This is a genomic window from Bacteroidota bacterium, assembly GCA_016194975.1.
In the GTDB taxonomy this organism is placed as follows: domain Bacteria; phylum Bacteroidota; class Bacteroidia; order Palsa-965; family Palsa-965.
Window position 1 is genome coordinate 1 of record JACQAM010000021.1, and the last position, 46351, is coordinate 46351.

Here is a 46351-nt window from a genome sequence, read left to right on the forward strand (position 1 = left end):
AACTCGTTTATATCTCCCATTCTTTGATCCATAATGTTCCAAATCCGGAAAGTATGTCTCATAAAATGAGTTATATCAAATTTAGTTTTTCGATGTCATATTTCCAACTCATCAAATGGACTTCTGATCTGCTGAATACTTTTGGTACTGACGTGAGTGTAAATTTCCGTTGTCTTGCTGCTTTTGTGGCCAAGAATTTCCTGGATATAACGCAGGTCAGTGCCATTCTCGAGCAAATGTGTGGCGTAACTATGACGAAGCCAGTGTAAACTAACCGGTTTCTTTATGTTCGTTCTTGCCAACGCCTGCTTCAGAACATTCGTCAGACTTTTTTCGCTGTATGTTTCACCTTTCTCCTGCCCTTCAAAAAGCCAGCGCTCCGGCTTGTAGGCCTTGTAATATTCCCTGAGTAATAACAGGATCTTTTCCGAAAGGGGCGCAATCCTGTCCTTTTTGCCTTTCGCATTACGGATCAGAACAATTTTCCGGTGTGAATCAATGTCGGTCAATTTCAGATCAAGCAATTCACTTCTGCGCAATCCGCAACTGTAGATGAGCGCAAGCATCGCTTTGTGCTTGATGTTTCTCGGTGACGAAAGGAGTTGCTGAATTTCTTCTTTGCTCAGCACATTCGGCAGAAGCTTTGGAACTTTAGGACGAAAAATAACCGTTACATCCATTGCAGATCCGTTCATTTCTCTGAATAATAATTTCACCGCATTCACAACCTGGTTCTGGAACGCCGCCGAATAATTATTCGCCAGAATATAGTTGTCGTTGAATTCAATAAGATCTTCATTCGTGATCTCCGCGATCTTTTTCTGCGAATAGTATTTCAGAAAAGTGGAAACAGCATCGCAGTACGTTTTGATCGTATTATCGCTATATCGCTTCGTGCGCATGTATCGCGCGAACTTTTCAAGCGCTTTAGAAATTTCGGGTGTCAGCGCGATCTCCTTCACCGAGGGTGGTTTCATCTTTTCGATTCTCTCAGATTCAAGGAATAGTTTTTCATCAAGTGTTGCGAATGACTTGAAATGTTCTTTCAATCTCTGAAATGAATCCTGCGCATACGCAACATACCACGCGCGCAATCCGCGGCTCCACGCAGCACCCGCAAGCAGGCATGTGCGTGCAATGAGATCTTTGTTGTAGGGAAATTGAAGGGTAATGACTTTTTTGCCTCTGTGAAATTTTAAATCAAGAATAATAATTAGCATACATATAAAAATTTAACGTGAAAAATATGTGCAAAGGAAATAAAAAAATTGCCACACCACATCTCTCAGTTCACATCTCTCAGTTCTCTATTCGCACTACGCCTTCTTCACAAACTCCGATTTCAATCCCATCGCGCCGAATCCGTCTATCTTGCAACTGATGTTGTGATCGCCTTCTGCCAATTTAATATTTTTCACTTTGGTTCCTGCCTTTACCGGTTTAGATGCGCCTTTCACCGGAAGATCTTTTATCGTTACAACTGTATCTCCGTCGTGTAATTCATTTCCGTTCGAGTCAAGAATTTTATTGGCATCCTCTTCAGGTGTTTTCACTGCTTCTTCCGGATTCCATTCGTGAAGACAGTCGGTGCAGACCTGCATTGTTCCATTAAAATAGGTGTATTCGTAATTACATTTCGGGCATTTGGGAGAATCGGACATGACTAAAAGATTTAATTTATTTCCGCAAATGTAACGGTTTCAGTCGACGATGAACTTCTCATGATGAGTTGATCTATGTGTTGAAAAATAAGAGCAACCTTTTCATCCTCCGAACAACCGTTTGAAGAAGGATGAATTCTTTTTGGTTTTCACTTGAGCATTTTCCTGAGACGTGATTTGAGCGGACACTACATCATTCATATTCTGTATGGAATAAAACACGCTTCCGCAAGAAGGACACTGCGCCTTGCCATTGGAAACAGCGAAGCGTGTTCCGCAATTGATACAATTGATCGTCTTTTCTTTTACATTATTACTGTTTCCGCACGTCTCACAGATCACAGTGTTTGAATTTTCAGGAACATTGATTTCGGATTGGCAAACACAGCATTCCATTTTCGAAATATTCACCGGATCGATCTCGATATAATCGTAGTCGAGTTTGAAATGAGAAATTATTTTTTTTGCGGTCTCTTCATGATAGATCGACATCATATTGGCCATTGCATTTGAATACATCAGTCCTGTATTCTGAACAACGGATCCCTCGGGATGAAGTTGCAACGAATTGTAAAACTTCGATTTCTCAATAGCATTACGGATCGTCTGTTCGGAGTATTCAATGTAAGCGATAAAGCGATCGTCGAAGTTGTAATTCATTTTACCGTCCACCATGGTGAAATGCAGTCCCTGCGAAAGCGCGATCCCTTCACTGTTTGCGAAAGAAGAAAAGTAGTCGCCTTTCTCAAACATCTCTATCAAGTTTTGCCTGCGATAGTCCAGGTATTTTTTTCTGAAAACCTGTTGCTTGCCTTTGGGTCCATACCGGTGAGGGTAAAGATCGAACTCCAACTGTAGCATACGAAGATTGGCTTCAATACTTTTTTCTTTATCCTTCGCTTTAGCCGCTTCACCCAATTGCATTGCGGCTGCGAGGTATTCCTGCTGTGATCTGTCCTGGTAATTGGAAACGGAAAATGCGTCAGTCGCTTCGATCATCGCATTCTTCATGTCAATACCCATCCATGTTGCACAGTAGTCGCAATAAATGTACATGGAGCGTGATTCCGTCACCTTATTACTGCCGCAGGTGGAACACTTTAATTTTCTTACGAGCATAATGATCTGGATTGAGGATGATTTCCTGAGTAAAATTGAAGAGGCAGCTATCAAATATAGTGAACGGAATGACGACTGAACAAAAATGATAGAACGTGAGAATTTACATTTTCAATTTATTCAACCTGTTCTCAAGATACAAACACGGTATTTCGCGGTTCGCCGCTTCCAGTATTCAGTACAACCCGAATTTACTGTTGCAGTTTCAATTCATAACTTCCGTTCCTCCGTCATCTGGTTCCTCACAAATTCCTGCGTGGAAATCTGTTTTCCATTCTCATCATAAACTTTCCAGGAACCTTCTTTCATATAATCGTCGATCTCTTTGTAATACTGCATCGTTCCTTCGTCCTGGATATTTCCATTCTCATAATATTCTTTGAGATAATATTTTCCTTTTTTCTTGTCGAGCAGTTGCATGTCGTCCTGCATTTTCTCGTTGTCGTACCACGATGTGCGGTAAAGGAGATACTCCAGTTTTTTTGCATACTCCTCTGCGTAATCCGGTGTTCCGTCTTCGTGATATTCGTGCGTCACTTCTTCCTGCCCCTGGTAATAGGTAATGTCACTGCGCACTTTTCCGTTCATCCAGTAAAGGATCATTTGATTGCGGTAATAATCTACATTGTGAAAATCGCGCTCCATTTGCCCGTTCGGATAAAAGTTTTTGTAAGAATGTAATTGCCCGTCCACATAATAACCCGTGTGCAGCACCGCACCGTTATCATAATAATCCTCCCACGTATTCTGCGCAGCGTATCCTTTGTCGGTGTAGCGAACGGAATCACCGCCCATAGCAAAATTCAGTTTTTCGTAAATGGCAATGCCGAGCGTGGAATCGTAGATCGCATCGAATTTATAATAGCGCGTAAGATTTTTCTGTTTGCCCAATTGAGCCTGAATGGGAACCGCAATTGCTATTGACAGAAGTAAAAAAAGAGACCGCATTTTTTATTTTTACGAGGGTTGAGGTATTAAGTTATTGGGGTGTTAAGTTGTTAAGTTATTAAGTTATTGGGTTGTTAAGTTATTAAGGCATTGATGCATCAGCATATTTTTATTTCATAAATCTTATAACCCAATAACCATTTATTCAATGTACGCCTCTCGACGCAAGATATCTTTCGGCATCGAGCGCGCCCATGCAACCGCTGCCGGCCGCTGTCACCGCCTGGCGATAAACTTTATCCTGCGCATCGCCTACTGCAAACACGCCGGGAATATTTGTTCTGCTCGAACCGGGAATGGTTTTGATGTAACCACTCTCATCCATATCAAGCCATCCGTTGAAAATATCGGTATTCGGTTTATGGCCGATGGCAACGAAAAATCCGAAAATATCGAGTCGTCTTTCTTCGCCTGTTTTTTTATTTACAACTACTGCGCCATTCACACCGCTCTCGTCTCCGAGCACTTCTTTTGTTTCCGATTCCCACAGCACTTCAATATTTTTTGTATTCATCACGCGGGTCTGCATGGCTTTCGAAGCACGCATTTCACCATTTGCTTTTCGCACGATCATGTAAACCTGTTTGCAGAGTTTTGCGAGATACGTTGCTTCTTCGCACGCGGTGTCGCCCGCGCCCACAATGGCGACATCTTTTCCGCGATAAAAAAATCCGTCACACACTGCGCAAGCCGAAACTCCTCCAACTGTTCTGTATTTCTGTTCTGATTCAAGCCCGATCCATTTTGCAGAAGCGCCGGTGGCAATGATCAGTGTGTCGGTATGAATTTCAACTTTACCATCATCGATCCACACTTTGTGAACGGGCCCGGTAAGATCTACTTTCGTTGCAAAACCAAAACGTACATCGGTTTTAAAACGTTCTGCCTGCGCTTTGAAAAGTTCCATCATCTCCGGCCCCTGAATTCCTTTCGGATAACCCGGATAATTTTCCACTTCTGTAGTTGTGGTGAGTTGCCCTCCCGGCTCAGGCCCCATGTACATCATAGGTTTTAATTCTGCTCGTGCTGCGTAAATGGCGGCAGTGTATCCTGCAGGTCCCGATCCGACGATGAGGCATTGTACACGTTCCGGATTTGTATTCATAAATGAAATTCAATTTTTGAGAGGAACAAAAATAACTAATCGCGCTTAATATGTGTTCGGAATCGCCACTTATATATTCATAGCGTACTTCTGAAATGATGGTCCGCCATTTGATGGAATTAACGGTAATTTTGCTTCATTCCTAAAAATGAAAATCTCTTTTATGTTTATGCGGACATCACGGATCAGCGCAAGGAAAATTCTTTTCATTTTCATAATATTATTCTGCCTTCGTTCTGAAGCGCAGAATCTTCCTCCGCACGAACATTACATTACGGCCGGCTTCAATTTCGGAATGTTCGGTTGGTCGCCCACGAAAAGTTACCAGGCCGAGGGCAATGATAATTTCACAAGGATCTTTGGCGGTGGAATCGGTTTGCTGAGTGATGTGAATGGAAAAACACGTTTGGGTGTGGATGCGAATACTTCGATTGGTGTGAATGGCGGAATTCTTTTTCGTGACGGGAATTCAAAAAATTTCACCGGGCTGCAATTGGATTTCCAGAGTAACCGCGCCTGTTATGAATTTCTTCCTCCATTCCGCTGGACCACTTCACCTGTTGATTCTTTTTCACGCTGGGTGATGACGGATAAATATTTGAAATATTCTTTTTCTGTTCAGCAGTGTTTTTTCAGGAATGATGTTTCGGTAATGGGAGGCGAATCTTTTTTTTACATCCGTGAAGGATTCGGGCAAACATTCTATCATCGCAATTTCGATCAGCTCATTCAGCAGGATCATTTTGAAGACTGGAGGTATAATCAAAACGGAATGACGGCAACTACCATTGCCGCGAGTAAAACAAGTTACATGCTGAGCTCCGAAATCGGGTTGCGGAGTTTCGCAGGTGATCACAGCCGGACGTTCGATATTGGAATTGTTTTTTACGCGCCGTTCTCAGCAACGTACACCGATCAGTATGAGTTTTTCCGCAATGGAGTTTCGAGCGGGAAAAATAATATTACCTATGAAGGATCGACCGTGATGTGCAACATTCGTTATTCCTGGGATTTTAAAATGAAAGAACATGTGCGCGATACCACCGAACATCATCACAAAGATCTTTTTGTTCAGCAGCCCGATACGGCAAGCCGGGTGGTGGAAGTACAGAGTACGATGCGCGTTCATCACGATAAAGTGACTGTGAAACTGTGGGACAATGATGAAATTGACGGCGACAGCATTACGTTAACGCTCAATGGAAAAACGGTGAAAGAACACATCGATCTCAAGCGCAGAAAAAAATCTTTCCGCATTGAACTCGATCCCGGCGATAATTATCTTGTGATGTATGCCGAGAATCTCGGAACTGTTCCGCCGAATACTGCTGCTGTTATTATAAAAGATGGCTGGAGAAAAAGAAGAATGGCGCTCGAATCTGATAAGGGGAAAAGCGGTGCGGTGAAAATCGTGAATGGAAATTAGTCAGCCTTCGACCCATTCGGCATGCTCAGGGCTCAGTCTGACAATCTCTCAATCGGTGGTATTCTTTTGACGTTTCTTTTCAGTATTCATTGCAAGTTGGGGAAGATCAAACTCCCGTCTCTTAATTAATGCTTCTTTCTTTGCTCGTGACCAACCTTTGATTTGCTTTTCTCTTGCAATCGCTTTGTCAACATACTTATGCTCTTCGAACCAAACCAATTTCACCGGCCTTCTTGAAGATGTGTAAGAATTCTCTGTTTCATCATTTTCATGTTCAGCCAATCTTCTCTGAAGTTTATTTGTAATTCCGACATAATAGGAATCATCAGAACACAGCAAAATGTAGGTATAGAATATTGGGTACATTATTATCTTGTTAATAAAATTTTGTTGAAGTATTTGTCAGACTGAGCTTGTCGAAGTCTGACTAATGACAAATAATTGTATCGTAACTCGGATTATATCCGCACCAGATTCCGAGTCCGCCGTGTACATTGGTTTCAATAGTTCCCGGCGCTGCAAATGGATTTCCGTTATTCTCCACATCCACTTCGTAAGAGCGGAAAAAATTTACTTCGGCCTGACCAATCGTGCAGAATTTTACAGCAATGGTATCTCCGGTCTTGAAAAATCCGGCTTGCGGTCCATTATCTTCCGGTGCAGTTGATCCCGGATCACTCGGGCGATTGTAAGCGAAATCAAAATTTTTTCCTTCTACAAAACGATCATCGAAAGCAGAACCGAAAGGTGCCCGGAAACGATCATCAACTCCAACACGTTTTGTAAACCAGCGATATCCGTTTCCAATTCCAACCGGATCTGTCATGTGCGCCCACGCAAAACCGAGACTGTCTTCATTCGGTTCTATTTTGAACCAAACACTGTCGAGCGGAATTGCAGTATGAATCATTGTTGATGCGGTAGCGGTTTTTCCATCGGCAACAACTTTCAATAAATAAGTGTGCCCTTCCTGCCCGTACACATGCGTGCCCACCCACACAATAGGAATTGGTTTCAGCGGATCGAATGAAGTGTGAAGCGTGTCAATATTATTTCCGTCGGTTACGGTAACAAATGCATTTGTGATGAGATAATTTGCGAGCGAAGCAGAATCGACCGGGTCAAAATAACCGGTACTCCAGGTGAGATTGATCTCTGTGAGTTGCCCGGTTTCAATTCCACCATCGACCACAATTTTTTTCTCCACTTCAGGAAGTGTGATCTGGATTTCTTTTTCGCAGGAAAAAAGAAGCAGCGTGAAGACAAGTGGAATGATGAATTTATTTTTCATTGTGAAAAGTGCTTTCGTAACTCATTTCGTTTTTAGTAAAGTTTTCGTAATTCGTACTCATCAGAATTTAAAGTTCCACGTTATCGAAGGAAGTATCGGGAAAAGTGAAACCTGTTTTGCAGTTACTTTCAGTGTTCCGTCGGCCACGCTTCCTTCATTGTCGAAGAAAATAAAATAAGGATTGTGGCGGTTGTACACATTGTAAACTGAAAAATTCCAGTTGTTCTCGTAAGGAATTTTCTTGAAAAGTTTTTTTGGCCTGCACGTGTAGGTGATGGAAATATCGAGGCGGTGATAAGGGATCATCCGGTAACCATTTCGCGGACCATAATCGGAAACAATATTTCCTTCAATGATGTAACGCTGTATCGGAAGCGTGATCGCATTGCCGGTTCCATAAACGAAAACACTTCCGAACGTCCAGTGATCATTCAGATTGTAAATTAAAACAAGGGAAACATCGTGACGCCGGTCGTAGCGCGCGTAAAAAGTTTTTCCGCTGTCTATGTCGGGAAAATTTCTTGTCGTCCAGGAAAGTGTGTAACCTGCCCATCCGTTCAGCTTGCCGGTTCTCTTTTTGAAAAAGAATTCGGCGCCATAAGATTGTCCTTTGCCGAATACAAAATTATTATCGGTGTTGTTATTCACATTGTCTTCGGGCAATGCGCCGGGAGCAAATTCCACCTGGTTGTACATTTTTTTATAATACACTTCAACCGATGATTCATATTTGTTGTGATAGAAATTCCTGAAGTATCCTGTAGCCACCTGCCACCCTTTCTGTGGCTTTACTACATCGGAACACGGAACCCAGATGTCAGTAGGAAGTGAGATCGGAGAGAGCGTTGCGAGATGAACGTATTGCAGATTGTAAGTGTAAGATGCTTTGATGGACGACTGATCATCGAGAATGAAACGCATGGAAACTCGCGGCTCCGGCCCACCGTAATCTTTTACTTTTTTGAATTTATTATAATGGATCGTGTCCACCGTTCTTCCCGTTACATCCTGAATAAAACGATCGAAAGGGCCAACCATGATAAAATAAGAATAACGCATACCAACGGTAAGCCGCAAACGATCTGTGATGTCCCAGTCATCATTCACATACACGCCCACCTCGTGTGCGTATTGTTTTTTCAGTCCGCCGAGATCGAACACGGTGTCGCCCGATTTTGCAGAAACATTATTGGGTGTGAAAATGTGCCAGCAGTAATTCGTTCCGAAGCGGATGTAATGTTTGCTGTTCGGAAGAAAACTGAAATCTATCTTATTATTGAAATCGCGTATGCCGGAAAATAACTTGAATTCAAATCCATCCTGTTCTGCGCCGAAAGAAAATTTATAATCACTGAAAACAGCCGTGGAATTCACGAAAATTCTCGGGTTAATGAGATGGTTCCACCTCAGCGAAGTAGTTGCATTTCCCCAGGGAATGTTCACTTTGAAATCCGATTTATTGTCGTTATAGGTAAATACATCGCGGCCAAAATATCCACTGAGGAAAACGGTATTTTTCTGGTTGATCCTCCAATTCAATTTAGCATTGAGGTCATAGAAATAATATCCCGATCCGTAGAATGGAGAAGTTGTTTTGATGAAAGGTTTCATCAGCACATCGATGTAAGTTCTTCTTGCGGAAACAATGAATGATGCCGTATCTTTTTTGATCGGCCCCTGCACGGTCATGCGCGAAGAGATCACACCAATGCCGCCGTCCACCTGGAATTTCTGGTTGTTGCCTTCGTTCATGGTAATGTCCAGTACAGAAGAAAGCCGTCCGCCATATTGCGCCGGCATTCCTCCCTTGATGAGGTTCACATCTTTGATCGCATCACCATTGAAGACGGAAAAAAATCCGAACAGGTGTCCTGCATTGTAAACGGTGGCTTCATCCAGCAAAACAAGATTCTGATCGGGCCCGCCACCACGCACATAAAAACCTGCATTTCCTTCGGCGCCGCCCTTCACTCCGGGAAGCAACTGAATTGTTTTGAGAACATCCACTTCACCGAGAAAAGCAGGAATCTGTTTCACCTGTTTCATCTCGAGACGATTGGTACTCATTTGCCCGTCGGTCACATTCTCATCTTCTTTTTTATCGGTGATCACTACTTCCTGATTTTTGTGTTCTTCTAGTTTAATATCAAGATGAATATCGGATGTGAGAACAAGTTGTTGCGTGTAATCATCAAGTCCCACAAATTGGGCAGTAAGCGTGTACGTGCCGGAATCTGCAGTGATGGAATAAAATCCATAGGTATTCGTACTCGCCACTTTCAGCGGATCTTTCAGCGTCACCACCGCACCGATGATCGCTTCTCCACTGGAAGCTTCACGCACAAATCCGCTCACGGTGAATTTTTTTGAAGACTGCGCCTGCAGCGAAAAAAAATCCAAAAGAAGAAAAGGAATAAGAAAAAGAAAATATTTTGACCGATTCATGTTTTTCAGAACGGAAACAAAATTAGATAAACAAAATGCGCGGATGGCAATAAATTGAGCGCGGTAAACAAAATAAAAGAGGATTCATTTCTGAATCCTCTTCTGTCGGGGTGGCGGGACTCGAACCCACGACCCCCAACACCCCATGCTGGTACACTACCAACTGTGCTACACCCCGATTTCGTTTTTTGCAATTGACGATCCGCCTGAAAAAGAATGCGTTCTCCTTGTTTCAATAATGAAATGTCAAATGCAAATGGACTGCAAATGTAAAAACTTTCCATGCTCACCAATCATGTTTCGCTTGTTTCCACTCCGCGGATTTTCAAGCCGTAAAGTTCATCGGGCCTGATAAAACAAATAGAATTCAACATTTAATCAGCACCGTTCATTAATTTTGATGTGGTAGAATGAAAAATATTCTCGTGGAAAAAGAAAATAGTTTGAGTCAACATTGTGCATGAAATCCAAAGCGACCTATTCTCTAGAATCGAAATAACTATATCTGAAAAAATAGCTGGGCTGGTAATGGAAAAAATGTACCCCGGCAGGAGAATGTTTTTCCAACGCAAAAAAGAAATAACTGGCAGAAGGACTATTTATCCTGCACTTCTCTTCGGAAATCGGATCGCGGCGTCTACTGGCACGGAAATAATTTTCCAGTTACTATTTTTGATACGGCGTTTTTCCTTCATCGCAATTTTTCCGCTCCTGTACGAAAGATAACCGACCACTGCGAGTGCCACGAGTGTAATTCCGCCAATAATATAAACGCCAATGAGCGATCCTGTTCCATGCGCAAACTGGTAAAAAGCAAATAGTGTGCTGGCAAGTCCGCTCACCACGATTCCTGCTCCGTGGTATTTATTTCTTCCGTCTTTCGGACCCCAGCGGATCTCCGTTATTCTGGAAATAACCACAGTGTGTATGCTGCTGAGTTCAATCGTGGAATCTGTAATTGCGGTAATGGTTCCGGTCTGCAGGTGATGATCAGTGGTTGTTCTCACCATCACGGCGTCGCCTGTTTTCAATTGCACCAAGCCGTAAGCAGAATCAACCTTTCCGTTTATCATTCGTTCGATCACCAGGCAGCGCGTGGTATTCTGTGCAAATGAAAAAGTGAACGCACCACTAAGAAAAAATAACAAGAAGATTAAACGGAGGGTTTGAATCATGCCGGCAAAATGAAATTCACAACATTGGAATTGCCAGGAAGCATCAAGAATTCTGCCACAGGTTAAAACATTCTGGAGAATTTCTGTGCACCGGTAGTTATGCTTGTATTGGAATTAAAAAAAAATCCGGTGCATGAATGCGTAATAATTTTCTCAAATTCTACTTTGCCTTACCATTAATTTTTCGTAAAGTTGTAAGAAGTAATTGTTCACTTTTTCTATGAAAAAAATTCTTTTCCCGGTCTTCTTATTCTTTTCCGGGTCGTGTTTGATTTCCTGCGGAAATGATGAGAAAAAAACAACTCCATCCGATAGTAACAGCGCTATGAATCTTCATAATTCCGATACGCCGAATAATTCATTGCATCCGCCTTTAATGGATTCGGGTGCGCAGATCACGGTGAAAACTTACGAGGTGACGGATAGTGCCGGAAGAATTTCGCAGGGTTGGGGCTATGATCTTTTTCTCAATGGCAAGCGTGTCATTCATCAACCGATCATTCCCGGCCTTCCCGGTAATAATGGTTTCAAAACACAGGCACTCGCAGAATCTGTTGGCGAACTCGCTGCAAAAAAAATGCGTGAACAGGGATCACTGCCATCGATCAGCATTCACGATCTCGACAGTCTCGGTGCTATCTCTCATCACCTGGCTGACAGTCTCAATGAATTAAGCAAGAAAAATTCGCACAACAATTCTGTTCCGGTCAGCAAAGACAAATGAAAAATTATTTATTTATTTTTCTTTTTTCAATATCGCTTTGTGATGTTGCACGCGCACAGGGGTGCTGGATTCAACGTGCGAATTTTGCCGGCCCGGCCCGGCATCGCACTGCTGCTGCTGCGGTTGGAAATCACGGCTATATTGGACTCGGTCACATCAATGCTATTGTGGATGTACTTTTTGATGACTGGTTTGAGTATGATCCTTCTTCTGATTCGTGGACACAAAAAGCAAATTACGGTGGAGGCCCCCGCATGCATCCTGCCACTTTTGTGATCGATGGAAAAATTTATGTAGGAACCGGCCGCGACACCAGTCAAACACTTCACCAGGATTTCTGGTGTTATGATCCGGTCACAAATATGTGGACTTCCATTGCTGATTTTCCCGGCGCTGCACGTCGCGGAGCAGTTGCTTTTACCATCAACGGACTCGGTTATGTTGGAACAGGATCCTATCATTCGAATTTTTTCAAATACGATCCTGCCTCTGATTCGTGGTCGAATGTGGCTCCGCTTCCCGGGCCCGGAAGAATTTCCTGCGTGGCGTGCGCTATAAACGGGAAAGGATATTTGTCGACGGGTGATAATGGAAGTGGAGCAACAGGAGATATCTGGGAATATGATCCGGCATTTGATAATTGGACCATGAAAGCAAATCTTCCCGGTTTGCCGAGAATGGAAGCAGGTGGATTTGCGCTCAATGGAAAATTTTATGTGGGATGCGGTGATGATATGCCGAGTGGAACCAACTATGGCGATTTCTGGTGTTACGATCCGCCAACCGATTCATGGAGCCAGGTGTGTGATTTTACCGGAATTGCAAGACGGTACCCGGCTTCATTCGTGATTGGCACTCATGCTTATCTTGGTCTCGGTACCAATGGAACTAATTTCAGCGATCTCTGGGAAACCGGGATTCTCATTGGTGTAAATGAAATTCAACCCGAAATTTCTTTCAGCATTTCACCGAATCCGGTGATTGATAATGCTGTCATCAGTTTCGGAAAAAATATTCCGGATGGAACTTTTGAGATTCTCGATGAACAGGGAAAACTCATCCGAGCCGTGAAATTTTCAGGGAATGAATTCGATTTCTCGCGTGAGGGTATCTCTTCCGGAAATTATTTCATCCGCATCCGCGAATCTCAGAAAACATCCGTCACAAAAAAGATCATCATCAATTGAATAACTGAAAAATTAACATGAAAAAATTATTGATCATTGCGTTGTGTTATAGTACAACTACTGTTTTTTCGCAGGGTTACTGGACGCGCCTTACCGATTATGGCGGTGCGGCAAAAAGATATGCTGCCTGTTTCGCAATAGGAGCGAAAGCGTATGTGGGAACCGGCAATGGCCCGGCGCTCAGCCAGGAATTCTGGGCATGGGACCAGGCCTCTGATACCTGGACACAGATCGCCGATTTCATTGGAAGCGCACGACAGCATGCAGTAGGATTTACGATCGGAAGCAAGGGCTACGTAGGAACCGGCGAAGACGGAAGCGGATTCACGAAAGATTTTTACGTGTACGATACTACTGCGAATGCGTGGACACAGCGCGCCGATTTTGGCGGATCGCCACGTTCGGGAACGGTAGGATTCTCCATCGGAAATTATGGTTACATCGGTACAGGAGAAGATACGAGTGGTAATGTCCAGGATTTCTGGCAATATGATGCAGCTGGCGATTCATGGTCTCCCATCACAAGTTTTCCCGGTGCAGGACGCCGTTATGCTTCCTGCTTCGTCATTGGAACAAATGCTTATGTGGGAACCGGCAAAGATAATTCCGGAGGTGGTAATGTAGATCTCTGGATGTGGAGCCAGTCGTCTGGAATGTGGACGCAAAAGTCAAACTATACTGGTACTCCTCGCTGGGGCTGTTTTGCATTTGCTATTGGTGATAAAGGATATTTCGGAACTGGTTTCGATGGCGCTGCCGGAACAAACGATCTGCGTCAATATGATACACTTTCCGATTCCTGGTCGGTACGTTCACCATTCACAGGAACTTCAAGAGAATTCGCGGTAGGATTTTCCATCGGAACAATAGGATATATGGCTACCGGCGACGATCCTTTTTCCAAAAAAGACCTATGGGAATATGATCCGAATTCTACAGCCGGGTTAGAAGTTAATAATGAAACGGAAAATTTTATTTCTGTCGGCCCTAATCCTTCCGATAGATTGTTTAACTTCACTACGCATAACCCAGAGGGAGAACTGAAAATTTTTGATGCGGCCGGCCAAAAGATTTTTCAAATGAAAATTACATCCGTCAATACAAACATTGATATGGCCGGAAAAGTTCCCGGAATTTATTTTTATCAGTTTACCGATGGCATCACAATCCGTGCAAGCGGAAAATTGTTGCTCCAATAAAAAAATCAATCACCTTTCATCCGCTTGAAAAATGAACCTAAAAAATATTCCAATGAAAAAATCGATACTTAGAACAACACTCATCCTGTTGTTGGTTCTTGCTTCATTCACAGGAACGCGCGCACAGGGAAGTTACGCCTGGGTACAACGCGCAACTTTTATGGGACCCGCGCGACATCATTGCGCTGCATTTTCAGTAGGTAGCCGTGGTTATGTCGGAACAGGATGGAATGGTATGGCAACGTACGACGACATGTACTCTTATGATCCGGGAACAGATACGTGGGAACAGATCGCTAATTTTCCTGGCGGACAATCGGAGGATGTACAGGGATTTGGCATTGGTGTAAAAGGATATGCAGGTACGTGGAATAATATGTGGTCGTACAATCCTGCAACAAATACCTGGGCGCCCATTGCAAGTTGCCCTCTCCAGATCAGTAATTATGGATCCGTTGCATTTGCAATTGGAACAAAAGGATATATCTGCGACGGATATAATCTTGTGGAATATAATTCCGGAAATAATTCCTGGTCATACAAACCAAATTATCCGGGCAGTTCATTTTTCTATTCTACCGCCACAACTTACAATGGAAAAGGATATGTATTTCCCGGCGGCGGAGATTTTTGGGAATATGATCCTTCAATAAATAACTGGATCCCCAGAGCAATGTTTCCCGGTCTCACACGCATAGGGCCTATCAGTTTTTCTTTCAATGGTGATGTGTATGTTGGTTTGGGCGCTGAGGCGTGGACGAATATGTTATCTGATTTCTGGCGCTTTGATCCCGTTGGAAATACGTGGACTGAAGTGGATGATTTTCCCGGACTGGGAAGAAGATTTTCAATCGGTTTTTCCATTGGTGCGCGCTGTTATGCCTGCAATGGAACGAATGGAACAAACATGCATGATTTCTGGGAATTCGGATCGCTCTCCGGAATAGAAAACCAAGATGCAAATTCAAATTCTATCAGCATTTATCCGAATCCCGTACAAACTTCTTCGGTCATTTCTGTAAATGAAAATATTCCGGGTGCAGAATATTCACTCGTCGTTTTCGATCTCAACGGAAATATTATTCGCAGCGAAAAATTCACCGGGCATTCTTACACCTTTGAAAAAATGGATCTCAGTTCCGGTGTTTATCTCGTGGAATTACGCAACAATGAAAATGTAGCCGCAAGAACTAAACTGATCGTCGAATAAAAAAAACCGGAAATTTCAAACGAATTCATCATGAAAAAAAATAATCTCGCAATAATTTTACTATTGCTTCCGCTCGCAATTTTTTCCCAGAATTCCTGGACGAAAAAAGCATCACTCTCCGCAAGTAAACGCATGCGCTCGGTCGCATTCGCCATTGGAGGAAGAGGATATCTCTGCTGTGGCGAAGATTCCAACAGCATCGAACTCAACGATTGCTGGGAATATGATCCGGGCTCCGATTCATGGATGCAGAAATCAAGTATTCCCGGGCCGGGCCGCCGCGATGCAGTTGGTTTTGCAATCGGGATGAAAGGTTATGTTGGAACCGGCATGGATAACACGGACGCATCAGTTGGAAATACGCTTAGTGATTTTTATGAATATAATTCGGTCACGAATGCATGGACAGCGCGCGCCGCTTATCCCGGTGGATTCGGATGGGGCGTTTATTCTGCAGCAGGATTTGCAACCTCAACCAGGGGTTATATCTGTTGCGGAAAAATAGGGCCGGCCAATTATGCAAATGATCTTTGGGAATATAATCCTTCGAATAATTCGTGGATACAGAAACCGAATTTTCCAGGCGGGCCTCGTCTCGGACAAATGAGTTTCGTGATCGGAACCAAAGCTTATGTTGCTTGCGGAACAGATCCTAATTGGTTCACACATGATTTCTGGGAATATAATACTTCAAGTAATTCATGGTCACAGAAAGCAGATTTTCCGGGATCGGATCGTGCGTTTGGAAGCGCATTCGCACTCGGACAAAAAGGTTATATGGGTATGGGAGAAGACGGTGGTTATAGCGCAGATTGGTTTGAGTATGATGTAGCTTCCAATTCGTGGAATGTGATCGCCGCATTCGGAAGTGAAGGAAGAAGATCGGCTCCAACATTTGTAATTGCAGGCGCCGCTTATGTGACAACTGGAAAAGGTGTAAGCGGAAAACACCGCGACACGTGGCAGTACCAACCTTACGTAACCGGAATAAATGAAAATTCCATTGGAGAAATGTCGGTTTACCCGAATCCTGCAAGCGACGTTCTCAAATTCGATCTTGATCCGCAATTCGTTTCACAACACGATCAACTCTTCATCCAGCTTATTTCTATTGATGGAAAAATAATTTCAAAAGAAACTGTCAATGGAAATTCACATATTGAATTGCAGAATCAGAATTGGCCGGCCGGAACTTATCTCTATTCACTCACAGACGGCAACAAAAATTTCAGCAGCGGTAAAGTAATCATCTATTAAAAAAATTTTTTATGAAAAAATATTTTCTCTTTTCCTCAGCGTCGCTTTTCGTTTTTTCAGTAACAGGTTTCGCACAGATCATGGGCGGATGGCTGCCGAAAGCAGATTTTCCTACCAATGGAAGATCGGCTGCCGTTGGTTTCAATGTCGGAACAGCAGCTTACGTTTGCACCGGCGTTGATAGCGGCGGATATAAACGCAGCACTTATCTTTTCAATCCTGCTGTGAATACATGGACACAAGTGGCATCATTGGGCGGAGTTACCGGCAGCGGGCTCGGTCGCGATGTGGCCATGTCTTTCGCTATTGGAACAAATGCTTACGTTGTAGGCGGACAAGGAACCATTTCTTACATGAGCGATACGTGGAAGTACGATGCAGTGGGAGATGTGTGGACGCAGGTGCAGGCGTTCAATGGAGGAGGACGCCGCGCTGCAGTGGGAATCACGATCAATGGAAAAGGTTATATCATTTGCGGACAAGCATCAACCGGTTTGAAAAATGACACGTGGGAATATAATCCAACAAATAATCTTTGGGTGCAGAAAGCGTTGTATCCCGGAACTGCACGCCGTCTCGCTGTTGGTTTTGTGATCAACAACATTGGTTACGTGGGTACGGGAGATGACGGAATCGCGAAAGGAGATTTTTTTGCATTCGATCCTACAGCAAATTCCTGGACACCGAAAGCTCCATTTCCCGGAACGCCGCGTTACGGTTCAGTAGGATTTGCACTCAATAACAAAGGATATGTTGGTTTCGGTTATGACAATACACTGAACAACAGGAAAGATTTTTTCGAATATGATCCTACTTCCAATACGTGGTTGCCGATGCACGATTTTCCGGGAACTGCACGCTCCAATTCAGTTGCAGTTTCGTGTCCGAATAACAAAGCGTATGTAGGGCTCGGTTATGATTCACTTTACCGCACCGACTGGTGGGAATTCGATCCGCTTTCCACCGGAATAAATGAAAATGTAATTCCGGAAAACGCAGTAAATATTTTCCCGAACCCGATGACGGATGCAGCAACAATTTCCATTGATGCACAATATTTGAATTCAGCAACACAAATCTGCATTTATGATCTCAATGGAAAAATGGTGCGTGAGTTGAGTACAAAAAATAATTCTCAACTGAAAATTACACGCGAAGATCTTTCCCCGGGAATTTATCTCCTGAATGTCCGCTCACAAAATAAACAAGTGACGAAGAAGCTGATCGTAGAATAATATTTTCATCACAAAAGTATAACGGGAAGAAGAAACAGCTTCCCGTTTTTTTGTGATTCAGATATCCAAGTGAGATAGTTTTTCCCAATCTGCAAATCCGCAATTTCCGCACTTTGGTGGCGCCTACTCAGACAAAATAAACCGTTTCGTGATGACTACCCGTGAAAATTCGTGCTTCTGTGACGCGTATTTATGGTCTTGTGATGGCTAAATTTATTTTTGTGATTCCTATTTCAAATGTTGTGATCGCTAAATTCATTTATGTGATACTTACTCACGGTGGATTGCTGTCAGGATGGTAAGAAAAATAAACCTTCCGAGAAAAAATCCGACGAAATCATTGGGTGCGGGCTGTAATTATTCCGGGAGAAAGTATTTTCAAAAAAATTCTCAGAACATCGGCTTGAACAACGGCTGATCACGGAACCCGACAAGTATCAGGGAAAATTCCCAGGCACCCCTTCCGCCGGTATAATTATTCAGCGATGAAGTATTGATATCATAACTGAAACGGAAATAATGCTGATCCTGGCGGAAACCAATGTGCGCAACGATTGCATCTTTCCAGCGATAATCAACACCTGCAAGCGCATCGAGCGAAGAATTTTTGATCTTGTAAAAAACAAGGCAACCTAAATTCGCATCGTACGCTTTTGCCTGATTCATGTAAATAAAATGGGGGCGAAGTGAAAATTGGTCATTGATGGTTATATCACATCCTGTTTGCACCACAAAACGCATTGGTAAACGGCTTTTGTAATCTGTGAATGCGTCATTCGGTTTTGTTACGTGATAAATCGAAAAACCTCCGTAAGGGTGATATTTTTTTTGTTCGTCAATGTATTTATAAAATACACCCAGGTTAGCATCAAATTTCAGAAGGCTTGTATTCGCCCAGGATTCCTGCGGATCAATCGTGTTGTCGAATGTTCCGGAAGAAGGAGAATATTGAACATCGTAAGTATAAGATGCAGGATCAAAACTTTTATACAAAATTCCCATTTGCAAACCAACCGTTAAATAATGTTTGTCCGTTCCGTCCATAATATTGTAAGCGCCGGAAGCCATTAAATTAAGTGTGTTGAATTTTCCAGAGCCAGCGTGATTATCTATAAGATATCCGCCCACTCCCCATTTTTTATCTCCCTTGCGAAGTGGCATGTCGTAGGAAAGAAATGCTGTTGAAAACGGTTTTGCAAGAACACTCCATTGAGAACGGTAATCGCTAACAATACGGTAATCTCCTTTTTCACCGCAGTACATTCCGGTTAATCCGGGATTCATATAAAGAGAAGCGGCTTCACCGTGCGAAAGATGGAAATCCTCCTGCGCAACTACGAGTTGTGTTGAAATACAACTTGCACAAATCGCGATAAGAAGTTTAATATTTTTCATAGCTATTTTTTTAACGGATAAGGGTTACGTCGCCGGAAATTTTATAGTCCACACCGTCAAGCGTGGTGCATGAAACCGTCCATACATAAGTTCCTTCCGGTTGCACTTTTCCTTTATAGGTACCATCCCATCCGATACTTTGTGATTCAGAATGGAAAATCAGATTGCCCCACTCATTGTAAATTCTGAAGTCAAGCGTTTTGAATGGCCCGCCTTTGACGTACAGAATATCATTATGCCCGTCTCCGTTTGGCGTGAAGGCAGAAGGAACAACAGGCGGATTAGTTTCACCATTCACACATGGAACAAATGTTAATGTATCAGAAGCAGCGGAAACACAACCTGAATCGCTCATCACAGTCAATGTCACAATGTATATGCCCGTATCAGCATAAATGTAGTTCGGGCTTTGCAAAGTGCTTACCGCTGAAGAATCGCCAAAGTTCCAACTCCATGAAACAATTGTTCCGGAAAAAATTAATGAACTGTCAGTGAGGGCAACATCAGTCGGACAAGTTATTACTGAAGTATAATTTGCTTGCGGTGCAGGATTTACAAACAATGTTCTAGTAATTGTATCCGAACATCCCGCTGCAGTTGCAACTACAAGTGTAACAGTTTGTATTCCCGTTGATGTAAAAGTAAAATTCGGATTTTGCTGAGTAGAAGTATCTGTACCTGAAGTCCAGTTCCACGAAACAATATTTCCGTTCGTATTCGTTGATTGATCAGTAAATCCAACAGGAGTATTCACGCATGCAGGCCCGCTCGCAAACAATGCATTTGGTTTCGAATTAATCGTAATCACCATTGAATCGGCAACAGGATTACAGAATGCATTTCCTGAAGAAGTAAAGAGGATCGTCACAGTGCCATTTGCAGTATCAAGCGGGCCGGGAGTGTAAACCGGATTTACAATTGAATTTGTCGGAGTAAATGTTCCATCTCCATTTGTTGTCCAAAGCATTCCGGTTGAATTGCTGACACTTCCATTGAGAGCAACAAGATCGCCTGCGCAAATCAAAACATCAGGCCCTGATGCAACCATCGGAGCCGGAGCAAATGTCAATACAACCGTATCCGAAGAAGGAAGACATGCGTTTGTCGCTGCGAGAATTAATGTGACAGAACCATTTGCAGTATCTGCGCTCGAAGGAATATAAGTTGCATTCAATAAAGAACTATCAGGAGCAAAAATTCCACTTCCGCTGGTTGTCCAATAACCGGTTCCCGATCCGCCTTGCACTTGACCGTTCAAAACAATTCCTGCCGTGTTTGCACAAACGGCTGTATCGTTTCCTGCAATCGCGAAAGGAATTGGCGTAATTGAAATTGTAATTGTATCGGCAGAAGAATTACAGTTTCCATTATTTGTTGAAGTAAGAATCAGTAAAACATTTCCCGTTGTTGTGTCTGCTGAACTTAAATTATAAGTTGCATTGAGTGTGCTGTCATTCGGAGTGAAAGTTCCGCTGCCGGTTGTTGCCCATATTCCTGATGTTGCTCCACCGGAAATATTTCCACTGAGATTTACATTCATTGTTCCGGAACAAATTATTTGTGAATTACCGGCGGAAACAAGCGGAGAAGGGGTGAAGATAATGGTCATACTGTCGCTTACTGATTGACATAAACCATTTCCTGTCGATGTGAGAATCAGGATTACACTTCCATTATTTATTTCGGATGTATCAGGAATATAAGTCGCGTTGAATGTGGTGTTATTCGGATTGAATGTTCCATTTCCTGCTGTTGTCCATATTCCGCCACTCGCAACAGTTACACTTCCATTTAGAATTACATCGGGATTATTCGAGCAAACCGATTGATCAGTTCCTGCAAAAACAACAGGCCCCGGATTTACTGTAATCAAAACTGTGTCGGATGATGCAAAGCAACCGCCATTTCCAGTCGAAGTGAGAATAAGAATTACGACACCGGTTAATGTATCTGCGTTACTTGGCGTGTAGGTTGCATTTAAATTTGAATTCGATGGAGAGAAAATTCCTGTTCCATTTAGTGTCGACCAAATTCCAGTTCCGCTTCCTCCTGTAATTGTTCCAGAAAGCTGTGCCGCATTATTCGCACAAGCTGTGATATCATTTCCTGCATCTGCAAATGGCTGATGAGTAATAGTGAGAATTATAGTATCATTAACCGCAAGACAATTTCCATTTCCTGTTGAGGTGAGAATGAGTGTAACAGATCCTGCAATCGTATCCGCAGCACTCGGAACATAAGTTGTATTCAGATTTGCATTTGATGGAGAGAAAATTCCTGTTCCGTTTGATGTTGACCATTGTCCAGTATTAGTTGCACCACCAACATATCCGGAAAGATTTGCATTTGGATTATTTGCGCACGTAGAAATGTCTGCTCCTGCAAGAACATAAGGCGCCGGAGTAATGGTAATCGTAAGACTTGAAGCAATCGGAGAGCAACCATTTGTTGCAGTATAGGTCAGCACAATATTTCCTGCACTTGTATCTGTAGCGCTTGGTGTGTAAGCCGGATTTGAAACTGCTACCGACGGAGAGAAAATTCCACTGCCATTTGTCGTCCACGTTCCACTTCCTGTTGACGAGTTTCCACTTACAGAAACCAAATCATTATTGGCACAAACAGTTTGATCTGAACTTACACTTACAATCGGAACAGGCTGGAAAAATACAACTACGGTATCATTCACCGGATTGCATAATCCGTTGTTGGTGGAAGTTAAAATCAATGTTACACTTCCTGCAGTTGTATCTGCGTTGGATGGAACGTAAGTTGGATTGAGAATATTTGCGTTCGGAGAAAATATTCCGCTGCCAAGTGTTGTCCATGTTCCCGAACCTGTTGCTGAATTTCCGTTAAGCGGTGTATTCGGACTTGAAATACATGAAATAATATTTGCACCCGCATTTACATTCGGCGCAGTGCTGATTGTAATAATCATTGTATCTGTAACACTTAGACAAATTCCGTTTCCGGTTGTGGTAAGAATAATTTGTACAACACCTGCTGCAGTATCTGCGGCGCTTGGTTGATACGTTGCATTCATGTCGGTAGTGGAAGGAGAGAATGTTCCGCTTCCCATTGTTGACCAAACTCCACCTGTCGCAATTGTAAATGATCCGTTCAGCACCACCACCGAATTATTTGAACAGACAATCTGGTTAGGTCCCGCATCTGCAACTGGTGCGTCAGAATAAGTGATGACGATTTGATCGGAGACCGCAAGACATCCACCGTTATGGGTTGAAGTCAATGTAAGTGTAACAGATCCCGCCGCTGTATCCGCAGCACTCGGAATATAGGTTGCATTAATCGTGCTGTCGTTTGGAGAGAAAGTTCCGCTTCCACTGGTGGTCCATATTCCAAATCCCGTCGAAGAGGTTGCCTGGAAAAGTAAATAAGCACCATTGTTTCCGCATACAACAACATCTTCACCAGCATAAACGGATGGTGGAGCAGAATAAATAATTGTGATCGTATCTTGATCAGCAAAACAATTTCCATTTCCAGTTGATGTCAGGTATATCGTTACAAAACCCGCTGTTGTGTCGGCAGTGCTTGGAATGTAAGTGACGTTGAGCGTGTTTGTATTCGGAGAAAAAATACCGCTTCCGCTTGATGTCCATGTACCACTTCCGGTATTTGAAGTTCCCGTAATAGTTGCATTCGGATTATTCTTACAAACAGAAATATTATTTCCGGCATTTACAAACGGTGCATTTGTAATTGTAATAACCATCGAATCAATTACAGAAATGCATTGTCCGTTTCCGGTTGTGTTAAGATACAACGTCACAGTTCCCGCCGAAGTATCAGCACTACTTGGTGTGTAAGTTGCGTTCAAAGCGGAATTGGAAGGAGAGAATATTCCGGTGCCCGAACTTGTCCATGTGCCGCCACTCGCGACAGTAACAGATCCATTCAAAGTAACCACATCATTATTCGCGCAAACTGTTTGATCAGCTCCGGCATTTGAAGTAGGCGCATTTGTAATTGTAACAATCATTTGATCATTCACAGAAGAACAAGCTCCATTGCCGGTCGAAGTAAGAGTAAGCGTAATTGTTCCGGCGGCAGTATCGGCATTGCTTGGATTATAAGTTCCATTCAACGCGGAATTACTTGGTGTAAAAGTTCCCGACCCGCTTGTTGTCCAAACACCGCTTCCCGTAGTTGAACTTCCTGCTAAAATAACTGCGGCATTATTCGCACAAACAGTTTGATCGGTGCCTGCATTTACAATTGCAGGAATATTTATTACAACATTCACAGTCGCTGCATTACTTGTACAACCATTGACATTCACGGTAACCGAATAAGTTCCTGCATTTGCCGACGTTACATTTGGAATTGAATTATTCTGAGTGGAAGAGGTAAATCCACCTGGCCCGGACCAGGAATAAGTTGCGCCTGCGACAAGAGTAGAATTGAGATTAAGAGTTGATCCCTGGCAAAGCGGACTGTTGCTCGAAGCTACCGGCGGATTCGGAGTTGGATTAATGACAACTGAAATTGTTGTTGGAACACTTGAGCAACCATTATTTGCAGTCACAGTATAAGTTCCTGCTCCGGCAAGTGTAATATTTGAAATTGTTGGATTCTGCAAAGCAGAGGAAAATCCATTCGGCCCGCTCCAGGAATAGGTTGCTCCTGGAATTGTATCAACCGAAAGCTGGAGGGTTGTACCAGAACACAACGGGCTATTGCTGCTTGCAACAGGAGTCACCGGTGTCGAATTGACCGTGGCAACAGTAATGCTGTCCACACTTGTACACCCATTAACAGTAACAGTGACAGAATAAGTTCCTGTTGCCGCTGTGGTTGCGTTCGTGATCGAAGGATTTTGCAAAGCAGAAGAAAATCCATTCGGCCCGTTCCATGAATAAGTTGCCCCGATAACATTTGTTGCGAAAAGATTCAATGTGTTGGTCGTACAAATCGGACTGTTGCTGGAAGCGGAGGGAGCAGTAGGAATTGGATTAATAATAACGTTTGTTGTTGCAGATGAACTTGAACAACCATTAACCGTTACAGTAACAGAGTAGGTTCCTGTATCCGCAAGCGTAACATTTAGAAGATTTGGATTCTGTAATGAAGAACTGAATCCGTTTGGCCCTGTCCAGGAATAAGTTGCGCCTGCAATAGTACTTGCCGATAAATTCAGGGTTGTGCCAGAACACAACGGACTGTTACTTGAAGCAACCGGAGGAGCCGGGGTAGGATTTACGATTACGGTTATTGTTGCGGCAGAACTGCTTGTACAACCAAGTACAGTTACTGTTACAGAATAAGTTCCTGCACCGGCAAGAGTAATGTTTGTAATGTTCGGATTCTGTACACCGGAGGAAAAACTATTCGGTCCAGTCCATGAATAAGTTGCCCCGGCAATATTATTTGCGGTCAAATTAAGTGTGTTGCCTGTACATACCGGACTATTGCTTGATGCAACAGGAGGATTTGGAATAGGATGAATAACAACATTAGTTGTAGCATTATTACTCGTACATCCATTAACAGTAACTGTTACAGTATAAGTTCCTCCATTTGCTAACGTTACATTCGCAATTGTATTATTTTGAGTTGATGAACTGAAACTACTAGGGCCTGTCCAGGAATATGTTGCTCCTGCCACATTGCTTGCGCTGAGATTTAAAGTCGAACCCACACACAATGGGCTATTGCTGGATGCAGTTGGTGGTGCCGGTGTTGCATTTATTGTTACGGTGGTTGTCGCTGCTGAACTGCTGGAACAACCGGCAACGGTTACAGTAACAGAATAAGTTCCATTCGCGAGAAGAGTTACGTTGGAAATAGTTGGATTCTGCGATGATGAAGAAAACCCATTTGGCCCCGTCCACAAATAAGTCGCACCAGCAATCGTAGTTGCAAAAAGATTTAATGCATTGCCTGAACAAACGGGGCTGTTGCTGGAAGCTGTTGGCGGAGCAGGAATTGGATTTACAATAACATTTGTTGTTGCATCCGAACTCGTACATCCTGAAACAGTAATGCTCACCGAATAAGTTCCGCTCGCTGCAACTGTTGCATTTACAATATTCGGATTTTGCGAAGCGGATGAAAATGAATTCGGACCCGTCCACGAATAAGTTGCTCCCGCAATATTACTTGCAGTTAAATTCAACGTACTTCCTGCACAAATCGAGCTGTTACTTGATGCTGTTGGAGGAGAAGGAATAGGATTAACGGTAACATTCGTAGTCGCAGCAGAACTGCTTGTACAGCCAAGTACGGTAACCGTAACAGAATAAGTTCCGCTCGCCGCTACTGTTGCATTTACAATATTCGGATTTTGCGATGATGACGAAAAACTATTTGGCCCTGTCCACGAATAAGTTGCTCCGGCAATATTACTTGCAGTTAAATTTAAGGTTGTGCCAGAACACAACGGACTGTTGCTCGATGCAGTTGGTGCAGATGGAATCGGATTGATCGTTACAACAACTGTTCCTGCCGATCCTGTACATCCTGCTACCGTTGCAGTAACAGAATAATTCCCGCTTGCAGCAACTGTTGCATTAATAATATTCGGATTTTGTGACGCAGATGAAAATGAATTCGGTCCTGTCCAGGAATACGTTGCTCCTGCAATATTGCTTGCGGTTAAATTTAAAGTTGAACCTGCGCAAATCGGACTGTTGCTTGATGCGGTTGGCGCGGCAGGAATCGGATTCACAGTAACTACAACTGTTCCCGCCGTTCCTGTACATCCGCCAACCGTTGCGGTTACAGAATAAGTTCCGCTTGCCGCAACTGTTGCATTTACAATATTCGGATTTTGCGATGCAGATGAAAATGAATTAGGTCCTGTCCACGAATAAGTTGCTCCCGCAATATTACTTGCAGTTAAATTCAATGTGCTTCCTGCACAAATCGGGCTGTTGCTTGAAGCAGTTGGCGCTGCCGGTGTTGGATTTACAGTTACTACAACTGTTCCTGCAGGCCCTGTACATCCGCCAACGGTTGCGGTAACAGAATAAGTTCCGCTCGCTGCAACAGTTGCATTTATTATTGATGGATTTTGCGATCCAGATGAAAAACTATTTGGCCCCGTCCACGAATAAGTCGCACCTGCAATATTACTTGCCGTTAAATTAAGAGTTGTGCCAGAACACAACGGGCTGTTGCTTGAGGCAGTTGGTGCCACAGGAATTGGATTTACGGTTACAACAACCGTTCCGGCTGATCCTGTACATCCTGCCACTGTTGCGGTCACAGAATAAGTTCCGCTTGCTGCAACTGTTGCATTTACAATATTGGGATTCTGTGACGAGGATGAAAAAGAATTCGGTCCCGTCCAGGAATAAGTTGCTCCCGCAATACTACTTGCAGTTAAATTCAATGTACTTCCCGCGCAAATCGGGCTGTTGCTTGATGCTGTTGGTGTGGCGGGTGGCGGGCTTACGATTACTGAAACGGTTCCTGCCGGACCTGTGCATCCTCCAACTGTTGCAGTTACAGAATAAGTTCCGCTTGCAGCAGTTGTTGCATTTACAATTGAAGGATTTTGCGAGGAAGAAGAAAAACCATTCGGTCCTGTCCAGGAATAAGTTGCGCCGGCAATATTGCTTGCAGTTAAATTTAAGGTTGTGCCAGAACACAACGGGCTGTTGCTCGACGCAGTTGGTGCAGCCGGTGTTGGATTAACAGTCACACTTGTTATTCCTGCCGGCCCGGTACATCCGCCAACCGTGGCAGTTACAGAATAAGTTCCACTTGCAGCAACAGTAGCATTTACAATATTCGGATTTTGTGAGGAAGATGAAAATAAATTCGGGCCAACCCAAGAATATGTTGCACCGGCAATATTGCTCGCAGAAAGATTTAATGTTGACCCTTCACAAATCGGGCTGTTGCTCGATGCTGTTGGTGCAACGGGAGCTGGCGTTATAGTTACAATAGTTGTTCCTGCCGGCCCCGTGCATCCGCCAACTGTAACTGTTACAGAATAAGTTCCCGCAGCTGCAACAGTAGCATTTGTAATAGTTGGATTTTGAGATCCGGATGAAAATGAATTCGGACCTGTCCATGAATAAGTTGCTCCGACAATATTGCTTGCAGTTAAATTCAAACTACTTCCTGCGCAAATCGGGCTGTTGCTCGAAGCAGTTGGAGCAACAGGAGTTGGATTTACTGTAATAGTAACGTAAGATGGCCCGCCCGGACATCCGCCATTATCTGCAACGACAGTATAGGTAGTTGTTACCGTTGGTGTCGCAATCGGATTTGCAGAAGTCGAATTATTTAAACTTGAACTTGGCGACCAATTATAAGTTGCACCCGGAGGCCCTGTTGGAGAACCACCTAAGGTTACAGATTGTCCCTGGCAAATTGTTGTGTTATTGCCCGGATTTAAAGTAAAAGCAGTTGGCCTGTGCGCGGGAATGAGCGCAGCATTCAGATACATGCGTTGCGCATTAATGTAGGTAAGCGTACTCCAATTTGTTGCGTAAGTGTGTCCTCCTAAATAAAAAACATTGCTTCCAACAGAATCAGGTGATGTAAGATGAGCGCCTCCTGTAAAAACATTATCTATGTTTGTTGAACTGCTGATTGCATAATAAAAATTTGGCACCCAAGATCCTCCGTTCAACACCCAGTTTACTTCCGATCCTCCTGGATTTGCAATAACAGTTCCTTCAAATTGCTGGTAAGCCAGATCAGGATTATAATATGCGTTCGTAATTGAATTATTTACGATTGTAACTCCATTCGTTGATTCAAAATGATAGGGACCCTGATTATTTTCGTAAGTATCAACGCCTTTGCATTCTGCTAAAAAATTTCCTCCTTCATTTACAAACGTTCTGACACTCGCAGTAATTCCTGTATCGGCAACGGTTCCTGCCCAATGCGCTTCAGAACAAAAAGTATAACATTGAGCAAGCCCGGTAAAAAGCCCGGTGTTAATGGCAACGTAATTTGTAACCTTCGCAGAATCTAAAATGGTTGTATGAAGATTTGCATTTCCGCCATTATTAAAACATGCAATCTTCGGCCGCTGATTCAAAGTATATCTTACATCCACCGATACGTTTGTTGACAATTGATAAACGGCAACTTTCCATTGTACGGCAAATGCTGAAATTACTTGTAATGCAGTTTGTCCGCCGGAATAAAACGGATGGTTCAGCCAGGTCGTATCAATAATAAATTCCCCTGCTCGGAAATCCTGATTGGCCGCAGCGACTGCAGTTGGATAAATTCTTGCTGCCACAGCAGAAAAATCTATCGCATCTTTTATTTTGCCGGAACGAATCACCCATTTAACAGGAATATCATTCATCAAAAGTGCATTCACCAACCCATAAGATTTTATATTAAATGGATAACTCAACCAGAGATTCTGATGTGCATTATCCATTGGGATTACCAATGAACCTGCAGTTACAGTTTGAATATTTGCAGGAGGATTTGGCAAATCGGGAGCAGGTGCGCACGTCCCGGTAACAATGGTGCGAATGCCCGCAGGATTCGGCGTTGACATATTATTAATTGTTCCTGCATTAAAAAGAAAAGAAATCATTGAAGCGTCAAGTCCATCTCCGACATTAGCAGTAAGAGGAACATCGTATGACAAATAAAAATAATAAGTACCCGAGCCGAGGGATAATGATTGTGATCCGTTTATGGTGAATGCCCCATTCGGATTATTTACCGATCCGAAAAAATGTGTGTAACTGAATCCCGGAATTAATCCAGTATAATAAACGTCAGCCCGGGTTATGTTTGTCAATGGGTTCTGGGAATAACCGACATCTCCGAGTGTGCTGAAATTAAATTGTGTTATGGTTGCAGGACAATCTGAATTTCCAATCACATCTATTCTTATTTCCAAAATCGGATTGGAAGTTGATGTGCAATTTTTTGTAATGTTAGCAGTTGTGTATTGCACCACGCTGCTAGAAACATAAGTTGTTGGCGGGCCTGCGAAGAGATGTCCGAAAGATTCGGCAGGGCCGGGAAGATTTACACTTCCTTCAACGGTGAAAGTTCCGCCTGTTCTTACCAGGTCTCCGCTTCCTGCAGCAATGGCTCTTACCTGGAAATTATTAAACTGAATAGCATTAAGCTGAGCAGTATTAGAAGTGGTGGACAGCGTTACCGTAATTGCGGTAGTTGTCCATGTGAATGAATTGATGGTAAGCTGATTTCCGGTTCTTGTTACCGTAGGGCCGGCAACGGTGTTAAATTCAAAACCTGCTGGCAACGTTACAATCAAAGTTTTGCTTGCCTGGCTTGGATTAAAATCAGTTGCTACTCCTTCGTCGAGAGTAAAGAGTACTGTATTTTGGTAAGTTGTCGGATAGGTGGTGGTACAAAAATTCAGGGTTGGAAAAGCAGTAATTGTGTGTGCTGCATTTGCCAAGAATGTCAAACCGAAAAAAAACAGAAAAAAGAAAGAGGAAAGCTTGTAGAGTTTTGACATAAAATATCTGCTTTATGTGAATAGAAAAGCGAGTTGCAACTGATTGCAATCTCGTTTTCATATGGGTACCCCTATAACTTCGAACTGCTGCGTTGGGCTGCGTCCTCAAAATCCTCATTTACGAATGGTAAATCCCGCCTTGCATTTCTGTGTTTTTAGAGATGTCCATAAACAAACAGAGGATTTGGTGTAGCCTTAATTGATTAAATTATACGGCTAAATTGTCTTAAAGTTTCCTTAGCTCCGGTTCTGATACTTTCCTTAATATCCAACAATTCTGAAGAAGAGGTCAGCAAGACCATAGGGATTTCTTTTGTTTGATGATTTTATTTTAAGAATGAATTTTAAACAGCCTCTTAGAAGAAAAAAAACGCTTCTGCGCAATTTCGAAAACATATTATTTTATCATGGTATATTCGTACCATTCGCAATTCGTTTCCCATTTGAAACTACCGCTCCTTGTAAAAATTTCCTTCGCTGCCGGAATGGGCGGATGGAGTATTCTCGTCAATATCATCGGCGTGATGCTTCCGTATTTTTATTTGCCGCCGAAAGATGAAGGATTGCCGGTACTCATTTCTCAATTCGCTTTATTCGGAATTTTCAATTTACTCGCAATGATCACTACCGCAGGCCGGCTTACAGATGCATTTTATGATCCGTTCATCGGGCAGCTCAGCGACCGCAGCGGCCACAAAAGAGGAAGAAGAATTCCGTTCATGCAGTGGAGTTTTATTCCGGCCATCATCCTGTGCGCGCTCGTATTCTGTCCGCCCATGCAAGCGGTGGCGCGCAACAATGCCTACTGGCTGGTGATCACGCTCTCACTTTTTTTTGTTGCTGCCACCACTTACATCATTCCGTGCAATGCATTGCTGCCCGAAATGTCGCGCAGTGCAGAAGACCGTGTTTCACTGGCAACATTGCAGCAAGTGGGATTTGTTATCGGAATAGTGATCGCTTCTTCCACCAATAATCTTGCACATCTTCTGAAAGATATTTTTCACCTGGAAACAAAATTTTTATCGGTGCAGTACGCGATCGGAGTGTTGTGTTTCATCGCAGGAATTTTTATGTTGCTGCCGGTGATCTTCATTGATGAAAAAAAATACTGCGAAGGAAAACCCTCGCACATGCCCTTGTTCAAAGCAATACGCGCAACGTTGAAAAATAAAAAATTTCTTCTCTATGCTTCCGCCGATTTTTCCTGGTACATGGCGCTGTACATCATTACCAGCGGCTTGTTGTATTACGTTACCGTGCTCGCCGGGCTGAATGAAAAACTCGGCGTGGTGCTCATGGGGACCATGGTAGCTGCTTCACTTATTTTTTACCCGGCAATGAATACGTTGGCGAAACGTTTCGGAAAAAAGAAAATAGTAATCCTCGCATTTTTTGTTCTCGCGGCGGTGAGCGCGTGCGTGTACGGGATCGGGCATTACCCGATAGGCACGAAGGCGCAACTTTTTATTTTCGTGATTATCGCTTCGTTTCCATTGGCGGCGCTTGGAATTCTTCCGCCTGCCATTCTCGCCGATATTGCTGTTGAAGATGCGAAAGCTACCGGGGAAAATCGCGAAGGATTATTTTTTGCGGTGAAATTTTTTGTTGTAAAATTAGGACAGACATTAGGCATTGCAGTTTTTGCGATGCTCACACTATTCGGAAAAGACACAGGGCACGATCACGGTTTGCGTTTGTCGGGAATTGTGGTAGCGGTGTTATGCGTTGTTGCCGCGTTTGTTTTTTCTTTTTTCAGGGAGACAAAATAATTTTTTTCGGTGAATATTTTGATAATGATATACAGAAGCTGGCCAGTGGTCAGCCCGCATTATTTCGCGGATCAAAACATTCATCGTGAAAAAATTATTGCAAATGCCATATCCTGTTTCTATATTGCAGTGATGCGCCCTCTCACTAAAAATTACAGTTATGAAAATATTTTATCGAAACGAAATTGAGCGTCGATTCGCCAATGATAAACGTTGGTTGCTCTCCGCCATTCTCATTCTTACAACAATCTCTGCTATCGCAAGCGCCGGTGGCGGCGGTGGTGGTGGCGGTGGCGGATCGGACAGCGGTGGTGGCGGCGGATTAGGATTTATTATTTACCTGCTGCTCTCCATTCCGTTTCCGTGGAATATTATTGCTATTGCTGTTCTCATTCTCATCATTTATCTCACTCGGAAAAAAGTGCGTTCGTTCTCGGGGCTCAACCAGATTCCGCAATTTGAAAATGTAGCGCAGAAACAAAATATGATCCCTGCTGATTTTTTTACGAGGAATCCGGCTTTCAACGAACAGGTTTTTCTCGGAAAAGTGAATACCGCTTTCATGGGAATTCAGGAAGCGTGGATGAATAAAGATCTCAGTAAAGTGCGCAAGTGGATTTCCGATGGAGTGTGGCAGCGTTTCAATACGCAATTCATCATGATGAACGAACTCGGCCAGAAAAACACAATGTCGGATATTAAAATTTCCAAAATGTATATCGACAACGTGGACCGCGACGGAAATTTCGACATCATGGATGTGGGAATTCATTTTACAATGATGGACAATTTTGTAACTGAAAAATTTTCATCGCTGAATCAGGAAGGATTTCTTGAGAATCTCGAATACTGGACGTTCATCCGCAAGAGCGGCGTTCAGGAAAAAGATATGTACCACAGCGAAAATTGTCCGAACTGCGGAAGCCCGCTGCCGAAAAATTCAGGCGAAGTAAGTAAATGTGAAAGTTGCGGAACCATCACCACGCTCGGCGATTACGATTGGGTGCTTTCCGAAATTACGCAGGCGAATGATTATGTGAATGAAAATAAAAAACTGGAAAAAGAAGGAACGCTCACCGGCCGCATTCGTGAAGCGATGAAGTATGACAAAGAATTTTCGGTGCAGATGACCGAGGACAAAGCATCGAATGCTTATATGCAGATCATGTCGGCGACGGTGCTTAAGAAACCGGAACGCATGCGCCGTTTCGTGAGCAATGAATTATTCGATTCGCTCTCGCAGAAAATTTCCACCGAACCAAAATTTGTTTTCAATCGTCTTTACCTGAACAATGTGACGCTGATGGATTTTTACCAGCAGCAGGGAAAAGACAATATGGTGATCGCTTTCAAACGCACTTCACAGAAAGTGGACATCAGTACGGGAAAACTGAATCTCCTTGAGGGAACAACTTACACCAGCAGCGAGATCATGATCATGTCGCGCGATACGGGCGCGGGTAATGCGAAGGGATCGCTGCTTGCACACAGTTGTCCGAATTGCGGCGGGCCCATTGCCGATACGCTCGATATCAAATGCCAGTATTGCAGCGCGGAACTGAACAGCACGAAAACTGAATGGATCATTTCGAAACTGATGAATGCAAATGAATACAATGTTTTTGCAAATGAATCGCAGGTGCCGCTCGTAACGCACGCAGGTGTGAGCGATCTTGATCCGCTTTTCAAAGTGCGCGATTATGCTTTCAACAATGTGATGATGGTCATTTGCGCCGATGGAAAGATCAACCAGCAGGAACTGGAATTCTGCATGAAGTTTGCGCGCAAACTCGGTTACGACAATTCGAAGATCGCGGGTATGTTTGATCTCACGAAAGGCCGTGCGCTCACTTTGCGGTTGCCGGAAAATCGCAAGCAGGCCGAAAAAGTTTTCGCCATCATGCAGAAAGCCGCTGCAGCCGACGGGCATATAGCGCCGGAAGAGCAGGCCATTCTCAATGATGTGCAGAACCGCATTAACCAGATGGCGGCGTGAGAAAAGATGTTCTGAAAGTAATTTTAGCCGCTCCATTATTTTATGCGGGTTGTGTTTCTGCACAACCGTATATTGACATCGTGAATTTCAATTCGCAGGCAATTTATTCTACTTACAAAGATTCTGCGGCTTCAGGTTTCAAGGCATTCGACCAGAACTTTGGTTTTTTTGCCCCGGTCAATATTGATTCTAACTCAACAGTTCTGCTGAAGTTCACTGCCGAAGAACTCTCATCGACAAGGTTAGATTGCGGCGTGGAACGGAACAGATTGTATTCATTCGCTTTACCGGCCGGGTACCAGTTGACATCAAAGAACAGGAAATGGAAGATGATGGGAATGATCATTCCCCGCCTCAGTTCTGACCTGCGCGGAAAAATTGCCGATGACCTGCAACTTGGTGGAACATTTCTTCTGACGTGGCAGCCCAATGAAAAATTTTCTGTGAAAGCGGGATTGTATTACAACAAAGAATTCTTCGGAAATTTTTTCGTTCCATTGCTCGGTGTCGACTGGAGGCCGGCCGATCGCTGGAGAATTTTCGGGCTTCTTCCGAATAATATGCGCGTGGAATATAAACTGGGACAGAAAGTTTATTGCGGCGTCGCGTATAAAAATTACCAGCGTTCCTACCAGATGCAAACTAATTTATTTATGGATTCTGTCCATGCTAAAGAAAGTGAAGCGAAATTCTTTCTGGATTTTTATGTGAAGCAAAAACTGGTTCTTTTTATTGACGCAGGATATTCGTTGAAATATTCATTTGTGGATCGGGTCGAAGGTGGTCATTACTGTTCCCCGAATCCTTACGGCAGTTCTTACGATGGAATTTACGATCGCGTAAATAATAATTTCGTTTTCACAATCGGGTTAGCTTACCGCATTCGCCTCGATGAACCTAAAATTGAATAAAATATTTTTTAATTTGCATTCCTAAATCCTCGCACCATGCCCTACTTCCAGTTTAAATACATGACCAACACCTGCACGGCGAACATCGATGATTTCACTGTTGCAACCACCACCGGCCCTTTCGTGAAAAAGAATTTCGCTTTTAACGACATTCTCAATTTTTATTACCAGCAGAAATCCACGTTGCATTCCATCATCATCACCTACAATGATGCGAATGGGAAAAAGAAAAAAACGATGATGTATGCTAATCCCGGTGAGCCCGGTATTCAGCAGTTGAATGCATATCTCATGGAAAAAATTCCGGGCAAAAGTGTGAATGGACTTTCTGAAAAAGAAGCGTACCGTGCAATGGCGATCTCCAATCCGGCTAAATTGGCAATGGTGCTGGTGTTCGTGATCATGACGGCAATACTCGGAGTTGTTTTATTTCCGGGACTCACACATTATTTCGATTACGGATTCCAGCAGGTGCAGGTGAACGATGTGGCGCTCGGAAAAATTTCAGGAAGTAGAAATGTGGTGATACAGGGCGGACTCGTGAATGCAGGGGAAGAAGAAACGGTAACATCTACCAATCGCGGATCGACAACGGTTACGCATACTACTTACGTTCCTATTGTAGGCGATGAATGGAAAGAAGGAGATCCGGTAGCGGTGGTTCTGAAATTCAATGAACTTTCAGATGCGGATTATAACGCTGCACTTGCACAACATAGTTTTGTGGGAGTGATCCGCAATGTGTGGTGGGAAGGAATCGGAAGCGATAAAGTAAATTACCTGAAAGAACATTTTCAATTGAATATTCCTTCGAAGCCGGTGCTGATAGAAGTGACCAACCAGGAACACAATGATGCTTACGCGATCTGGGTTTTCGGCGGAATAGAAGCGGTGGTGCTCATCATTCTTGTTATAGCGGCGGTGAAGAATAAATGATTACTTCGAAGAAAATTAATTATTGGGAAAGCAGAAAAAAGTTTACATGAAATGTTTTCAGTTTGTTGTTCTGCTTCGCGAGAATTATTCGGAGTGAAGTTTATATAAGAGTTGCAATGGAATGTTTGTTGTTTTCGGTCTTTGGCCAGAAAAAAGTAATCAGTGTTAATCAGTGAAAACCTGTGGCAATATTATTCGGGCTTCAACTGATTTTTTTCTCAAAGTTGTGAGTGAATTAAATGCTACAGGCGGAATGATCCTAGCCCCGACATGCCGCTTTTACCCCGCGCGTTCTTACCTTCGACTGGCGCTCAGGCTGACAAGCGCGCGCGTAATGCGGCGTGGCGGGACAAGAGTTGTTTTATAGCACAACAGCTGCCGCTCCTGAAAAAAATTCCAAAAAAATGTTTCGCTGAATCTTCGAATTTATTCCTCCGCTAAAACTTTCTTCACAGCAGCGGCAAGATTCTGCCACGCTTTCAATCCGTGTTTGTGTAAATAGTCGATCGCTTTCTGATCGCCGAGCACCATCCCTGCGCACATAGCGAGGCGCGAATGTTTCGCATCGAAGAGCGCCTGCACAGCATGCGGATCTCCGTCGACCGCGGTAATGAAAAGCGCCCAGTCGTCGTGATCATAATCGTGCAACCATTCCATGGCGCCATCGTCGTTGAAACGCAGGGCATCGTGCACCATGATCAATTCCTGTTTGCCTTGTCGCTGCAGCCATTCCTGTGCACGCTCATTTCCGCTGAGCGCATCGGCGAGTTGCTGGATGGTTTGATCGTTTGTGAAAGACATGGTAGAATGGAGAATGGAAGGAGAAGAGGGAGAAAATGTTTTTTTGTTTCCTGATTATACGATTACAAAAATGAGTTGTTTCAAACGTCCGCCGAAATTAATGGAATGTTTTATAAATGAGAATGGAGAATGGAGGGCGGGAAATAAAAAAATCTCCGAACTCCACTCTCCGCTCTCCATTTTCTTAAGCGCCATGTTTGTAGCGATAGTAGAAATAAATTGCTCCACCGATAACGGCAACTGCGCCGGCAATGGTTCCGAAAATTTTCCAGAAACTGTACGGGCGTTCGCCCTGTACTTCGCCGGTGCGTGCGTTGATCATGAAGCGATAAACTTTGTTGCTGTACTTGAAAGCGCTCAGCCAGATCGGGAGCAGGAGGTGTTTGAAAGTAGTTTTGTTGTAATTCGTATTCAGCGTGAGGATCTGCTGTTCATCGCCGCCGATATGTTTTTTCACGGTCGAGCGGATTATTTCTTCCATTCTCTTTTTTGCTTTTTCAAATCCCTGCTTCACATCTGTCTGATAACGCTCGGCAACAAATCCTGTGAGTAATTGTTCGTTGAATGCAGCCAGTTCTTTCAGATCCCAGGGCTCGAGTTCCTGCGCGAGTTTTTCCGGAAGAGATGCGCTCGCCATCACAAGAATGTCGTCGAACTTGTCATTCACATTTCCACTGGTGGGCGTCCATCGTGTTTTGCGCACTTGCCGCGTTTGTGTTTTTCCATCCACGGTGTAAGATTCACTCACGTAATAATGGTCGCCGCGCATTCCGGAATATTTTGAAGCGGTGTCACTGTCGTAAGTCCAGTAAGGAATGTAAAGCCCTTTCAGTTTATCATTCTGCGCTGCATTTTTAAGATCGCCGGGAGCGAACCACAAACCACTCAGCCATTTTTTAAAAGCTTCCATGCCTTTATTCTTGTCGATCCTGAAAGGCAATAAATATTTCGGTTTGATAAAACTTGCAGTGGTTCCTCCTTTGAGCACAAGCGCAGTTCCGCAGAACGGACAATTATCGGCAGTAACATTTGGCCGCAGCGTAGTGGAAGATCCGCAACTATCGCATTTCACAATGGTCGCTTCCATTTTCTCCGCCGAATTTTCTGCATTCGCAAGAAAAGATTCGAAATCGATCTCTTCGGTTGCAACTGCTTTCAGTTGTTCACCAAGATCATTCTGCGTTCCGCAGTAAATGCATTTCATGCTTTGTACGCCGGGACTGAATTCAAGAATTCCGCCGCAGTCTTTGCATTTTACTTTTCCCTGTTCGGCTACGTCCTGTGTTTTTTCGGAGAAATCGTTACTCATTGGATTTTTTTATGGATGGTTGGAAAAAATTCTGATTGATAGTATCACAAAAAAGTTGGTGGTTGGTTGGTTGGTCGTTGGTGGTTTAATCCTAAAAGAATTTGAAACCACAAACAACCAACCAACTGCCAACCACCAACGAGCGATGGCAAGTGCGTTAGCCAGCTGGTGGCGGAGGCGGCATTGGAGGAGGAACTGCGGTGAACAGTGCAGCGAGTTCTGCAACTTGTCCTGCCGGTAACCATCCTGCCATTCCGTTTTTCCAAACGTTTGATTCTTTTTTGAGAGCACCGCTTGCTACCATTCCTTGTAACGCGGCCATATCGAATGGACCTTGTTGCGCACCATTCACAGCGACGAAGAATTGCATCATCGGTGGTGGAGGCGGAGGAGTATTCTGCTGGCCCTGCATTCCGGTTTGCGGATTGAATTGATTCTGCGCATACATATTTCCCATCTGGTTTCCCATTCCCATTCCCATTCCCATTCCCATTCCTGCTCCCATCATTCCGCCGCCATTCGGATTCTGCGCTGCCTGTTCCATTGCATTCGCTGCCTGGAATTGAGAATATGCACCGAGATTTCCGACGATTCCCATGCTGCTGCGTTTGTCGAGCATTGCTTCCACTTCGGGCGGAAGAGAAATATTTTCTACGAGCAATTTTGTAAGTGTAATTCCGTATTCGAGAAATTCAGGAGCGATCTTTTTTTGGATCGTCTCGGAGAATTCATCATAGTTCGATGCCATATCGAGCACCGGAATTTTTGCTGAAGCCACCGCATCGGTGAAACGTGTCATCACGATGTTGCGGAGATTTTCGGTGATCTCTTCGGTGGTAACGTGTTCATCGGTACCGGCAATCTCTTTGATGAAAGCTTTTGCGTCCGTAATGCGCATGGCGTATGATCCGAACGCACGTATGCGCACGGGGCCGAATTCTGCATCGCGGATCATGATCGGATTTTTAGTTCCGTATTTGAGATTCGTGAATTGTTTGGTGTTAACGAAATAAACTTCCGCTTTGTACGGAGAATTGAATCCGTATTTCCATCCTTTGAGTGTGGAAAGGATCGGTAAGTTTTGTGTTGACAAGGTGTACATTCCCGGCTGAAAAACATCGGCGAACTGACCTTCATTTACAAAAACGGCTACCTGCGATTCGCGAACGGTGAGTTTTGCATTGTTCTTGATCTCGTTCTGAAAACGAGGGAAACGCCAAACCATCGTATCATTCGAACTGTCTGTCCATTCGATAATGTCGATGAACTCATTTTTAAATAGTCCCATGGGTAAGTGTATTGTGTGTTAGTTGTGTGAAAAAAAGCCCTCGCGAACATTCGGGATGGCTATGTTCAAATATATCTCTTTTTTCGAATGAATAAATGGAAAAAGTTCAAAATAATTACAGGAATAATTGCAAACCATGGGCCAATTATTCCGGGACAATTCAGAAGGAGTATTCAGCAGATAATGAAGGCCTCCGTTGAAGCCATCGTCTTATTTCTCCGTAAACTTGTATCGTGTCCGGTAAAAATCCTGTTTCAGATATTCTAATTCTCGGCGGCGGCGCTGCCGGATTTTTTGCTGCTGTGAATGCAGCAGAACTCGATCCTTCACTGAAAATCGCCATTATTGAGCGGTCGGAAAAATTACTTTCCAAGGTGCGCATTTCGGGTGGCGGAAGGTGCAACGTAACGCACGCGTGTTTCGATAACAACCTTCTTTCTGAATTTTATCCGAGAGGAAACAAAGAATTGCCCGGTCCGTTTTCCAGGTTTTCCGTCAAGGAAACGATCGCCTGGTTTGAAAAGCGAAAAGTGAAATTGAAAACAGAAGAGGACGGGCGGATGTTTCCTGTTACGAATGATTCTGCTACGATCGTGAATTGTCTTCTCGATGAAGCGCGTAAACGGAAAATCCAGATCCATCTTTCGAAAAGTATTAATTCCATTCTCAAAAAAAAGGACTATTGGGAAGTGACGGCGAATGAAGAAGAAGTTTTCACGGCAAAAAAATTACTCATCGCCACGGGAGGTTCTCCTAAAATCGGAAATTACAGTTTGATCGCTTCATTGGGACATTCCATTCTTCCACCACTTCCTTCGCTGTTCACTTTCAATCTTCCGGAGAATAAGATTACCGAACTGATGGGTGTGAGCGTGGAAAATGCAGAAGTGAAAATTGGCGGAACAAAAATTATAACCCATGGCCCGCTCCTCATCACCCATTGGGGAATGAGCGGACCTGCCGTGTTGAAAGCGTCGGCATTCGGCGCAACAGAACTCGCAAAATGTAATTACAACTTCACCGCGATCATCAACTGGACCGGAAAAACAGCAAATGAGATCCGTGATGAGATCATCCATGCGAGAAAAAAAACCGGAAGCGTAACTGTTTTTTCTTCGAATAATTTTCATCTTCCCAAACGCCTCTGGCATTTTCTGCTGGTAAAATGCGGCATTCATGAAGAACACAAGTGGGCCGATCTCGCTTCTTCCCAAATGGAAAAACTGGGAATGACCATGCTCGGTGACCAGTATGAAGTGAAAGGGAAAACCACTTTCAAAGACGAATTCGTAACCTGCGGTGGTGTTGAATTAAAAGAAATAGATTTCCGCACGATGGAAAGTAAATTGAGAAAAGATCTTTTTTTCGCCGGCGAAGTGGTCAACATCGATGCCCTCACCGGCGGATTCAATTTCCAGGCCGCCTGGACCACCGGTTTCATTGCTGCAAATGGCATGGTACCGGGTGGTTTATCTAAAGGGAAATAATGTAAATTGCATCCTCGCAAAATTCCCTGCACTATGCGACTCCGCTTTTTTTATTTGTCTGCGCTGCTTCTTTTCATTGGCGCATTTGCGCATGCGCAGGATATCAATCTTGGAAAAGGATTCCGAAAAGATCAGAAGGGAATGGAGGCGTTCAAGGAAGCGCAGGAATATTACGATGCAGGAAATTATCTCCAGGCACTTCCGCTTTATCGTTCACTGGAACCCCAGTATGGAACGAATGATTATCTCACTTACAAAATCGGGATATGTCTCCTCTACAAAAGTGATGAGTTGGATGAGTCGCTCGATTATCTGCTGAAAACAAAAGAGAAGAATTCAAAAGCGGCCGACATTGATCTTTACATTGCGCGCGCGTATCATCTCAATGAAAAATATGATGAAGCCATTGCGAGTATTGATGAATATGAAAAGAAAAAAATTACGCCGGAGAAACAGGCAGAAGCAGAACAACTCCGGCAGTATTGCATCAATGCAAAGGAACTTACTTCGCACCGGGTAGAAGCGCGTATCACCAATATAGAACAACCGGTGAACACGGAAAATTCGGAATATGTTCCGGTGGTCACTTCCGACGATTCCGTTTTGCTTTACACGTATCGTGGTGAAAGCAGTATGGGCGGATTGCAGAAATATCCCGGAGTTCCCGATTCTTCCGGAACTTATTTTGAAGATGTTTTTATTTCTCATCGCGAAAACGGAAAGTGGGGGCCTCCTCATGCACTCGACACTACGATCAACACCGATGGACATGATGCGGCTATAGGAATTTCCAACGACGGACAAACACTTCTCATTTACAAAGACGAAGAAGGAAATGGCGACATCTGTGTTTCCGCGCTCGAAGGAACTGAATGGACAAAACCAACTCCGCTAATGGGAGAGATCAATTCGCTGGCGTGGGAAGGAAGTGCAACATTTTCTGTGGACATGAACACAATTTATTTTGCAAGCGAACGTGAAGGCGGATACGGTGGGAGAGATATATGGATGGCTACCAAATTAGAGAACGGTACGTGGGGAAATATTAAAAATCTTGGACCGATCATTAACACGCAGTATGATGAAGATGCTCCTTTTCTTCACCCGAACGGAACAACACTCATCTTCAGTTCGCAGGGACATAACAGCATGGGCGGGTATGATATTTTCAAAACAGAACTCACCTACATTGACAGCATAACAGTTTCTCCTTCCGATCCGGTGAATCTTGGTTACCCGATAAACACGCCCGGCGACGATAAATATTTTGTGCTCGGTACCGATGGCCATCACGGATATTATTCATCGGGAAAAGCAGGAGGAGAAGGACAACAGGATATTTATCTCGTGGAAACGGATTTCAACATGAACACTACAAACGTGTTGTTACTGAGCGGAAATATCACACTCGATGGCCAGCCGATAAGTGCTTCCATCAACATTCAGGATCAGAGCGGAAAATTCCGGCCGTTCACGTTGAACAGTAATGCTGCCAGTGGAAAATATCTTACTTCATTGCCACAGGGACGGACTTATAAAGTTTCTTATTCACTCAACGGATTTCAGTCGCAGGATACTGTTGTGAATGCAACACAGATCGGTGAAATGCAGCGCAGCAATATTGATATTGCTTTTTACACAACTGGCTATCTCGTGAAGCAACAACGGATCAAGAGTATCGACACGGTGATGTTTCACCATGTTCCGCTTGATTCTTCCAATCTTCTCCTTACGGATCCTATTGATTACGCTTTGTTGTTGCGTCTTTATGGTGATGCAAAAGCGCCCGGACTTTATTTCCGCGTGCAGGTGGCTGCGTATAATTTTCCGGAGAATTATAAATACCAACGACTCAAAAATTTAGGCAGCATCGACCGCATTGTGCTAGATGATCATGTGACACGTTTCACTATGGGGAAATTCGAAACGTTGCGTGAGGCCGAAGCGTACAAACAGAAAATAATCGCCACCGGTCAGACTGATGCTTTCATTACGGCTGAGAAAGACGGGAAGCGTTATTATCTCAGAGAACTCATCCGCCTGCATTTTTTCCAGGATACAAAATGAAATTTATTTTTACCCGGCTTCTATAATTCAGATAAGTTTTTTCTCCTATGAAACTTGAAGACGAGATCAAACAGAAAAATTTCGCCAGCGTTTATCATCGTACGGCGGTCAATATTATTTTCACTGCTTCCTGGATGCAATCGCGTTACACGCGCGAGTTGAAAAAATTCGGAATTACCACGCAACAATTCAATGTGCTCCGTATTTTGCGCGGACAGTTGCCGAATGCTGCATCGGTTGGGCTCATACAGGAACGCATGCTCGATAAAAATTCAAATGCATCGCGGCTCATCGATAAATTACTGGCCAAAAAACTCATTGACAGAAAAGCGTGCGAAGAAGACCGGCGCCAGATGGATGTGCGCATCACGCAAAAAGGACTTGATCTGCTCGATGAATTGCAACCATTGATGAACGAATGGAATAATTTACTGACCACACTTTCATCCGAAGAAGTGAAACTGCTCGGAGAATTATTGGATAAGTTGCGAGGGTGATGAGTTATGAGTTATAAGTAAAGGAGATTTGTGGAATAAAAAGTAATCTTCAATATTCTGATACCTGTAATTCAAAACCCATAACTCATTACTCACAACCTTGTGTAAATAGAAACGCTTTCCATCATCTAAAAAAGAATTTCCAAGTGAAAACAATATTTCATCCTTCATCAGAACGAGGCCATGCCGATCATGGCTGGCTCAACGCGTATCACTCTTTCAGTTTTGCTTCGTGGTATGATCCTGCGAAAATGCATTTCGGATTGTTGCGCGTTCTCAATGACGATACAGTTGCACCCGGAATGGGTTTTGGAAAACACCCGCATGATAATATGGAGATCGTGACCATTCCAATGGAAGGCGCGCTTGCACACCAGGACAGCACGGGAGGAAACGGGATCATCCGTAAAGGAGAAGTGCAGATCATGTCGGCAGGCAAAGGAGTTTTTCATTCGGAATTCAATGCGTCGAAAACAGAACCGGTAAAACTTTTTCAAACCTGGGTTTTCCCGAAAGAAAAAAATATTGCACCGAGGTATGATCAGCGGATGTTCAGTGAAGAAATGCGCACGGATAAATTTTGCCTGGTTGTTTCTCCGGTGAAAGAAGATGCGGTTCTCTGGATCAATCAGGATGCATGGTATTCGCTCGGACATTTCACGAAAAAAAATTCAACCGAATATTCCATTCACAAATCAGGAAACGGAGTTTATGTTTTTGTCATCGAAGGAAATATTTCCATTGGTGAAATGAACGCCGGAAGAAGAGATGCGATCGGCGTATGGGAAACAGAAAAATTTACATTGAGCGCGGAGAAAGGAACGGAGTTAATGTTGATAGAAGTACCTATGAAATAGGGGACTGATTATCTGTAATTCGTACCCATATCGTACATTTGCTGCCCGGTACAATTTTCAATTTAACGATAACCGAATCAACCCATGAAAGCCAGGTATTTTTTTATTCTCCTTTTCTCACTCGCCTTTTTTCAGCGTTCCATTGCGCAGGACAAAGCAGTTTCCGATCCGAAGATTGCCGAGGAGAAATTCAAAAACAAAAATTACGATGAAGCATTGCAGGATTATCTCGACCTGCTTGATGATGATTCGAAGAACGAGGAATACAATTACCGCATCGGTGTGTGCTATCTCAATACGTACATCAATAAAGCGAAAGCCATTCCTTACCTCGAAGTGGTGACACGACTGCCGAAGTATGATCCTAACGCGATGTACCTGCTCGGGCGCGCATATCATTTCGCTTATCGTTTTGATGATGCACTGAAATGTTATAACGATTTCAAAAAAAACGGAAAAGGAACAGAAGAAAATCTGGCCGATGCAGATCGTGAAATTCAGAATTGTTACAATGCAAAAGAGCTGATGAAGTACCCGCTGAATATCTCTTTCGAAAATCTCGGCAGCAGTGTGAATTCAGAGTACGCCGAATATTATCCGTTTGTTCCTTCCGATGAGTCGTTCATTGTTTACACTACAAAAAGATCGGATGGTGGAAATCTTCTCCAGCCCGATGGAAGTTATTTTTCCGAAGTGTACATTTCGCGCGAGAGTGAAGGCGGGTTTCTCAAGAGCAAGAACATAGGCGCACCGGTTGCAACGGCAGACGGAAATGTGGAAGTTGTGGGCATGAGTGCCAACGGAAATTATCTTCTGCTGTATTATGATAATGCACAGGGAAGCGGCGATATTTTTCTTTCAGAATATGACAAAACAAAAAACGTTTATAAAAAACCTGTTCGCCTCGACGAGAGCATCAATTCCACCAAAGGTTACGAGATCGCTGCAACCATCAGCAACGATGGCAGCACGATCTATTTCGCGAGCGATCGCGCGGGTGGAAGCGGGGGCATCGATCTTTTTGTAAGCAATCGCCTCCCGAATGGAAAATGGGGAATGCCGCAAAATCTCGGCGCTGAGATCAACACTTCTGCCGATGAAGATTTTCCAAGCCTTTCTCCCGATGGAAAAACACTTTATTTTTCTTCGAAAGGACACACCAGCATGGGTGGATATGATATTTTCAAAGCAGACTGGGACGATGCAACAAAAAAATTCACCGGCGTGAAAAATCTCGGTTACCCGATCAACACACCTGAAGACAACAGCAATTTCCGTATTTCCGATAACGGACGTTACGGGTATGTTGCGATGCACCGCGAAGATGCACTCGGAGATCTCGATATTTATCGTGTCGTGTTCAATGATGTGGAACCGAATTATTCTGTGGTGCGCGGCATGATCGTTTTTTCCGATCAGAATAAAAAACCCGGCTTCAGTGAAGTGTTCATCACAGTGACGGATAAAAAAACAAATGAGATCATTGGCAATTATGTGCCCAATGGAAATACGGGAAGATATGTGATGATACTTGCTCCCGGTGAATATGATGTGGAGATTGATGCGCCGGGATGTGCGCCTTACAATGAAACGATCAACATCGCCGACAAGAGTTCATTCAAGCCGGAGATTGATAAAGACATTGGTATTAAAGTGCAGTAATCCCTGGATTACGAATTACTCCCGATAGCTATCGGGATCAACACGAATATACCAATCGCTTATTTTTCTTTCAGGAAATATATTTTGACGAATGATCGCACTCGTTTTTCAATCTCTGAATTTGCTCATCGTTCTTGCCGTGATCATTGGAGCGATCTTTTTCGGTTGGTACTACGGCCGCAAACAAGTTGTAAATAGAAATCTACACCATCATCCTGAAAAACCCATCGCCGATTTCATGGAAGGAGAAATTGCGAGAACGAATGGAAATGTTGTCTTCGCCGGGCAAACTCTGAACGCTCCTCTTTCCGGACGGCAGTGTTCCTATTATTATTTACTCATTGAAGAAATGCAGCAGAGCGGAAAACATTCACATTGGGTAACTATCGTGGAAGAAGAAAAATCCGGCGATGTGGTGATCCATGACGGAATAAGTTATGCAGTTATTGAAACGAATCTTATTAAAACGTATGTGGTGCAGGATGAAAAATTATCTTCCGGATTTTTGAATGATGCGAATGAAGGAATGGAAAAATTACTGAACGCTCACGGAATTCAGAGTACAAATTTTTTCGGTTTGAATAAATCGATCCGATATAAAGAAGGAATACTTGAGTCGGGAGAATTGCTCACCGTATCCGGGAAAGGAAACTGGATGATGAAAGACCGCGTGAGCATTTCAGTTCCCGTACAAAAAATTCTAATGATTTCTTCCCCGGAAAGTGAACCGGTTTATCTCAGTGACGATCCCGGTTTGATAGATACGAAATGAGTTGCGGGTTATGAGTTATGAGTGAGATTTGTAGAGGCTGTTTAAAATTCATTTTTTGGAATTGTTATGATGCCATTTTTGTTCAGCCGAGACGCATTTTGCAGGCCATAGTGGAGCGACTACGGCCAAGAAATGCAACCCCGCCTGCTAAAGGAAAATGGGTCGTGCGTGG

Annotated in this window: 31 protein-coding genes and 1 tRNA gene; 17 read left to right on the top strand and 15 right to left on the bottom strand. The window is 43.6% G+C overall.

Going from position 1 to position 46351, the window contains the following annotated elements; translation table 11 throughout:
• Positions 1 to 95 precede the first annotated feature (95 nt).
• The 5 genes from HY064_13105 to trxB all read right to left on the bottom strand — a co-directional run bounded on the left by HY064_13105 (position 96) and on the right by trxB (position 4833).
• Entirely contained in the window at positions 96 to 1220 is a 1125-nt protein-coding gene (locus HY064_13105; GenBank protein MBI3511593.1) for a site-specific integrase, read from the bottom strand.
• A gap of 96 nt (positions 1221 to 1316) precedes the next feature.
• Complete coding sequence (locus HY064_13110) at positions 1317 to 1661, bottom strand: alkylphosphonate utilization protein (GenBank protein MBI3511594.1); 345 nt, start codon at positions 1659 to 1661, stop codon at positions 1317 to 1319.
• A 102-nt stretch (positions 1662 to 1763) separates the two neighbouring features.
• Positions 1764 to 2735, bottom strand: a complete 972-nt coding sequence (locus HY064_13115; protein ID MBI3511595.1) for a hypothetical protein — start codon at positions 2733 to 2735, stop codon at positions 1764 to 1766.
• Positions 2736 to 2990: 255 nt separating this feature from the next.
• Positions 2991 to 3728 carry a hypothetical protein gene (locus HY064_13120; protein MBI3511596.1) on the bottom strand — a complete coding sequence of 246 codons (738 nt, stop codon included), beginning with the start codon at positions 3726 to 3728 and terminating at the stop codon, positions 2991 to 2993.
• Positions 3729 to 3873: 145 nt separating this feature from the next.
• Complete coding sequence (gene trxB, locus HY064_13125) at positions 3874 to 4833, bottom strand: thioredoxin-disulfide reductase (GenBank protein ID MBI3511597.1); 960 nt, start codon at positions 4831 to 4833, stop codon at positions 3874 to 3876.
• A 169-nt stretch (positions 4834 to 5002) separates the two neighbouring features.
• On the opposite strand from trxB, the gene HY064_13130 reads away from it, so the two are divergent.
• Positions 5003 to 6259: a hypothetical protein gene (locus tag HY064_13130; protein ID MBI3511598.1), complete on the top strand. Its 1257-nt coding sequence runs from the start codon at positions 5003 to 5005 to the stop codon at positions 6257 to 6259.
• 48 nt (positions 6260 to 6307) lie between these two features.
• Here the strand turns inward: HY064_13130 and HY064_13135 are convergent, their stop codons facing one another.
• From HY064_13135 to HY064_13155, 5 genes are all read right to left on the bottom strand, one after another.
• Positions 6308 to 6625 (bottom strand): GIY-YIG nuclease family protein, encoded by a 318-nt coding sequence (locus HY064_13135; protein ID MBI3511599.1) that lies wholly within the window; start codon positions 6623 to 6625, stop codon positions 6308 to 6310.
• A 61-nt stretch (positions 6626 to 6686) separates the two neighbouring features.
• Entirely contained in the window at positions 6687 to 7550 is an 864-nt protein-coding gene (locus HY064_13140; protein MBI3511600.1) for a DUF4249 domain-containing protein, read from the bottom strand.
• Between the two features lie 60 nt (positions 7551 to 7610).
• Positions 7611 to 9995 carry a TonB-dependent receptor gene (locus HY064_13145; GenBank protein ID MBI3511601.1) on the bottom strand — a complete coding sequence of 795 codons (2385 nt, stop codon included), beginning with the start codon at positions 9993 to 9995 and terminating at the stop codon, positions 7611 to 7613.
• Between the two features lie 105 nt (positions 9996 to 10100).
• Positions 10101 to 10173 (bottom strand) — tRNA-Pro (locus tag HY064_13150).
• A 421-nt stretch (positions 10174 to 10594) separates the two neighbouring features.
• Complete coding sequence (locus HY064_13155; protein MBI3511602.1) at positions 10595 to 11143, bottom strand: hypothetical protein; 549 nt, start codon at positions 11141 to 11143, stop codon at positions 10595 to 10597.
• 247 nt (positions 11144 to 11390) lie between these two features.
• Between HY064_13155 and HY064_13160 the strand changes: the two genes are divergently transcribed.
• The 6 genes from HY064_13160 to HY064_13185 are packed head-to-tail and all read left to right on the top strand — an operon-like array spanning position 11391 to position 17982.
• Positions 11391 to 11894: a DUF4907 domain-containing protein gene (locus HY064_13160; GenBank protein MBI3511603.1), complete on the top strand. Its 504-nt coding sequence runs from the start codon at positions 11391 to 11393 to the stop codon at positions 11892 to 11894.
• Positions 11891 to 13081 (top strand): T9SS type A sorting domain-containing protein, encoded by a 1191-nt coding sequence (locus HY064_13165; protein ID MBI3511604.1) that lies wholly within the window; start codon positions 11891 to 11893, stop codon positions 13079 to 13081. The genes HY064_13160 and HY064_13165 overlap by 4 nt, the downstream gene beginning before the upstream one ends.
• Before the next feature lie 17 nt (positions 13082 to 13098).
• On the top strand, positions 13099 to 14280 hold the full coding sequence (locus HY064_13170) for a T9SS type A sorting domain-containing protein (protein MBI3511605.1): 1182 nt from the start codon (positions 13099 to 13101) through the stop codon (positions 14278 to 14280).
• A 52-nt stretch (positions 14281 to 14332) separates the two neighbouring features.
• Positions 14333 to 15490, top strand: a complete 1158-nt coding sequence (locus tag HY064_13175) for a T9SS type A sorting domain-containing protein (protein MBI3511606.1) — start codon at positions 14333 to 14335, stop codon at positions 15488 to 15490.
• Positions 15491 to 15520: 30 nt separating this feature from the next.
• Positions 15521 to 16747, top strand: coding sequence for a T9SS type A sorting domain-containing protein (locus HY064_13180; protein MBI3511607.1), 1227 nt, complete (start codon positions 15521 to 15523; stop codon positions 16745 to 16747).
• Between the two features lie 11 nt (positions 16748 to 16758).
• Complete coding sequence (locus HY064_13185; GenBank protein MBI3511608.1) at positions 16759 to 17982, top strand: T9SS type A sorting domain-containing protein; 1224 nt, start codon at positions 16759 to 16761, stop codon at positions 17980 to 17982.
• A 390-nt stretch (positions 17983 to 18372) separates the two neighbouring features.
• Here HY064_13185 and HY064_13190 read toward each other — a convergent pair whose 3' ends face one another.
• Positions 18373 to 19377 (bottom strand): PorP/SprF family type IX secretion system membrane protein, encoded by a 1005-nt coding sequence (locus HY064_13190; GenBank protein MBI3511609.1) that lies wholly within the window; start codon positions 19375 to 19377, stop codon positions 18373 to 18375.
• Between the two features lie 10 nt (positions 19378 to 19387).
• Entirely contained in the window at positions 19388 to 29764 is a 10377-nt protein-coding gene (locus HY064_13195; protein MBI3511610.1) for a PKD domain-containing protein, read from the bottom strand.
• Positions 29765 to 30231: 467 nt separating this feature from the next.
• On the opposite strand from HY064_13195, the gene HY064_13200 reads away from it, so the two are divergent.
• The 4 genes from HY064_13200 (at position 30232) to HY064_13215 (ending at position 35439) form a co-directional block, all read left to right on the top strand.
• The gene (locus HY064_13200; protein MBI3511611.1) at positions 30232 to 31596 is read left to right on the top strand and encodes an MFS transporter; all 1365 of its coding nucleotides are present in this window, start codon (positions 30232 to 30234) and stop codon (positions 31594 to 31596) included.
• A gap of 160 nt (positions 31597 to 31756) precedes the next feature.
• Positions 31757 to 33592 (top strand): TIM44-like domain-containing protein, encoded by a 1836-nt coding sequence (locus HY064_13205; protein MBI3511612.1) that lies wholly within the window; start codon positions 31757 to 31759, stop codon positions 33590 to 33592.
• Positions 33589 to 34503, top strand: coding sequence for a hypothetical protein (locus HY064_13210; protein ID MBI3511613.1), 915 nt, complete (start codon positions 33589 to 33591; stop codon positions 34501 to 34503). Before HY064_13205 ends, HY064_13210 begins: the two co-directional genes overlap by 4 nt.
• Positions 34504 to 34539: 36 nt before the next feature.
• Positions 34540 to 35439 (top strand): hypothetical protein, encoded by a 900-nt coding sequence (locus HY064_13215; protein MBI3511614.1) that lies wholly within the window; start codon positions 34540 to 34542, stop codon positions 35437 to 35439.
• A gap of 426 nt (positions 35440 to 35865) precedes the next feature.
• On the opposite strand, the gene HY064_13220 is transcribed toward HY064_13215, so the two are convergent.
• From HY064_13220 to HY064_13230, 3 genes are all read right to left on the bottom strand, one after another.
• A complete protein-coding gene (locus tag HY064_13220) occupies positions 35866 to 36240 on the bottom strand; it encodes a hypothetical protein (protein MBI3511615.1) in 375 nt (124 codons plus the stop codon).
• Positions 36241 to 36424: 184 nt separating this feature from the next.
• Positions 36425 to 37549 (bottom strand): hypothetical protein, encoded by a 1125-nt coding sequence (locus tag HY064_13225; protein MBI3511616.1) that lies wholly within the window; start codon positions 37547 to 37549, stop codon positions 36425 to 36427.
• Between the two features lie 157 nt (positions 37550 to 37706).
• A complete protein-coding gene (locus HY064_13230; GenBank protein ID MBI3511617.1) occupies positions 37707 to 38837 on the bottom strand; it encodes an SPFH domain-containing protein in 1131 nt (376 codons plus the stop codon).
• A 233-nt stretch (positions 38838 to 39070) separates the two neighbouring features.
• Here HY064_13230 and HY064_13235 point away from each other — a divergent pair, with 233 nt between their 5' ends.
• From HY064_13235 to HY064_13260, 6 genes are all read left to right on the top strand, one after another.
• Positions 39071 to 40324 carry an NAD(P)/FAD-dependent oxidoreductase gene (locus tag HY064_13235; protein MBI3511618.1) on the top strand — a complete coding sequence of 418 codons (1254 nt, stop codon included), beginning with the start codon at positions 39071 to 39073 and terminating at the stop codon, positions 40322 to 40324.
• A 33-nt stretch (positions 40325 to 40357) separates the two neighbouring features.
• Positions 40358 to 42391 (top strand): PD40 domain-containing protein, encoded by a 2034-nt coding sequence (locus HY064_13240; protein MBI3511619.1) that lies wholly within the window; start codon positions 40358 to 40360, stop codon positions 42389 to 42391.
• 47 nt (positions 42392 to 42438) lie between these two features.
• Positions 42439 to 42888, top strand: a complete 450-nt coding sequence (locus tag HY064_13245; protein ID MBI3511620.1) for a MarR family transcriptional regulator — start codon at positions 42439 to 42441, stop codon at positions 42886 to 42888.
• Between the two features lie 146 nt (positions 42889 to 43034).
• Entirely contained in the window at positions 43035 to 43745 is a 711-nt protein-coding gene (locus HY064_13250) for a pirin family protein (protein MBI3511621.1), read from the top strand.
• An 84-nt stretch (positions 43746 to 43829) separates the two neighbouring features.
• Complete coding sequence (locus HY064_13255) at positions 43830 to 45407, top strand: PD40 domain-containing protein (protein ID MBI3511622.1); 1578 nt, start codon at positions 43830 to 43832, stop codon at positions 45405 to 45407.
• Positions 45408 to 45498: 91 nt separating this feature from the next.
• Positions 45499 to 46179, top strand: coding sequence for a hypothetical protein (locus HY064_13260; protein MBI3511623.1), 681 nt, complete (start codon positions 45499 to 45501; stop codon positions 46177 to 46179).
• Positions 46180 to 46351 lie beyond the last annotated feature (172 nt).

What these genes read in the sequence shown, in the direction of transcription:
- HY064_13105 (MBI3511593.1), bottom strand. Translation starts at nt 1,220, where the DNA reads ATGCTAATTATTATTCTTGATTTAAAATTTCACAGAGGCAAAAAAGTC.
- HY064_13110 (MBI3511594.1), bottom strand. Translation starts at nt 1,661, where the DNA reads ATGTCCGATTCTCCCAAATGCCCGAAATGTAATTACGAATACACCTAT.
- HY064_13120 (MBI3511596.1), bottom strand. Translation starts at nt 3,728, where the DNA reads ATGCGGTCTCTTTTTTTACTTCTGTCAATAGCAATTGCGGTTCCCATT.
- trxB (MBI3511597.1), bottom strand. Translation starts at nt 4,833, where the DNA reads ATGAATACAAATCCGGAACGTGTACAATGCCTCATCGTCGGATCGGGA.
- HY064_13130 (MBI3511598.1), top strand. Translation starts at nt 5,003, where the DNA reads ATGCGGACATCACGGATCAGCGCAAGGAAAATTCTTTTCATTTTCATA.
- HY064_13135 (MBI3511599.1), bottom strand. Translation starts at nt 6,625, where the DNA reads ATGTACCCAATATTCTATACCTACATTTTGCTGTGTTCTGATGATTCC.
- HY064_13140 (MBI3511600.1), bottom strand. Translation starts at nt 7,550, where the DNA reads ATGAAAAATAAATTCATCATTCCACTTGTCTTCACGCTGCTTCTTTTT.
- HY064_13145 (MBI3511601.1), bottom strand. Translation starts at nt 9,995, where the DNA reads ATGAATCGGTCAAAATATTTTCTTTTTCTTATTCCTTTTCTTCTTTTG.
- HY064_13160 (MBI3511603.1), top strand. Translation starts at nt 11,391, where the DNA reads ATGAAAAAAATTCTTTTCCCGGTCTTCTTATTCTTTTCCGGGTCGTGT.
- HY064_13165 (MBI3511604.1), top strand. Translation starts at nt 11,891, where the DNA reads ATGAAAAATTATTTATTTATTTTTCTTTTTTCAATATCGCTTTGTGAT.
- HY064_13170 (MBI3511605.1), top strand. Translation starts at nt 13,099, where the DNA reads ATGAAAAAATTATTGATCATTGCGTTGTGTTATAGTACAACTACTGTT.
- HY064_13175 (MBI3511606.1), top strand. Translation starts at nt 14,333, where the DNA reads ATGAAAAAATCGATACTTAGAACAACACTCATCCTGTTGTTGGTTCTT.
- HY064_13180 (MBI3511607.1), top strand. Translation starts at nt 15,521, where the DNA reads ATGAAAAAAAATAATCTCGCAATAATTTTACTATTGCTTCCGCTCGCA.
- HY064_13185 (MBI3511608.1), top strand. Translation starts at nt 16,759, where the DNA reads ATGAAAAAATATTTTCTCTTTTCCTCAGCGTCGCTTTTCGTTTTTTCA.
- HY064_13190 (MBI3511609.1), bottom strand. Translation starts at nt 19,377, where the DNA reads ATGAAAAATATTAAACTTCTTATCGCGATTTGTGCAAGTTGTATTTCA.
- HY064_13200 (MBI3511611.1), top strand. Translation starts at nt 30,232, where the DNA reads ATGGTATATTCGTACCATTCGCAATTCGTTTCCCATTTGAAACTACCG.
- HY064_13205 (MBI3511612.1), top strand. Translation starts at nt 31,757, where the DNA reads ATGAAAATATTTTATCGAAACGAAATTGAGCGTCGATTCGCCAATGAT.
- HY064_13215 (MBI3511614.1), top strand. Translation starts at nt 34,540, where the DNA reads ATGCCCTACTTCCAGTTTAAATACATGACCAACACCTGCACGGCGAAC.
- HY064_13220 (MBI3511615.1), bottom strand. Translation starts at nt 36,240, where the DNA reads ATGTCTTTCACAAACGATCAAACCATCCAGCAACTCGCCGATGCGCTC.
- HY064_13225 (MBI3511616.1), bottom strand. Translation starts at nt 37,549, where the DNA reads ATGAGTAACGATTTCTCCGAAAAAACACAGGACGTAGCCGAACAGGGA.
- HY064_13230 (MBI3511617.1), bottom strand. Translation starts at nt 38,837, where the DNA reads ATGGGACTATTTAAAAATGAGTTCATCGACATTATCGAATGGACAGAC.
- HY064_13240 (MBI3511619.1), top strand. Translation starts at nt 40,358, where the DNA reads ATGCGACTCCGCTTTTTTTATTTGTCTGCGCTGCTTCTTTTCATTGGC.
- HY064_13245 (MBI3511620.1), top strand. Translation starts at nt 42,439, where the DNA reads ATGAAACTTGAAGACGAGATCAAACAGAAAAATTTCGCCAGCGTTTAT.
- HY064_13255 (MBI3511622.1), top strand. Translation starts at nt 43,830, where the DNA reads ATGAAAGCCAGGTATTTTTTTATTCTCCTTTTCTCACTCGCCTTTTTT.
- HY064_13260 (MBI3511623.1), top strand. Translation starts at nt 45,499, where the DNA reads ATGATCGCACTCGTTTTTCAATCTCTGAATTTGCTCATCGTTCTTGCC.